At 60.5% G+C, this 55,585-nt stretch carries 57 protein-coding genes and 2 pseudogenes (1 of these 59 cut by a window edge); 29 read left to right on the top strand and 30 right to left on the bottom strand.

What is annotated here, in order from left to right:
* Both BSU04_RS10110 and BSU04_RS10105 read right to left on the bottom strand, forming a co-directional pair.
* Positions 1–123: pseudogene (locus tag BSU04_RS10110) on the bottom strand (type II toxin-antitoxin system RelE/ParE family toxin); it reaches 221 nt to the left of the window's first position.
* Between the two features lie 250 nt (positions 124–373).
* Entirely contained in the window at positions 374–1,054 is a 681-nt protein-coding gene (locus BSU04_RS10105; protein ID WP_089160488.1) for a TetR/AcrR family transcriptional regulator, read from the bottom strand.
* 383 nt (positions 1,055–1,437) lie between these two features.
* On the opposite strand from BSU04_RS10105, the gene BSU04_RS10100 reads away from it, so the two are divergent.
* The 5 genes from BSU04_RS10100 (at position 1,438) to hydA (ending at position 8,575) form a co-directional block, all read left to right on the top strand.
* Entirely contained in the window at positions 1,438–2,697 is a 1,260-nt protein-coding gene (locus tag BSU04_RS10100) for a Zn-dependent hydrolase (RefSeq protein ID WP_089160487.1), read from the top strand.
* A 59-nt stretch (positions 2,698–2,756) separates the two neighbouring features.
* Complete coding sequence (locus tag BSU04_RS10095) at positions 2,757–4,094, top strand: NAD(P)-dependent oxidoreductase (protein ID WP_089160486.1); 1,338 nt, start codon at positions 2,757–2,759, stop codon at positions 4,092–4,094.
* Positions 4,095–4,132: 38 nt separating this feature from the next.
* On the top strand, positions 4,133–5,425 hold the full coding sequence (gene preA / locus BSU04_RS10090; RefSeq protein WP_089160485.1) for an NAD-dependent dihydropyrimidine dehydrogenase subunit PreA: 1,293 nt from the start codon (positions 4,133–4,135) through the stop codon (positions 5,423–5,425).
* Positions 5,426–5,556: 131 nt separating this feature from the next.
* Complete coding sequence (locus tag BSU04_RS10085; RefSeq protein ID WP_089160484.1) at positions 5,557–7,065, top strand: NCS1 family nucleobase:cation symporter-1; 1,509 nt, start codon at positions 5,557–5,559, stop codon at positions 7,063–7,065.
* A 31-nt stretch (positions 7,066–7,096) separates the two neighbouring features.
* Positions 7,097–8,575 (top strand): dihydropyrimidinase, encoded by a 1,479-nt coding sequence (gene hydA, locus BSU04_RS10080; protein ID WP_089160483.1) that lies wholly within the window; start codon positions 7,097–7,099, stop codon positions 8,573–8,575.
* 108 nt (positions 8,576–8,683) lie between these two features.
* Here hydA and BSU04_RS10075 read toward each other — a convergent pair whose 3' ends face one another.
* Genes BSU04_RS10075 through BSU04_RS10040 form a run of 8 tightly spaced genes read right to left on the bottom strand, consistent with a single transcriptional unit; the run spans position 8,684 to position 15,599 of the window.
* The gene (locus BSU04_RS10075; protein ID WP_089160482.1) at positions 8,684–9,964 is read right to left on the bottom strand and encodes an MSMEG_0569 family flavin-dependent oxidoreductase; all 1,281 of its coding nucleotides are present in this window, start codon (positions 9,962–9,964) and stop codon (positions 8,684–8,686) included.
* Between the two features lie 27 nt (positions 9,965–9,991).
* Entirely contained in the window at positions 9,992–10,276 is a 285-nt protein-coding gene (locus BSU04_RS10070) for an MSMEG_0570 family nitrogen starvation response protein (protein ID WP_089160481.1), read from the bottom strand.
* Positions 10,277–10,285: 9 nt separating this feature from the next.
* Entirely contained in the window at positions 10,286–11,455 is a 1,170-nt protein-coding gene (locus BSU04_RS10065; RefSeq protein WP_089160494.1) for an MSMEG_0565 family glycosyltransferase, read from the bottom strand.
* Between the two features lie 10 nt (positions 11,456–11,465).
* Positions 11,466–12,437: a sll0787 family AIR synthase-like protein gene (locus tag BSU04_RS10060; protein ID WP_089160480.1), complete on the bottom strand. Its 972-nt coding sequence runs from the start codon at positions 12,435–12,437 to the stop codon at positions 11,466–11,468.
* On the bottom strand, positions 12,434–12,994 hold the full coding sequence (locus tag BSU04_RS10055) for an MSMEG_0567/Sll0786 family nitrogen starvation N-acetyltransferase (RefSeq protein WP_256982395.1): 561 nt from the start codon (positions 12,992–12,994) through the stop codon (positions 12,434–12,436). Before BSU04_RS10055 ends, BSU04_RS10060 begins: the two co-directional genes overlap by 4 nt.
* A gap of 2 nt (positions 12,995–12,996) precedes the next feature.
* Positions 12,997–14,073 carry an MSMEG_0568 family radical SAM protein gene (locus BSU04_RS10050; protein WP_089160478.1) on the bottom strand — a complete coding sequence of 359 codons (1,077 nt, stop codon included), beginning with the start codon at positions 14,071–14,073 and terminating at the stop codon, positions 12,997–12,999.
* The gene (locus BSU04_RS10045) at positions 14,066–15,079 is read right to left on the bottom strand and encodes a Nit6803 family nitrilase (RefSeq protein WP_089160477.1); all 1,014 of its coding nucleotides are present in this window, start codon (positions 15,077–15,079) and stop codon (positions 14,066–14,068) included. The genes BSU04_RS10050 and BSU04_RS10045 overlap by 8 nt, the downstream gene beginning before the upstream one ends.
* A gap of 37 nt (positions 15,080–15,116) precedes the next feature.
* On the bottom strand, positions 15,117–15,599 hold the full coding sequence (locus tag BSU04_RS10040) for an MSMEG_0572/Sll0783 family nitrogen starvation response protein (RefSeq protein WP_056365868.1): 483 nt from the start codon (positions 15,597–15,599) through the stop codon (positions 15,117–15,119).
* A gap of 416 nt (positions 15,600–16,015) precedes the next feature.
* Between BSU04_RS10040 and BSU04_RS10035 the strand changes: the two genes are divergently transcribed.
* From BSU04_RS10035 to BSU04_RS10020, 3 genes are all read left to right on the top strand, one after another.
* Positions 16,016–17,407 (top strand): aminotransferase-like domain-containing protein, encoded by a 1,392-nt coding sequence (locus BSU04_RS10035; protein WP_089160476.1) that lies wholly within the window; start codon positions 16,016–16,018, stop codon positions 17,405–17,407.
* 52 nt (positions 17,408–17,459) lie between these two features.
* Positions 17,460–18,242: a CDP-diacylglycerol diphosphatase gene (locus BSU04_RS10030; protein WP_256982394.1), complete on the top strand. Its 783-nt coding sequence runs from the start codon at positions 17,460–17,462 to the stop codon at positions 18,240–18,242.
* 940 nt (positions 18,243–19,182) lie between these two features.
* Positions 19,183–19,890, top strand: a complete 708-nt coding sequence (locus BSU04_RS10020) for an aspartate/glutamate racemase family protein (RefSeq protein ID WP_306427180.1) — start codon at positions 19,183–19,185, stop codon at positions 19,888–19,890.
* A gap of 24 nt (positions 19,891–19,914) precedes the next feature.
* Here the strand turns inward: BSU04_RS10020 and BSU04_RS10015 are convergent, their stop codons facing one another.
* The 5 genes from BSU04_RS10015 to BSU04_RS09995 form a co-directional block, all read right to left on the bottom strand.
* Complete coding sequence (locus BSU04_RS10015) at positions 19,915–20,253, bottom strand: hypothetical protein (protein ID WP_089160474.1); 339 nt, start codon at positions 20,251–20,253, stop codon at positions 19,915–19,917.
* 95 nt (positions 20,254–20,348) lie between these two features.
* The gene (locus tag BSU04_RS10010) at positions 20,349–21,593 is read right to left on the bottom strand and encodes an aspartate carbamoyltransferase (RefSeq protein WP_373452815.1); all 1,245 of its coding nucleotides are present in this window, start codon (positions 21,591–21,593) and stop codon (positions 20,349–20,351) included.
* Positions 21,594–21,674: 81 nt separating this feature from the next.
* Complete coding sequence (locus BSU04_RS10005; protein ID WP_089160472.1) at positions 21,675–22,094, bottom strand: secondary thiamine-phosphate synthase enzyme YjbQ; 420 nt, start codon at positions 22,092–22,094, stop codon at positions 21,675–21,677.
* 160 nt (positions 22,095–22,254) lie between these two features.
* Positions 22,255–22,575 carry a DUF4148 domain-containing protein gene (locus BSU04_RS10000; RefSeq protein ID WP_089160471.1) on the bottom strand — a complete coding sequence of 107 codons (321 nt, stop codon included), beginning with the start codon at positions 22,573–22,575 and terminating at the stop codon, positions 22,255–22,257.
* Positions 22,576–22,647: 72 nt separating this feature from the next.
* The gene (locus BSU04_RS09995; RefSeq protein WP_089160470.1) at positions 22,648–22,926 is read right to left on the bottom strand and encodes a DUF4148 domain-containing protein; all 279 of its coding nucleotides are present in this window, start codon (positions 22,924–22,926) and stop codon (positions 22,648–22,650) included.
* A gap of 241 nt (positions 22,927–23,167) precedes the next feature.
* Here BSU04_RS09995 and BSU04_RS09990 point away from each other — a divergent pair, with 241 nt between their 5' ends.
* The 5 genes from BSU04_RS09990 (at position 23,168) to BSU04_RS09970 (ending at position 27,282) form a co-directional block, all read left to right on the top strand.
* A complete protein-coding gene (locus BSU04_RS09990) occupies positions 23,168–23,890 on the top strand; it encodes a transcriptional regulator (RefSeq protein ID WP_144021179.1) in 723 nt (240 codons plus the stop codon).
* 159 nt (positions 23,891–24,049) lie between these two features.
* The gene (locus BSU04_RS09985; protein WP_089160468.1) at positions 24,050–24,568 is read left to right on the top strand and encodes an RNA polymerase sigma factor; all 519 of its coding nucleotides are present in this window, start codon (positions 24,050–24,052) and stop codon (positions 24,566–24,568) included.
* On the top strand, positions 24,565–25,428 hold the full coding sequence (locus BSU04_RS09980; protein ID WP_089160467.1) for an anti-sigma factor family protein: 864 nt from the start codon (positions 24,565–24,567) through the stop codon (positions 25,426–25,428). The genes BSU04_RS09985 and BSU04_RS09980 overlap by 4 nt, the downstream gene beginning before the upstream one ends.
* A 223-nt stretch (positions 25,429–25,651) precedes the next feature.
* Entirely contained in the window at positions 25,652–26,746 is a 1,095-nt protein-coding gene (locus tag BSU04_RS09975; protein ID WP_089160466.1) for a catalase family peroxidase, read from the top strand.
* Positions 26,743–27,282, top strand: a complete 540-nt coding sequence (locus BSU04_RS09970) for a cytochrome b (protein WP_089160465.1) — start codon at positions 26,743–26,745, stop codon at positions 27,280–27,282. Before BSU04_RS09975 ends, BSU04_RS09970 begins: the two co-directional genes overlap by 4 nt.
* A gap of 32 nt (positions 27,283–27,314) precedes the next feature.
* Here the strand turns inward: BSU04_RS09970 and BSU04_RS09965 are convergent, their stop codons facing one another.
* Entirely contained in the window at positions 27,315–28,343 is a 1,029-nt protein-coding gene (locus BSU04_RS09965; RefSeq protein ID WP_089160464.1) for a S1C family serine protease, read from the bottom strand.
* A 201-nt stretch (positions 28,344–28,544) separates the two neighbouring features.
* On the opposite strand from BSU04_RS09965, the gene BSU04_RS09960 reads away from it, so the two are divergent.
* From BSU04_RS09960 to BSU04_RS09925, 8 genes are all read left to right on the top strand, one after another.
* The gene (locus BSU04_RS09960; protein ID WP_089160463.1) at positions 28,545–29,567 is read left to right on the top strand and encodes an aliphatic sulfonate ABC transporter substrate-binding protein; all 1,023 of its coding nucleotides are present in this window, start codon (positions 28,545–28,547) and stop codon (positions 29,565–29,567) included.
* Between the two features lie 12 nt (positions 29,568–29,579).
* Positions 29,580–30,827 carry a sulfite dehydrogenase gene (gene soxC / locus BSU04_RS09955; RefSeq protein ID WP_089160462.1) on the top strand — a complete coding sequence of 416 codons (1,248 nt, stop codon included), beginning with the start codon at positions 29,580–29,582 and terminating at the stop codon, positions 30,825–30,827.
* Positions 30,820–31,335: a c-type cytochrome gene (locus BSU04_RS09950; RefSeq protein ID WP_089160461.1), complete on the top strand. Its 516-nt coding sequence runs from the start codon at positions 30,820–30,822 to the stop codon at positions 31,333–31,335. The genes soxC and BSU04_RS09950 overlap by 8 nt, the downstream gene beginning before the upstream one ends.
* 17 nt (positions 31,336–31,352) lie before the next feature.
* Positions 31,353–32,381, top strand: coding sequence for a sulfonate ABC transporter substrate-binding protein (locus tag BSU04_RS09945; protein WP_089160460.1), 1,029 nt, complete (start codon positions 31,353–31,355; stop codon positions 32,379–32,381).
* 223 nt (positions 32,382–32,604) lie between these two features.
* Entirely contained in the window at positions 32,605–33,753 is a 1,149-nt protein-coding gene (gene ssuD / locus BSU04_RS09940; RefSeq protein WP_089160459.1) for an FMNH2-dependent alkanesulfonate monooxygenase, read from the top strand.
* Between the two features lie 39 nt (positions 33,754–33,792).
* Positions 33,793–34,587 carry an aliphatic sulfonate ABC transporter permease SsuC gene (ssuC, locus tag BSU04_RS09935; RefSeq protein ID WP_089160492.1) on the top strand — a complete coding sequence of 265 codons (795 nt, stop codon included), beginning with the start codon at positions 33,793–33,795 and terminating at the stop codon, positions 34,585–34,587.
* The gene (locus BSU04_RS09930; protein ID WP_256982388.1) at positions 34,584–35,423 is read left to right on the top strand and encodes an ATP-binding cassette domain-containing protein; all 840 of its coding nucleotides are present in this window, start codon (positions 34,584–34,586) and stop codon (positions 35,421–35,423) included. Before ssuC ends, BSU04_RS09930 begins: the two co-directional genes overlap by 4 nt.
* A 72-nt stretch (positions 35,424–35,495) precedes the next feature.
* Entirely contained in the window at positions 35,496–35,711 is a 216-nt protein-coding gene (locus tag BSU04_RS09925; RefSeq protein WP_031357267.1) for a TOBE domain-containing protein, read from the top strand.
* Between the two features lie 19 nt (positions 35,712–35,730).
* Here BSU04_RS09925 and BSU04_RS09920 read toward each other — a convergent pair whose 3' ends face one another.
* The 7 genes from BSU04_RS09920 to BSU04_RS09890 form a co-directional block, all read right to left on the bottom strand.
* On the bottom strand, positions 35,731–36,477 hold the full coding sequence (locus BSU04_RS09920; protein ID WP_089160458.1) for an ABC transporter ATP-binding protein: 747 nt from the start codon (positions 36,475–36,477) through the stop codon (positions 35,731–35,733).
* A complete protein-coding gene (locus BSU04_RS09915; RefSeq protein ID WP_089160457.1) occupies positions 36,474–37,337 on the bottom strand; it encodes an ABC transporter permease in 864 nt (287 codons plus the stop codon). The genes BSU04_RS09920 and BSU04_RS09915 overlap by 4 nt, the downstream gene beginning before the upstream one ends.
* A complete protein-coding gene (locus BSU04_RS09910) occupies positions 37,334–38,335 on the bottom strand; it encodes an aliphatic sulfonate ABC transporter substrate-binding protein (RefSeq protein ID WP_089160456.1) in 1,002 nt (333 codons plus the stop codon). Before BSU04_RS09910 ends, BSU04_RS09915 begins: the two co-directional genes overlap by 4 nt.
* Before the next feature lie 142 nt (positions 38,336–38,477).
* The gene (locus BSU04_RS09905; protein WP_089160455.1) at positions 38,478–39,281 is read right to left on the bottom strand and encodes a MetQ/NlpA family ABC transporter substrate-binding protein; all 804 of its coding nucleotides are present in this window, start codon (positions 39,279–39,281) and stop codon (positions 38,478–38,480) included.
* A 164-nt stretch (positions 39,282–39,445) separates the two neighbouring features.
* On the bottom strand, positions 39,446–40,300 hold the full coding sequence (locus tag BSU04_RS09900; protein ID WP_089160454.1) for a CmcJ/NvfI family oxidoreductase: 855 nt from the start codon (positions 40,298–40,300) through the stop codon (positions 39,446–39,448).
* Positions 40,301–40,405: 105 nt separating this feature from the next.
* Positions 40,406–41,221, bottom strand: a complete 816-nt coding sequence (locus BSU04_RS09895) for a MetQ/NlpA family ABC transporter substrate-binding protein (protein ID WP_089160453.1) — start codon at positions 41,219–41,221, stop codon at positions 40,406–40,408.
* Positions 41,222–41,328: 107 nt separating this feature from the next.
* Positions 41,329–42,120 carry an SDR family NAD(P)-dependent oxidoreductase gene (locus BSU04_RS09890; RefSeq protein WP_089160452.1) on the bottom strand — a complete coding sequence of 264 codons (792 nt, stop codon included), beginning with the start codon at positions 42,118–42,120 and terminating at the stop codon, positions 41,329–41,331.
* A 283-nt stretch (positions 42,121–42,403) separates the two neighbouring features.
* On the opposite strand from BSU04_RS09890, the pseudogene BSU04_RS09880 reads away from it, so the two are divergent.
* A pseudogene (locus tag BSU04_RS09880) lies at positions 42,404–43,350 on the top strand (TauD/TfdA dioxygenase family protein).
* Between the two features lie 50 nt (positions 43,351–43,400).
* Here BSU04_RS09880 and BSU04_RS09875 read toward each other — a convergent pair.
* The 6 genes from BSU04_RS09875 to BSU04_RS09850 form a co-directional block, all read right to left on the bottom strand.
* Positions 43,401–43,616 carry a hypothetical protein gene (locus tag BSU04_RS09875; RefSeq protein ID WP_089160450.1) on the bottom strand — a complete coding sequence of 72 codons (216 nt, stop codon included), beginning with the start codon at positions 43,614–43,616 and terminating at the stop codon, positions 43,401–43,403.
* A gap of 164 nt (positions 43,617–43,780) precedes the next feature.
* Positions 43,781–44,569: an ABC transporter ATP-binding protein gene (locus BSU04_RS09870; protein WP_089160449.1), complete on the bottom strand. Its 789-nt coding sequence runs from the start codon at positions 44,567–44,569 to the stop codon at positions 43,781–43,783.
* A 39-nt stretch (positions 44,570–44,608) separates the two neighbouring features.
* Positions 44,609–45,424: an ABC transporter permease gene (locus tag BSU04_RS09865; RefSeq protein ID WP_089160448.1), complete on the bottom strand. Its 816-nt coding sequence runs from the start codon at positions 45,422–45,424 to the stop codon at positions 44,609–44,611.
* 12 nt (positions 45,425–45,436) lie between these two features.
* Positions 45,437–46,273: an ABC transporter permease gene (locus BSU04_RS09860; protein WP_089160447.1), complete on the bottom strand. Its 837-nt coding sequence runs from the start codon at positions 46,271–46,273 to the stop codon at positions 45,437–45,439.
* A 29-nt stretch (positions 46,274–46,302) separates the two neighbouring features.
* Positions 46,303–47,370, bottom strand: coding sequence for an ABC transporter substrate-binding protein (locus BSU04_RS09855; protein ID WP_089160446.1), 1,068 nt, complete (start codon positions 47,368–47,370; stop codon positions 46,303–46,305).
* A gap of 85 nt (positions 47,371–47,455) precedes the next feature.
* Entirely contained in the window at positions 47,456–48,388 is a 933-nt protein-coding gene (locus BSU04_RS09850; RefSeq protein ID WP_089160445.1) for a TauD/TfdA dioxygenase family protein, read from the bottom strand.
* A 376-nt stretch (positions 48,389–48,764) separates the two neighbouring features.
* Here BSU04_RS09850 and BSU04_RS09845 point away from each other — a divergent pair, with 376 nt between their 5' ends.
* Positions 48,765–48,980, top strand: coding sequence for a hypothetical protein (locus BSU04_RS09845; RefSeq protein ID WP_089160444.1), 216 nt, complete (start codon positions 48,765–48,767; stop codon positions 48,978–48,980).
* Positions 48,981–49,223: 243 nt separating this feature from the next.
* Here BSU04_RS09845 and BSU04_RS09840 read toward each other — a convergent pair whose 3' ends face one another.
* Positions 49,224–49,892 (bottom strand): NADPH-dependent FMN reductase, encoded by a 669-nt coding sequence (locus BSU04_RS09840; RefSeq protein WP_256982385.1) that lies wholly within the window; start codon positions 49,890–49,892, stop codon positions 49,224–49,226.
* A 363-nt stretch (positions 49,893–50,255) separates the two neighbouring features.
* Here BSU04_RS09840 and BSU04_RS09835 point away from each other — a divergent pair, with 363 nt between their 5' ends.
* From BSU04_RS09835 to BSU04_RS09810, 6 genes are all read left to right on the top strand, one after another.
* Positions 50,256–51,290 carry a methionine ABC transporter ATP-binding protein gene (locus BSU04_RS09835; RefSeq protein WP_089160442.1) on the top strand — a complete coding sequence of 345 codons (1,035 nt, stop codon included), beginning with the start codon at positions 50,256–50,258 and terminating at the stop codon, positions 51,288–51,290.
* On the top strand, positions 51,280–51,933 hold the full coding sequence (locus tag BSU04_RS09830; RefSeq protein WP_089160441.1) for a methionine ABC transporter permease: 654 nt from the start codon (positions 51,280–51,282) through the stop codon (positions 51,931–51,933). The genes BSU04_RS09835 and BSU04_RS09830 overlap by 11 nt, the downstream gene beginning before the upstream one ends.
* A 43-nt stretch (positions 51,934–51,976) precedes the next feature.
* Positions 51,977–52,771 (top strand): MetQ/NlpA family ABC transporter substrate-binding protein, encoded by a 795-nt coding sequence (locus BSU04_RS09825; RefSeq protein WP_089160440.1) that lies wholly within the window; start codon positions 51,977–51,979, stop codon positions 52,769–52,771.
* A gap of 227 nt (positions 52,772–52,998) precedes the next feature.
* The gene (locus tag BSU04_RS09820) at positions 52,999–54,021 is read left to right on the top strand and encodes an ABC transporter substrate-binding protein (protein WP_089160439.1); all 1,023 of its coding nucleotides are present in this window, start codon (positions 52,999–53,001) and stop codon (positions 54,019–54,021) included.
* Between the two features lie 56 nt (positions 54,022–54,077).
* Positions 54,078–55,067, top strand: coding sequence for a quinone oxidoreductase family protein (locus tag BSU04_RS09815; RefSeq protein WP_089160438.1), 990 nt, complete (start codon positions 54,078–54,080; stop codon positions 55,065–55,067).
* A 115-nt stretch (positions 55,068–55,182) separates the two neighbouring features.
* Positions 55,183–55,585 (top strand): MFS transporter (locus tag BSU04_RS09810; protein ID WP_144021178.1); only part of this gene is annotated, 403 nt, incomplete at its 3' end.

Genomic DNA, 55,585 nt, shown 5'->3' with positions numbered 1-55,585 from the left:
GTCCTCGCCAATCGTCATTCTGTCGGCTGCGCCAAGTTCTCTAAGCCAGTCGCGCACAGCTTCATTGCCGGCATCTGTGCTGAAAAACCGAACATCTAAGACGACAGTTACTGGCTTGAGCATTCAAAAGGGGCCGTGGTTTTGGATTGCTGAATGGCATCAAAATTGGTACGTTTGCGCAAGTTTCTATTGGCAGGCGCTTTCCGAATCGATTTCGTTCGGCAGTCCATTACTGTGGCTTGCGCAGCGTGCTTAAGTCTTGATCCTGCAACAGGAAGGTGCGACGTTCGGAACTAAAATGCTCGCGGCAACAGCCCGGCATCCCGAGCATTGGGCTTGCCCGATAACCGCGCACCCCGCAACGCCATCTTCACTATGGCGACTTCGCCTCGCACGCGCGAATCACCAGTTTCACCACCTCCTCCGTGGAGGCATCGAACGCCTTCTGCGTCAACGCGCGTTTGCCTTTCAACGCCCGGATTTGCGCATCGAAATCCGCATAGTGCTGGGTCGTCGCCCAGATCATGAACATTAGCGTCTGCGCGTCGATGGGGGCGAGCAAGCCGCGTGCAATCCAGCCGTCGATCACGATCACTCGCGTCTCAAGCCACGGCTTCACGCGCTCGTTCAAGATGTCCTGCATGTGCACCGCGCCGTGAATGATCTCGCTCGCCCACACCTTCGAGCCGAGCGGACGCCGCCGCGACAATTCCATTTTCGTGCGTACATAACCCCCGATTGCTTCAACCGGGTCATCGCTTGACTCGAAGGTATCGGCGGCGCGGTGCCAGTCTTCGAACAAATCCTCAAGCACGCGTCGATACAGCGCCAGCTTGGTCGGAAAGTAATAATGCAGGTTAGCTTTCGGCAAGCCTGCACGTTCCGCGATCATCGCCGTGCTCGCGCCTTCGAGTCCGCGCTCGGCGAACACGGCCTCGGCGCACGCCAAAAGATGCGCTTCATTGGTCTCGCGAATGTGTGCCTTGCGCCGCCGCAATGGAACGGGCGCAACATCGCTTTTCGTCGCCTCTACTGTCGCTTCATCATCTCTCATTGTTTTCCTTGCATGGCGCTGTGCGCCTTCTCCATCTTGATCGCGCCTCATTCTATGCGCTTTGACGTCACCGCTGTATAGCCTGTCATTTCGCTTTTTCCGCGCTCTGCTGCATTGCAATGGCACGCTTCTCGCTATGTCTTTACTCTAATCGGAAACCCCGAAAGACGTTGATTTGCAAATATTAATCGGCTACAACCTGTCCAGTTGGACAGGATTTGAGCGGCGGCGGATTGCGATGGATTCACCGCTACGAAACGGACCAGGTGAGCGGATAAATGTTGCACCGCCGCCGTGCGCCAGCGCCCCAAAAGCCGACGCCGATGCACCAGATTCGTATTAGTCAAAACCCTAAATCGAGCAATACGCAAGGAGAACGCGAAATGGACGCGGTAACCGATTCAGCGCTGGATACGTCGATCAGAGTCAATGGCAAACGTCTCTGGGACAGCCTCATGACGATGGCGAAAATTGGCGCGACGCCAAAGGGTGGCGTGTGCCGGCTTGCGCTCACCGATCTCGACCGCGAAGGGCGCGACCTGATCGTCAGTTGGGCGAAGGAAGCGGGTTGCACGGTCAAGGTGGACCAGATGGGCAACGTGTTCATGCGCCGTGCCGGGCGCAATGCCGATGCCGCGCCGGTCATGACGGGTTCGCATGCGGACTCGCAGCCGACAGGCGGCCGCTTCGACGGCATCTACGGCATTCTGGGCGGCATCGAAGTAATCCGCTCGCTCAATGATCGCGGTATCGAGACGGAACATCCGGTGGAAGTCGTGATCTGGACCAATGAAGAAGGCTCGCGTTTCGCGCCCGCCATGGTCGCGTCCGGCGTGTTCGCCGGCGAGTTCACGCTCGACTACGGGTTGTCGCGCAAGGATGTGGATGGCAAGACAATTGGCGAGGAACTCAAGCGTATTGGCTATGCAGGCGATGAGCGTTGCGGCGGCCGCAAGCTGCACGCAGCATTTGAACTGCATATTGAACAAGGGCCGATTCTCGAAGCGGAAAACATGACGATCGGCGTGGTCACCGACGCGCAAGGGCAGCGCTGGTACGAGATCACGCTGACCGGCCAGGAAGCGCATGCGGGGCCGACACCCATGCCACGCCGTCGCGATGCGTTGGTTGGGGCATCGCGGGTGGTCGAACTGGTGAACCGCATTGGGCTCGACAATGCGCCGCTGGCGTGCGCGACGGTCGGCATGATGCAGGTTCATCCGAACTCGCGCAACGTGATCCCGGGCCGGGTGTTTTTCACGGTCGATTTCCGCCACCCCGACGACGCCGTGCTCGCAAACATGGACGCCGCATTGCGTGCGGGCGTGGAGAAGATCGCGAGCGCCGCGGGGCTCGAAACGCAGCTTGAACAGATCTTCTATTACGCGCCTATCGCCTTCGACGCCGCATGCGTGAAGTCCGTGCGCGCGGCCGCCGAGCGCTTTGGTTATGCGCATCGGGACATGGTCTCGGGCGCAGGACACGACGCATGTTACCTCTCGAAGGTCGCGCCTACGTCGATGGTCTTCGTGCCTTGCGTCGACGGGATCAGTCATAACGAGATCGAGGATGCCTCGCAGGAATGGATTGAGGCAGGCGCAAACGTGCTGCTTCACGCCATGCTCGAACGCGCAGGCCGTTAAGCCTGGGTTGGTTTTAGTCGAAAGACCATTGCTTGCCTGACCTTGAAGAAGGAACGTGTATGACCATGAAGCACATTGGCGATATTGCCTCCAGCCGGCTGTCGCAAGAGCAACTGTCGTGTCAGTTTTCAGATGTGGCGCCGTTACTCGATGCCACTGCGGCGGCTGCGGCATCGAGCCGTTGCCACTACTGCTATGACGCACCGTGCATCAATGCATGCCCCACAAAAATAGATATTCCCAGCTTCATTCGCAAGATTGGTAACGGCAACATGAAGGGCGCGGCCATGGACATCCTGTCAGCCAACCCCTTGGGCGGCGCATGCGCACGTGTGTGTCCGACTGAAATCCTCTGCGAAGGAGCGTGCGTCAGAAATCATCAGGATGACAAACCAGTTCAGATCGGTGCATTGCAGCGCCAGGCCACCGACTGGGCGATGGCGCGCAGCGAGCCGCTTTTCAAACGCGCGACGGACACGGGACGTCATGTGGCCGTGGTCGGCGCGGGGCCGGCGGGACTGGCATGTGCGCATCGCCTTGCGCTCGATGGCCACCGGGTCACGCTCTTCGACGCCCGGCCCAAGCCCGGCGGCCTGAACGAATACGGCATCGCGGCGTACAAGGTGGTCGAGGATTTCGCTCAACGCGAAGTGGAGTGGTTGTATTCGGTGGGCGGTATCGAAGTAAAGAACGACGTGATGCTCGGCCGCGATGTGAAGCTGAGCGATTTGCGAAAGCAGCATGACGCCGTGTTCCTTGCCATCGGCTTGGGCGGGGTGCGCGCGCTCGAACTCGAAGGCGAGACGTTGCGAGGGGTGTACAACGCGGTCGATTTCATCGAGCAGGTGCGGCAGGCGGATGTGCTCGCGAGCGTGCCGGTGGGGCGTCGCGTGGTGGTGATCGGCGGCGGTAACACTGCCATCGATGCAGCGGTGCAAAGCCGCAAGCTGGGTGCTGCAACAGTGACCATGGTGTACCGGCGCGGCGTGGAGACCATGGGCGCCACCTGGGCCGAACAGGAGTTCGCGCAGACGAACGGCGTGACGATCGTTACGCACGCGAAGCCCGTGCGATTAACCGATGCAGACGGTCAGGTCACGGGCGTTGAATTCGAAAACCCGCAGGGCGAGCGCTTCGTCATTGAAGCCGACATGGTCCTGAAGGCGATCGGTCAAACGCTCGTGCCCGACGCTCTGGAACCTGACATGCTCACGCTCGACGGCAGCCGTATCGCGGTGGATTCGAACGGGCGTACGTCGCTCGACAACGTCTGGGCCGGCGGCGACTGTGCGGCCACGGGTGGGCTCGATCTCACCGTACAGGCAGTGCAGGACGGCAAGATTGCGGCCGAGTCCATCCATGCGTTCTTCGCGGCAACGGCTATCAAGGCCGCTTAAAAAACACCCCCACGATCCCACAATAAGGGAGCCAGCTCATGGCCGATCTTCGCAATACGTTTGCCGGCATCACGTCGCCGAATCCTTTTTGGCTCGCATCCGCACCGCCCACCGATAAAGCCTACAACGTCAATCGCGCCTTTGAAGCGGGTTGGGGCGGCGTCGTATGGAAAACGCTCGGGCTCGACCCGCATGTGGTGAACGTGAGTTCGCGGTATGGCGCGGTGCAATGGAATGGCCAGCGCATCGCAGGACTGAACAATATCGAACTGATCACTGACCGGCCGCTCGACATCAACCTGAAGGAGATCGCGGAGGTCAAGCGCGACTGGCCGGATCGCGCGCTGATCGTCTCGCTGATGGTGCCGTGCAACGAACGCGACTGGAAATGGATCCTGCCGCTGGTGGAAGACACCGGTTGCGATGGCGTCGAACTGAATTTCGGTTGCCCGCACGGCATGAGCGAGCGCGGTATGGGCGCGGCGGTCGGGCAGGTGCCCGAATATGTGGAGATGGTCACGCGCTGGGTGAAGGAGGGCACGAAGCTGCCGTGCATCGTCAAGCTGACGCCGAATATCAGCGACATCCGTACCAGCTCGCGAGCGGCTTACAAGGGTGGCGCGGACGCGGTGTCGCTGATCAACACCATCAATTCGATTGTCGCGGTGGACCTGGATCTCATGGCGCCGATGCCGACAGTCGACGGCAAGGGTACGCATGGGGGATACTGCGGCCCGGCGGTTAAACCGATCGCACTGAACATGGTCGCGGAAATTGCGCGGGACGTGGAAACGCCCGGATTACCGATCTCCGGCATTGGCGGTATTTCGTCATGGCGGGATGCGGCCGAGTTCATGGTGCTGGGCGCAGGCAATGTGCAGGTCTGCACGGCGGTCATGCACTATGGCTTTCGCATTGTCTCCGATCTCGCGGACGGCCTTTCGAACTGGATGGACGAGAAAGGCTACGCCACGCTTGACGATATCCGCGGACGGGCGGTGCAGAATGTGACTGACTGGAAGTATTTGAATCTGAAATACGATATCAAGGCGCGCATCAACCAGGACAAGTGCATCGAGTGCGGCCTGTGCCACATCGCTTGCGAAGATACGGCGCATCAGGCGATCATGCGCGAGAAGGATGGTAAGCGGCATTTTGAAGTCATCGATTCGGAATGTGTCGGGTGCAATTTATGCATGCATGTGTGCCCGGTCGAGCAATGCATCACGATGGAACGCGTGGATGCCGGCGAATATGCGAACTGGACGACCCATCCGAACAATCCCGCACGCGTGAACGCCGACGTTGAAGAAAGCGTGAGGGCCGCATAGAGTTTAGAAGCCGTGTAAAAAGTAGCGCCTGTCGCCAACGTCCCTGACGTGCCCCGACGGCCGACGCCCGGACTGGAATCACAGCCTGATCCGCGGGCGCGGACCGCAACGATCCTGAGGAGATCAACCTGATGAAGCAGACAGCGCATTCTGTCGACCCGCAGTTCGCGGCCGACGCCAGCAGCAGTCTATATAACGACGACCTGGCGCCAACCACGTCCGCGCAACGGACGTGGAAGTGGTATCACTTTGCGGCGCTCTGGGTCGGCATGGTGATGAATATTGCCTCGTACATGCTCGCGGCCGGGCTCACGGAGGAAGGCATGTCGCCGTGGCAGGCGGTGTTGACCGTGCTGCTCGGCAACATGATCGTGCTCGTGCCTATGCTCCTCGTCGGTCACGCAGGCGCGAAGCATGGCATCCCGTATGCGGTGCTGGTGCGCTCGTCGTTTGGTACGAAGGGCGCGAGGCTGCCCGCATTGTTGCGCGCGGTGGTGGCGTGCGGATGGTATGGCATTCAGACCTGGCTCGGCGGCAGCGCGATCTATACGTTGATCAATATTCTCGCCGGTAATACTACGCACGGTGCACCGTTGCCCTTCCTTGATATCTCGCTCGGGCAGCTCGCGTGTTTCCTGTTTTTCTGGTTGATTCAAGTCTATTTCATCTTGCGTGGTACGGACTCCATCCGTTTCCTTGAAAGCTGGTCCGCGCCGATCAAGATCATCATGTGCCTTGCGCTCGTGTGGTGGGCGACCTCGAAGGCGGGAGGGGTGGGTGCGATGCTCGCGCAGCCGTCGCAGTTCGTGGCCGGCGGCAAGAAGGAAGGTTTGTTCTGGGCGACCTTCTGGCCGGGCCTCACGGCCATGGTCGGGTTCTGGGCCACGCTCGCGTTGAACATTCCGGACTTCACGCGTTTCGCCCGCTCGCAGAAGGATCAGATCATCGGGCAATCGATTGGTCTGCCGGCCCCCATGGCGTTACTCTCGGTAATCTCGGTGGTGGTGACGTCGGCAACCGTGGTGATCTACGGCAAGGCGATCTGGGACCCGATCGACCTGACCAGCCGCATGACGGGCATTGGCGTGGGCGTGGCGCTGATCATCTTGACGCTCGACACCATGAGCTGCAATCTTGCCGCTAATTTGGTAGGTCCGGCTTATGACTTTTCGAGCCTTTGGCCGAAGGGCATTTCGTATCGCGTGGGCGGGATGATTACGGCATTCATTGCTATTGTGATGATGCCGTGGAAGATCCTGGCGACCACCCAGGGCTACATTTTTACGTGGCTCGTGGGTTACTCGGCGCTGCTTGGACCGGTGGCGGGCATTCTCATGGTCGACTACTTCCTGATCCGCGGCACGCGCCTGAACACGCGCGAACTCTTCAACGAGAACGGTGAATACAGCTACACGGGCGGCTGGAATATAGCCGCAGTGGTCGCGTTGCTCGTGGGTGTATTGCCCAACTTGCCCGGCTTCCTGCACACGGCCTTTCCCGCGTCGTTCCCCAACGTACCTGCATTCTTCAATACGCTTTACACCTATGCATGGTTCGTGGGCCTCGCGCTTGCATCAATTGTTTACGGCGCATGGATGAAGATGGGCAAGCGCCCGACGGCGCGGATTGCCAGCGCCTGATTTCGCGTGATTTCTCTGGGGAGACAGCAAGATGACGATCCTGATTCGCGGCGGCACGGTGATCGACGCCGACCGTACCTACCGTGCGGACGTGTTGTGCGCAGACCCGAAGGACGGCGGCACGATCCTGCAGATCGGTCTCGATCTCGATGTTCCGGCGGGTACCGAAACGGTCGATGCATCCGGCCAGTATGTAATGCCCGGCGGTATCGATCCGCATACGCACATGGAGCTGCCGTTCATGGGCACCACGGCGAGTGACGACTTCTATACGGGGACGGCGGCAGGGCTGTCGGGCGGCACGACGAGCATCATCGACTTCGTGATTCCCAGTCCGAAGCAGCCGCTGATGGAAGCGTTTCACGAGTGGCGCGGCTGGGCGGAGAAGGCGTCGGCCGACTACGGCTTTCACGTGGCGGTGACGTGGTGGGATGAGTCAGTGCATCGAGACATGGGCACGCTGGTGCATGATTATGGCGTGTCGAGTTTCAAGCACTTCATGGCGTATAAAAACGCCATCATGGCCGACGATGAAGTGCTCGTGAACAGCTTCGCGCGGTCATTGGAACTCGGCGCACTGCCTACCGTGCATGCCGAGAATGGCGAGCTCGTGTTCCAGCTTCAAAAGCAATTGCTCGCGAAGGGCTTCACGGGGCCGGAAGCGCATCCGTTGTCGCGGCCGCCTGAAGTGGAGGGCGAGGCGGCGAACCGGGCGATCAGGATTGCGCAGGTGCTGGGCGTGCCTATCTATATCGTGCATGTGTCGTCGAAAGATGCCGTCGATGTCATCACGCGTGCACGCAGTGAAGGTCAACGCGTGTTCGCTGAGGTGCTGCCGGGGCATCTGGTGATCGATGAGTCGGTCTATAGCGACCCGGACTGGACGAGGGCGGCTGCGCACGTGATGAGCCCGCCGTTTCGTACCAGCGAGCATCGCGAGGCGTTGTGGCGTGGTCTGCAATCGGGACAACTGCATACCACGGCGACTGACCACTGCGTATTTTGTGCGTCGCAGAAAGCGATGGGCCGCGAGGACTTCACGCGCATCCCCAACGGTTGCGGCGGGGTGGAAGACCGCATGTCGATCCTCTGGCATCACGGCGTGAATAAAGGACGACTGACCCCGAACGAGTTCGTGCGCGTGACCTCGACCAACGCCGCCCAGATTTTTAATCTGTTCCCGCGCAAGGGTGCGGTCCAGGTGGGGGCGGATGCCGACCTCGTGGTGTGGGACCCGGCTGCAACCCGGACGATCTCGGTCAAGACCCATCATCAGAAGGTGGATTTCAACGTGTTCGAAGGTATGACCGTGCAAGGCGTGGCGACTCATACGCTGACCCGCGGCGCGCTCGCATGGACGGATGGCGATCTGCGCGCCGTCCGCGGGGCAGGACAGTATCTGAAGCGTCCACCGAACGGCGCCTATTTCGATGCTACCCGGATCGCTAACCAGTTGAAGGAACCGCATCCGATCCATCGTGCCGGTGACAAGGTCGTGAAGGCGGCTTGAGGTTCACGGTAATGAAACAACGGACCGGCGCTATATGCGCCGGTTTTTTTGCTTTCACGTAACGAAGCGTTCTTAAATGTTAGCCTCGAATGCAATGCCTCTGTCTATTCATACGGTCGCTTCGTCGCGCGTTAGCATTTTCGCTTCCCGGCAAGCGCCGATCTTCTCGACAACAAACGCAGCGTCCCGCGCGACGCCTGAAAAGCGGCCCGATCCCCAGGTATGCAGCCACGGCAAGCCGACGAAGTAAAGACCGTCGAGCGGCGTCAGTCCGCGCGTATGCGCGGGATAACCGCGGCCATTGAAGATAGGCGCATCGAGCCAACTAAAGTCCGGCGTGAAGCCGATGCACCAAACGATCGAGCCTATTGCGCTTGCTCGCAGATCGAGCGTAGCGCGTTCTTCCGCCGGCGACCACAAAGGCTCATAGCGCGATCCCGGTGGTGCATCGATTCCATTCTTTTCAATGTACGCATCGATTCCCGCGTTGATGCCGTTAAAGGTCTTGTCCGCGCTGTCGAGATTCTCGGTCAGGTTAGGCGCGAAATGAAGCACGCCGTCCTGCAGATCCTGAAGCCGGCCGTACAGTTCCATGCCCTCGGCCGCGAACTTGCGCAGATCAATATCACGGCCGCCATCACGGCCGGTCACGTAGTGATTGGTATTGTCGCGGACACCTTCACGCAGCGGATGCTGATCGACGGGCATGTCGTAATACTTCATGTCGGCGAGCCAGTCGACCACGTCGCGTCCTCGATAGAAGCGCGCGCAACGCGGCGCCTCACCTACGGCGAGGATCACCTTGCGACCCGCCAGATGCAGGTCTTCCGCAATCTGGGCGCCGGATTGCCCTGATCCGACCACCAGCACCGCGCCTGCCGGCAAAGCCTGCGGGTTGCGATATTCCGACGACTGGATTTGTTTGATGGAGCGCGGCAGGCGTTCCGCCATGCGCGGCACGATTGGCGTGTGATAACCGCCTGATGCGACCACGACCTGGTCCGCCGTGAACTCTCCCTGGCTGGTGGATACGCTAAAGCCGCCTTCGCTGTTACGCGCGACCCGCTGCACTTCGATATGCTCAATCACGGGTGCATCGACGCTGCTAATGAAGCCATCGAGATACGCGATGATCTCGTCCTTCTTCATGAAGCCATGCGGATCGTCGCCGGTGTAGGGGTAGCCCGGCAGCGCACACTGCCAGTTCGGTGTGACGAGGCAGAACGCGTCCCAGCGTTGCGTGCGCCACGTATGCGTGACGGTGTTTTTCTCCAGCACGAGATGATCGATCCCCGCCTGCTTCAGGTAATAGCTGACCGACAATCCTGCCTGACCGCCACCCACCACAATGACGCTGGTGTGCGTCGAGTTGCACGATGTTTGCGACATGATGTGTCCTTTCGAAAAAAGTGACGCTCAGACGAGCGCGATGACCTTGACCTTCGCGTTTGGCTCACCAAGAAAACGTTCGGCCTCGACTTCGATCTTCGCGAGCTGGTCCATTGCCGCCGAGCATGCAAAGCCGTACTTTTCTCGCACGCGTTCGGACGCAATGTTGAGTGCTTCACGGGCGCGCGAGACGAAGTCATCAACGGGATAATCCTCTCCCGCCGTGAAGAAATCACTGACCACTTGCGAGGGCGAATAACAGTTTGCTTCGCTGTTATCGGGCCACTGGATTCGAAAATGCATGACCGGCATGGCGGGTTCCTAAAGTGTTGGAAGAGAGCGGCTTGCAAGCAAGGCGCTATAAATGTCGAGGTGTTTTCGCGCCGATGCCTGCCAGCTCATTCGATCCAGCAGCGCGGGCACAGCGCGATTGAAGTCGGTTCGATGACGGCCATCGATCACACGTGCGAGCGCGTCTGCTATTGACGCGGGCTCGGTGGGTGTGGCCCAGCAGCACAGCGAGTTGTCGAGATACTCTGTGAACGGCGCAATGTTCGAGGCCACGACCGGCGTGCCGCATGCAAGCGCTTCGAGTACGACGAGGCCGAAACCTTCCCGCAGCGAGACCATGGCGAGGACATCGACGCAACGAAAAAGTGCTGGCATGTCGGCGTCATCGAGCGGGCCGGCAACACTCACCGCTTGCGACAGACCGTACTTGGCCACGCGCTCCATGAAGGCACGCGCGTAAGCGTCGTGGTCGAGCAAACTCGCACCGCCCGCGATCACCAGACGCGCATGGGGATGATGTTTGACCAGTTCCGCGAATGCGTCGAGCAGGCCGAGCGTGTTCTTGCGCGCTTCAATACCACCGACCGCAAGCACGACCGGGCCGCGGCCGTCGATGCCATGACGTTGCCGTAGTCTTTCATCGTGAGGCGTGCGCTGTGTCGAGTAGCGATTCAGATCGACGCCGTTCGGCACCGTCGCCGCTTCTATCCCGTACGTGTCGCGCATCTCGCGCGTCCATACTTCGCTCACGCACAGCACGCGATCGGCGTCGCGCCACGCACGCGTTTGCCAGGCGGCGAGGCGCGGGTTGTCGAAGTGATCCAGGTGATGAACGGTTCGCACAAAACCCGCTATTTCACCTTCCGCCGTCAACTCGGCAAGGGCGTTCCCACTGATGCTGTCCTGCGCATGCAGCACGTCGAAGCTGTGCGGATCGCAGGCTTTCACGCTGGTCTTGAGCGCGCGAAGCCGCGCATCGACGAGTGCGACTGTGTTGTGTTGCGACCCTTCAATGGTGGCGAGAATCACGCGGCACGGCGGCTCCCGGAAGAGTGTTTCTCCAGCCACGGCCGGCGCGAAGAGCGTGACGTCCTGGCCTTCGTCAACGAGCGCGCTCGCGAGTTCGAGTGCATGCACCACACCGCCGCGCGGATTGACCGAGTGCGTGGTGAGGGCAATCCGCATCACAGTGTGTGTCATGTCAGGCTCCTCACCTTCCGACGATGAACGCGTCATCGTTGAAGTTCCAAAGCTCGGCCGATTCGCCGCCTTCGTGCAGTAGCACTTTGCGCGAGGCATCCACCGTACCGATCACCGCACATGCCAGCTCGCGTTCAATGAACAACTGCTCTATCTGATCTGTATGTTCTTCGCGTACGGACATTACGAAGCCAAAGCTGGGGAACGCGCTTAACCAACGCAGGCGATCGTGTCCGGGCGGCGACGGCACGCGCGCGAGATCGATGCTGGCGCCTGCGCCTGAGCATTCAAGCAGCATCAGCGCAGTGCCGAGTGCGCCAGCCATGCTGATGTCCTTGGCGGCGTCGCAGAGACCGCTTTCGGCCAGCATGGGCAGCAATTCAAGGTCGGCTCGCAGGCGTGCGGCGGGTGCGCCAACCGATGCGTTCCAGAACGGATATGGATCTTCGAACATACCGCGCAGATCGACCGCCATCATCAGGCGGTCACCGGGACGGGCGTTGAAACTGGACAGCAGCTTGTTCGCGCGCCCAAGAATTGCCACTGCAAGTTGGGCCTGATCGCTGCGCGTATTGCTATGGCCGCCGACGATCGGCACGCCGTACACGGACGATGCCGCCGCCATGCCCGCGAGCACGTCTTCAGCCGCGCCCAAGCCGTCGCTCCAGAGTGCGTCGACGACTGCGATCGGGCGGCCGCCCATCGCGTAGATGTCGCTTACATTGACCATCACGCTGCTGTAGCCAGCGAACCACGGCATGTCACGCACGAAGTCGCTGACCAAACCTTCGATAGCGAACAGCAGGTGAGAGTCTCCGTCGGCAATGGCTGCGCAGTCGTCGCCCACGGCGACCGCTTGCGAGTCGTCATAAGCGCCACGCGGCGTGTACCGGGTTAGCGACGACATCACGCCCGCAATATCGGTCTTGTGGCGAAAGCCGCGCGTCTCCCTTAGCGCGGCGACGAGGTCCGCTACCGTCATGCCATGCTCCGCGCGGGTGAATACTGCGTCATGAAACCGCTCTGCGGTGTCACACAAGGTGGATAGAACGCGAGGTCTGCCTGCATCAGATGATGCGGCCGGCCATGCATGAGTTCTTCAGAAAGCGTAGTCCAGTGCAGCGCATGAAACAGCGCGGCGTTTTGGCTTTGCACGTGCGCGAGGAAGGTCGTGCAGCCAAGCGCATGCGCACTGCTCACTGCCAGCTTGATCAGTGTTGCGCCAATCTTGCCGTGCCGCCGGAACGCGGCATGCACTGCGAGCCGCGAGCCGGTCCATACACCGGGTTCGTCCTCGTGAATCCGCACCGTACCGACCACCTGTTCAGGCATCCCGCCAATACAGCTTACCGCCACGAGCAGTTGCGCGCGCTCGTCGATTTCATCGCGGTCATCGCCGATAAAAATCCCCTGCTCGATGCAGAACACCGCCCGCCGCAGCTTGTACGCTTCGTTCGCTTCCCAGGGCAGCGTGGTCCACTTGATCGTGTAGCTGGCGGGGGTGTAGAGCCGCGCGAGATCTTCGGTATCGGCGAGCATGATCAGACCTCGTAGGATGACAACGACGAACACGCGCCGCATTTGCCGCAGCCCGCCTTGATATCGGCGGAGCGCATGCCGCCTGCCGACACCATCGCGCCAAGCGGCTGCAAGACCGACTTCATGAACTCGGGCGAGGGCGCCGGATGATCCTCGAGCGGCGTGCCGCTGATCGGCACGAATGGAACCACGAACGGATACACACCCAGATCCACCAGCTCGCGCGAGATCGAGAGAATGGCTTCTGCCGTGTCACCGAGACCGGCGAGGATGTAGGTGCTCACCTGACCCCGGCCGAACACCGCCACGGCCGCCCTGAAGGCTTCCATGTAACGCGAGATAGGCACGCTCGCCTTGCCCGGCATGATCTGTTCACGCAGCGCAGGCGTGACCACTTCAAGATGCATGCCGAGCGTATCAATGCCGCTTGCGCGCATGCGCTCGAACCATTTGTCGTCATCGGGCGGTTCGCATTGCGCCTGGATCGGCAGGTCGACTGCGGCCTTGATCGCGAACGCGCTTTCGCACAGGATCTGGGCGCCGCGATCCTTGGTCGGCGGGGTGCCGGTGGTCAGGACCATATGCTTGACGCCATCGAGCAAAACGGCTGCGCGGGCGACCTCTGCCAATTGCTCGGGTGTCTTACGGGCGATCGTCCTGCCCGCCGCAAGCGATTGCCCGATTGCGCAGAACTTGCAGGTCTTCTTGCGGCTTTCATACCGGATGCAGGTTTGCAGCACGGTCGTGGCAAGCACGTCCGACCCATGCAGGGTCGCGATGTGCGAGTAGGGCACGCCATCGAAAGTCTGCATGGCATAGAAACGCGGCGACTTCGGGAAGCTGATGTTCGCGATCGGGATCGAACCGCGGAGCAATGCACTGCTGCCGTGGGCGTCGGGTGCGGATGCCATGAACGGCGAGTGCCATGCGGTGTTCGTATGCACGGGCACCATGATGGTCACGCCGTCGATGGTGACCGCCTTGTGGTCGGACGGACCCGCACCGCCTCGGCGGCTCGCCACGCCGAGACCCGCGCCCGGATCGGCGAGACGCAAGCCCGCCGATTGCAGTTCAGTCATCAATTGCCGGCTCACGGCCGACAAGGTCTCGTTCGCGTTCAAGGTGCAATCCCCCGGTTGAAGGTGAGAAGCTGTTCATGGGTGCCGACGTGAGCGCCGGCCGGTCGTTGATGGCGAGGCTCAGTAGTTCGGGCCGCGCGTAGTGCCCGACAGAATCCATCATGCGTTTGCGTTTGGTGATCAGCGACATGTCCAGGTCCGCGATCACCAACCCTTCGCCCTCGCGCAACGGCGGGGCGAGATGCTGGCCTTCGGGCGAGATGATCGCCGTGTTGCAGCCACCGCGAAGCGCCTTCTGCAGGCCGGGATCTTTTGTGATCGACTCGATCTGCGGCTCGGTCAACCAGCCCGTGGAATTAATCACGAAGCAGCCGGACTCCAGTGCGTGATGCCGGATGGTCACTTCGATCTGTTCGCCGAAAATGGGCCCGACAAGCGAGCCGGGAAACTGGCTGCAATGAATCTCTTCGTGCTGGGTCATCAGCGCGTAACGCGCGAGCGGGTTGTAGTGTTCCCAGCACGCGAGCGCGCCCACCCGGCCGATGCGTGTCTCCGCAACCTTCAGGCCGGCCGCGTCGCCCATGCCCCAGATCATCCGTTCGTGAAACGTCGGCGTGATCTTGCGGCGCTTGAGCAGCAGTTCGCCGTCGGTATCGAAGATCAGTTGTGCGTTGTATAAGCTGCCGTGATCGCGCTCGTTCACACCGAGCACGACGACCATGCCATGCCGCCGCGCCCGCTGCGCTACCGCGTGCGTCACCGGCCCGGGCACGACCACGGCTTCGTCATAAAGCCGCATGTGTTCGGCACCCGATGCCACCGGCGCCCGCACGAACGAAAAGTACGGATAGTAGGGCAGGAAGGTCTCGGGGAAGACGATGAGCTGCACGCCCTGGCGTGCGGCGTCGTCGATCGTTTCGAGGACCTTCTCGAGCGTGCCACCGGGCCGTTCGAGGTCCGGTGCTATCTGGACCGCGGCGGCGCGGACGATTCTCTTGTCAGGCATGGTCGTTCCGTGTTGATGAGAGGCTTCAGGCGCAGCGTCAGACAGTCCAGGTGTTGATGATCAGGGCGCCGTCCTTGCGATGCAGCAACTGGATGTCGAGCACGTCAAGCGGGCTGATTGGCTTGATGCCTTCGATCAGAGACGCCTCTCCCTGCCCATACAGCGCTTGCAGCGCAAAGCGGCACGCGTAGACCTTGCCGCCTTCTTCCATGAACTTCTGAATCTGCTTGTTGAAGTTCAGATGGCCGGGAAACGCCTCGTCGCCGAGCGTCGGGAAGCCGCGTTGAAGTCCTAGCGTCACGCCCGGCCCATACAGCAGCACCGAGGTTTCAAAGCCCTTGCGCAGCAACCGGGTGGCTTGCAGCAAGTTGACGAAGCCGATGGAACCCTCGAATGCGACCGTGTGGAATGTCACCAGCGCCTTCTCGCCAGGAGCGGCTTTGACGTCTTCAAATACCTTCTCTTCATAATCGACAAGGTAATCGCCTTTCTTGTGCATCGGAATATTGACGGCAGGCATTCTAATCTCCAGTAGATAACCAATTCAATCAGCGGCGCTGGCGTTTATAACCCGGCGCCGAACCGCGGAATACGAAGCTGTTAATGCAACGGGCGTGCCATTCAATGAGCGCGTTAATGCGATCAATAGCCGATCATTCAAACGATCAGTGCGCGCGGAGCAGTGAAATATTTTTAGTGCCGATCCCGAAAAGCCTTTCAGGGCTTGGTTTATTGGCTGACGGGGCAAAGGGGCTGCACCAGTGTGGCGTGATTACAGGGGTGCGGTCGCGCTGGTCTGGTGCAATAAACACCGGATATGTGCATTGACCCCTGAATCATTGGATTCTCCATACGATCATTGAATGCGATCAATTTATTTTTTTCGATCGCCGTCGTGCTATCGTTTTTTTAACTGTATTTATCCGAGAGCGTTTCATGGCCAGTCTTACTCATCACTGGATCAGAAAATTGACAGAAAGCCGCAAGCCGGCTTATTTGCTGATTCCCGAGTTAATTGAAGAAGATCTGGCGAGCGGGCGTTTGCGGCCGCGCGATCGACTGCCGGGCCTGCGTGACTTGGCCGACGAACTGCAACTCAACTACACGACCGTGGCGCGCGCCTACGCTGAGGCGCGCAAAAGAGGGCTACTCGACTCGCGTGCGGGCAGCGGTACGTTCGTACGCGGCCGGACTGCGACGCTGCCGCTGTCCGGCGGCAGCAGTGTCGAGATGACCATGAACATGCCGCCCGAGCCGGCGGAACTCGCCGCGCGCTTGCGCGAATCAGCAGCGCGGTTGTTTTCGGCAACGGACCCGTATCGGCTGCTGCGGTATCAGGATTTCGGTGGCACTGCTGACGATCGTGCCGCCGGCACGAAGTGGCTGAAGCGTCGTTTCGACGATTGCGATGAAGACAAGGTCCTGGTCTGTCCTGGCATTCATAGCGCGCTGGTGGCGCTAGTTTCGCAGCTTGCGCGGCCGGGCGGCACCATTTGCCTCGATACGCTGGCTTACCCGGGCATCAAGGCGATTGCGGCGCAACTGGGTGTGCGGTTGCAGGCGCTGGCACGCGATGACGACGGCCCGCTGGCCCATGCGTTCGAGGCGCTATGCAAGAGTGATAAGCCCAGCGCATTCTATTGCAATCCTACGATCCAGAATCCGAGCACGGTGACACTGTCGTCGAAGCGGCGCGAGGCGCTTGCCGATGTCGCGCTAAGGTACAGCGTGCCGATTATCGAAGACGATGCCTATGGCATGTTGCCGGTCCAGGCGCCCGATGCGCTGGCTACGTTGGCCCCCGATCTGACTTACTACGTCACCGGGTTCTCCAAGAGTTTTGGCGCCGGTCTGCGCGTGGCTTACATTCGTGCACCGTCCGCACGGCGCTCCCAGCATCTTGCCGGGGCGTTGCGTGCGACGACTGTAATGGCGAGCCCCTTCACCGTGCTGCTGGCGACGCAGTGGGTCAGCGACGGTACAGCAGACCTTATGCTCGATGCGATTCGCGCAGAGTCCGCGGCGCGTCAGGAGGTTGCTGCACGCGTGTTGTCTGACTGGAAGTTCGACGCCGATCCGGCGGGTTTCCATCTCTGGATGCCCATTCCGGCGGAGTGTGGATGGAATGCGTCCGAACTCGCATTGCAGTTGCGCTCGCAAGGGATTGGCGCGGTGTCAGCGGCGGCTTTCGCGACCGATGGCAATCCGCCCGAAGCCATTCGCGTATGCCTTGGCGGCCCGAAGAATCTCGACGAGTGTGAAGATGCGCTCAGGCTGATTGCCGATACCGTCGAACATCCGCATCATCTGCATTTGCCGGTGATGTAGGGGTTCAAGTTGTGCGCGGTCGTCATGAAGTCTTGTTAGGATGCAGGCTTTCGTGTCGACCGCTTATCCCATGCGCAATGTCCGGCTCCTCGTTCGCTTAGCCTCGCTCACCGTAGCTGTGCTGTTCTTCTCAATTGCGTATGCGGGCAACCCCGACGCGTTATGGCAGATCGTTCACAACTCATGTGAGCCCGCCGCGCGCGGCGCCGATGTCCCGCAGAAATGTGTCGATGTCGATTCGCCCGGCGGCTTCGCGGTCCTCAAGGATATCAACGGCGTTGCCCAGTATTTGTTGATTCCGACGGTTCGCGTCGGCGGCATTGAGAGCGCTGATCTTCTGATACCGGGGTCGCCGAATTATTGGCGCGCGGCGTGGGAAGCACGGCGGTTTGTTGAAGCGAAGCTAGGGCAAGACCTTCCCCGCGACGAACTCTCGCTCGCCATCAACTCGACCAGCGGGCGCACGCAAAACCAGTTGCACATCCATATTGATTGTCTTGCCCCGGATGTCGTTCGCGCACTACGTGAGCAAGGCCCGAAGATCGGCACCGAATGGACTGCATTCCCCACTCTGCTGCGCGGGCATGCATACCGCATTCGCCGTATTGATGACCCCGACCTTGCCTCCATCGATCCCTTTAAACTCCTGGCCCCCGATGTGGCGAGGGAAGGCCAGATCATGGCTGACCAGACCTTGCTGCTCGCGGGTACCACGGCGCCCGACGGCAAGCCGGCGTTCTTTCTTCTCAACGATCATGTACGACGCGATACGGGCGACTTCGCTTCGTCGGAGGAGTTGCAGGACCATACCTGCGCCGTTGCACGGTCGAAATAGTTCCAGCGCTCCGTATCCCGGATTTTTGGGTTTCGTCGCGCTAAGGAAAGATCAGACGGTCGCGGCGCGTGAACTGCGACGGATGATGAAACGAGCAAATAGAATTTCTGGGGGAAGCGACACATCGTCGGCTTAAACTTGTGCGGTTTTCCGGTGCTATTCGATGGCGAGTGAGAACAATAGGCTCGCGAGGCCGCTCTCGTCCAACGTACCTTCCGCAACGTCCACTATGATGTCCTCGAGCACGTCGGACCTTGGTACGTCGTAGCCCTGCAAAGCCAGATAGGTCAATGCGGTAACCAGCGCTGTTCTCTAGTTTGCATCGTTAAAGACGTGTCCTCTGGCGAGCGCCACTGCGTACATTGCCGCAATATCGAAAACGTCCGAGAGTTGCCCGTAGAGCATGCGGCTAGCTACGCGTGCCAGTGCGCCCTCGAGCGGGCCGACTCCGTGACCGCAAGTCCTGGCTCTTGTCGCAAGATCAAGTCGTGAATCTCAACGACTTGCTGGGCGTCTATCATCGATTCGCGAGAGCCTTGATTACCTTCTCGTGCGTCGCGATAACTCGCTTTGCAGCGCTCATTACCACCCGCGATCCCTCGCTACCCTTTAACTGCATCTCGACAGGCCGCTGAGGTGAGGTTCGGGCCTTAATCGTTACACCATAATTTTTCATCGTCGATCGCCTTTCTGCCTTTTTGACTCTACGGTTTAGCTTTTGTCAATACGCACTGTGTACCATAATAACGCGCTTCTTTCGCTATGAATATAACGGTGATGAGCGGCTCCGGTACGTCGTTTTGGGCAATGGCTCCTTGACGATTCTGTCTATGTGGATCGACAGAATGTTACCGCAACAGAACTAGACTTTACTCTAGCCGGCCAACGCGCTTCGCTGCACTATGTCGCTTCGACCAATCTGATTTGCAGGACGGGCACCATGAACAACATGCGAGCCATTGGCATGATCGGCGGGATGAGTTGGGAATCGACGACTGAATACTATCGGTTGGTCAACCGGGATGTGCGCGCGCGGCTTGGCGGCCTGAACTCGGCGCAAGTCCTGCTGCACAGCGTGAATTTCGCACCGATCGAACAGCTTCAACGCGACGGACAGTGGAACATCGCGGGCATCCGGCTGGCCGACGCCGCGCGTCATCTTGAAGCGGGCGGCGCGCATTGCATCGTGCTCTGCACGAACACCATGCATCTCGTTGCGCCGCAAATTGCCGCAGCGGTGTCGGTGCCGTTTCTTCATATCGTCGATCCGACGGGGATCGAGGCGAACAGGATGGGCATACGCAAGGTCGGTTTTATCGGCACTGCGTTTTCGATGCGCGAAGGTTTTTTCCGCGACCGCCTGCAAGAACGGCATGGCATCTCGACACTCTTGCCGGAACCTGCCGAGCAAGCGGTCGTTCACGACATCATCTATCGCGAGTTGTGTCTTGGGATCGTCAACGACAATTCACGCAAGCGGTATCGCGACGTCCTTCACGGACTTGCTGCGCGTGGCGCAGAAGCAATCGTGCTGGGATGCACCGAGATCATGCTGCTCGTGAACGAGGCCGACAGCCCTGTACCGTTGCTCGATACCACCACGCTTCACGCCCGCGCCGCCGTCGATTTCTCGTTGGCGCAAGCGTGAGCGATCGGGCGATGAAGTTGTAGTTCAGTGCTCGCGGCGGTGCGTAAACACACGCGGACGCACGCCTTCAATCACTGCTTCGGGCAGGACTTGACGCAGCGTGCGTACCGTGAAGTCGAGGTCTTCCATGGCCACGTCGAAGACCAGCCGAAGCTCGTCATGGTCACGCGATGCCTGGCTCACATATATTCCCAGCGGCGAGTGAAACAGGCGCCTGATGCGCTCGCGTGCCGCCTCATCCTGCCTGCTGTGAAGGACGGCGGAGAGATGGACGCGGGAAACGCAGGGCGCCGAGAGCGCTTCCTGCGCAGCAGATTTTTTCGATGTAGCCGAGCCGGCAATTCTTTCAAGGACGAGATTCATTACGCTGCAAGCTCCTGTAATCGGGATTCACTTGCAGCGTATCTTTTTGTGTGTAAACGCCGCGTTAATATTTCTGACGGTGCTGTATAGATCGCTTAATCGATGCCGTGGAATACCGCATCGTCAGGTCCGATATAGGCCGGTGACTTCCATGCGGCGTCGCGCATTGAGTGCTGTACCTGACGTTCTACGCCCAAGAGCACCGCGAAGATTGCCATGCGGACCGGAATGCCGTTGTCGGTTTGCCGGAAGATAGCGAGTCTTGGATCGTGATTGAGGTCGGTGCTCAGATCGTTGGCGCCGGGCCGTCCGTCACGCGGCAACGGATGCATGATCAGCGTGTCGGGTCCGCAGACGCTGTCCACCAGAGCCTGGTTAATCTGAAAATCCGGCGTGTAACCTTCAATGGATTCATCGGCAAAACGCTCTTTCTGAATCCGCGTCGCGTATACAACATCCGCACCCTTCAACCCCGTCTGCAAGTCGTTGGTCTGCTCGATGACATGGTCGCCGCGCGTGATCTGATCGAGGATGGAGGCGGGCATCTCCAGCGAGGTGGGCGAGATCAGCGTGAACTTCAGTCCCCGATACAACGCCAGCAACTTGGCGAGCGAATGGACCGTGCGGCCGTATTTAAGGTCGCCCACCATGGCTATATGCGAACCGTCCACAATCTTCCCCACGCGTGAGAATTCGCGCTGGATGGTGTAGAGGTCGAGCAATGCCTGACTGGGATGTTCGCCGGGACCGTCGCCGGCGTTAATCACCGGCACGTTGGTCGCGCGCACGAACTCCGCCACCGAGCCTTTCTCCGGATGACGCACGACGAGTGCGTCGGCGTAACCGCTGATCACGCGGCTGGTGTCGTAGATCGACTCGCCTTTTGCCATCGACGAAAACGTGAAGCCGGTCGTGTCGCACACAGAGCCGCCCAACCGGCAAAACGCCGCGCCGAAGCTGACACGCGTGCGCGTGCTGGCTTCAAAAAACAGATTGGCAAGCACCGCGCCTTCGAGCACGCGCGTGATCTTCTGGCGGCGTGCGATAGGTTGCATCGTGTCGGCGACCTGGAACAACGCCTCTACGGAGTCACGGGAGAACTGATCGACGGACAGCAGATGTGGCCGGCCTTCGTGAAGAATGGACGGAGAATATACGCGTTGTGTATATTCGTCGCCGGACGGAATTCTTTCCACCAGTTCCATGACGTAGCGGCTCGCAATTTCGGGCATGGCCCGCGATTCCGCCGATTCGTCGGGGAGCAGCCAGGTATCCAAGGCCCGGCGCGACACACCAATCCGGTTCGCGAAGGCGTCGCGGGTCATGTTCAGGCGGCGCATGGCATCGCGCAGGAGGGTTTGCTGTTGAGCTTGCACGATGGGCGCTCCGTAGGTGGTTATGTACGCGATGCGTATATTAAATCACTCTCCGAAAAGGTGCAATACGACTTCACGTCTACTCGGCGCGCGTCGGTGCTCGAAGACATAAATGCCTTGCCAGGTGCCGAGGACCATCCGGCCGGCATCGACGGGAATAGATAGTTGGACTTGCGTCAGCGCAGTTCGCAGATGCGCGGGCATGTCGTCTGGGCCTTCGGCGTCGTGGACGTAGCGCCCGGGCGCTTCCGGTGCAATGGTCTCGAAGAACTGTTCAAGGTCGGTGCGCACGTCGGGGTCGGCGTTTTCCTGGATCAATAAGGAAGCCGAGGTGTGCCGCAGGAACACGGTCAGCAGACCGGTCCGAATGTCCTGGAGATCGATCCAGCGATGGATGCCGGCGGTGATTTCGTGCAGTCCGCGCGTGCGTGTGGGCACGCTCAGATGATGGAGCGCCTGCTTCATGTCGATGTCTCCGGGAGGGAATGCGCGACGGGGAAGCGGTCGCGCGTGCCTCTGAAGTTTATCGGCTGGAGCGGGTTTCGGCAGACGGCGAGCGCGTGGACCGGATCAGAGTAGTGCTGGCTGTGGCCATCGCGCGCCGGCGTCTCGCCATGCATGCGACTCAATGGCCGAAATAGATCGATTGAGTGGCGTCATCCGGCGCAACATGCACGCGGGTACCCGATACGGACGTGCCGTTGGCCGACGATCCATAGGACGAAGACGCGATGCCTTGTTGTTCAGCTACGCGTTGCTCGGCAGCCTGGATGTCTTGCGGGTAGTTGACGTCTTCGCCACCCGGGTTGTAGCCGGCTTTTTCCAGTTGAACGAGTTCGGCTTTGACTTGCGCGCGGGTGACGGGATCGTTGCTTTGTGCGAAAGCGAAGGCAGGGGCGGCCAATGCCGACGAGAGAACGAGGGCGGAAATAAGGAATTTTTTCATGATGATCTCAAGAGTAAAGTTAGGATGCCGATTTATTTAATCGGCTTGCGAAGATTGAGTTAGCGCGTTGGATCAGTTCGTTGCGCTGGGCGAGTCGGCAGCCGTTGAACTGGCTACTTTACCGGCGTTGGCCGTCTGGTGTTGAGCCAGGCGTGCTTCTTGTTGTTGTTCGAGTTGGTGCGCGAAGATCGGGTTGACGTCGGGGTAGGACGTGTCGGTGACAAAATCGCGGCCGTCCTGTTGTGCCGCGATCAGTTCCTGGTAGACCTGGGCGCGGGTCTTGGTTTGAGCGAATGCGTGTGCCGAGGCAATGGTGGCGAGGAACAGTACTGCGACGCTGAGGGTTTTCATGGTTCGCTCCTGCGAAATTGATTGTGTGCAGCTTGCATTGGAGAGAACCCGGAAAGGGCACAAGATATTCCCGATTAATTTGGATATTTTTATGTCGGAAGAATAGATATTTATTCGTGAAGAAGCGGAATAACCCGCTGGAGAAGGTGTTCACGCGCGCAGGGGATTTCTATGCCCCGTGTGGAATAAACCCCGGCGCGTCGTGTTTGCCCCTGTACGAACAGCCAAACATTGCCAGATCATGCCCATAGCAAAACCTCCAGCGGAACCCCGGCTCTCTGAGTCGGACGTCCAGGCATACGCCGACGGCATGCTGGATCCCAAGCGCGCCGCGAGTGTGGCGACGTATCTGAAGAGCCGCCCTGACGAAGCGGATCGGGTCGCGTTCTACGGCCGCCTGAACTGGCAGATGCAAAACACCTTTCACGAAGCGGGCAGCGAAGAAGCGCAGCCTGCACCGGTGCCGGTGCGGCGCCTGTCGAGGCGCAGTCTGCGTGCGATGCTGGTCGTAGCCGTGGTGACGCTGGCCGTTGCCGCCGCGGCGATCTTCGCGTTCGACATTTCTGATTCAGCGCTCGACAATGCCTCGATGATGGCGCTTGAGCAAGCCGTTGCCGCGCAGGAAATGGCATCAGGTGCGATCGGTTATGAAAGCTCGGTGAAGGCTTTGGCAAGCGCCCCGGATCTGTCCAGCGTCGGTTTCCACCCCGTTGCACGCCGGGAAATGTCCGTAGGACCATTCGCTTCGGCGACCGAGTTTGTCTACCGCAATCGAGGCGGCGAGGCCGCCGTGCTGCTCGTGGCGCCGGGACTGTTTGCTCAGCCGCAGCAGCAATGGAAGGCCCATCGCGTGGGTGCAAGCCGCTTGCTTGCGTGGACTGCGGGCGGCAATCGTTATGTGCTGGCGGGCCGTGCGAAGACCCGAGGCTTGATGCTGGCCGCCGACTTGATGACGCGCAGCTAGGCACCAGGCAAACGCGAGTAAGCTGCCGATTGCATAATCACGCACTCGGCAAAAAAGCACACTGGCAGCGGGAATATCCGCCATGACCCGGTGTTGGCCCATCATCAGAGCTGCGTTTTATCGAACGTTTGCGTAAGCTTACAAAATGAAGGAAAGCCGATGGGCGTCCGTGACGAGTTAATGGAACATGTGCCGCGATTGCGCCGCTACGCGCGAGCGCTGATCAATAATCGCGATCTCGCGGACGATCTGGTTCAGGACACGCTCGAGCGTGCGCTCCGGCACACCGAGAAATTTCAGACCGGCACCGATCTGCGCGCGTGGCTGTTCACGATCATGCACAACGTCTTTGCGAACCAGGCGCGTCGGGCGGGCGTGAAGGCAGTGCATGTTCGCGTCGATGACGAGAACATTTCCGAGCGAGAATTCGCCGTGCCGGGCACGCAAACGCAGTCGCTCGAAATGCGCGACCTGGACTTCGCGTTGCAGCGGTTGCCGCTTGATCAGCGCCAGGTCGTGCTGCTGGTAGGGCTGGAAGAAATGAGTTACGCGGATGTGGCGCAGGCGCTGGAAATCCCGATCGGGACCGTCATGTCGCGCCTCTCGCGCGGACGTGAAAGACTGCGCGCGCTGATGGCCGGCGCGCAACCGGGCGCTAAATTACAGGTGGTGCGATGAGCGACCAACAAACACCTATCAGTGAAGACGAAATTCACGCGTATGTCGACGGATCGCTGGCTGAGCATCGCCGCGAGGAAATCGATCGCCTGCTGGAACGCGACGAGGCACTGGCTACGAAGATCAGCGACTATTTTTCGCTGAACAGCATGTTCCATGACCGCTATGACCGCGTGCTAAGCGAACCCGTGCCGCAGCGTCTGCTACCGCCGCAACCCAAGCGCTGGCGTGCTGCCGCCAACTGGCCGCAGTTCGCGGGCATGGCAGCGGCGCTGGTGCTGGGCGTCGGGATCGGCGTGGCGGGCATGACAGGGACCATGGGTCACGACACCTTGATGCCGGGAAGCGGTGGTGGGGCGGTGCAACGTGCAAGCTACAACGTGGGCGAGTCGTTTGCACGGCAGTCGGCTATTGCCCATGTGATGTACGCGCCGGAAGTGATGCGGCCCGTGGAAGTGGGCGCGGATCGCGAGCAGGAATTGGTGCAGTGGATCTCGAACCGGCTGGGTACGGACGTGCGTCCGCCTGTACTGACTCGCTCGGGCTTCGAGTTGATGGGTGGCCGCTTGCTCCCTGGTGACGACGGCCCCGTTGCGCAGTTCATGTACCACGACGCGAAGGGCGAGCGTATTACGCTGTGCATATCGCATCGCAAGATAAGCTCGGATACGACCGCGTTCAAGCTGTATCAAGATGGATCGGTGAACGTGTTTTATTGGATCGACGGCGATTTTGGTTACGCCGTGTCGGGCGCGATCGACCGGAAGGTGCTGCTTGACCTGTCGCACGACGTCTATTCGCAACTGACCGCAATGGGCGGCGCCAAGGCACCCTCGGGCGCTTCCGTGTCTACGCAATAAGCGGATGGGATGGCAGCCGCGGAGTCCAACAATACCGCGGCTGTTCCTTATGGAATGCAATGCTGGCGTGATTGATTGCGCTGGCCCTGGAATAAGCGGTCACGCAAAGTCGTTCACCCTGTTGTAGCCTCCATGCACCGAAGCAAATTACGCACGTCGCTAGAAAATTCGTTTGATAAGGATATCGAATTAATGACAAGCGCGGCAAACCGGATCACTCCACATGACGATTGACCCATTCTCACCTCGCCCTCCCGAGCGTCAGACTATTCCGCTTTTCAGGCTTGCGGCTATCGGCGCGGTCGTGGCGGCTATCGGTGGCGCTTTTGTCTATGTTGGCGGGTTTGTGACACCGCATCGCCTGACGCCACAGCGTATTGTCAATACCTTCGAAGCGAATGCGGGCGTTCATCCGGGGTTCCGCCGCAATCATGCGAAGGGCGTGTGCGTGTCAGGGTATTTCGAAGGCAATGGCCAAGCGTCGGATATCTCTCGCGCTGACGTGTTCAAGACCGTGCGAACGCCGGTGATTGGCAGGTTCGCCATCCCGGGCGGTGATCCTTCAGCCCCGGATGCCAGCGTGCCAGTGCGCAGCATGGCGCTGGATTTCAAGTTGCCCGACGGGCAGCAATGGCGCACCGGCATGAACAATACGCCGGTGTTTATCGTCAATACGCCGCAGGCCTTTTTCGCTCAACTGGTGGCATCGAAGCCCGATCCCGTAACGGGCAAGCCTGATCCAGTCAAGCTCAAGGCGTTCTTTGCAGCACACCCCGAGACCGCGCCGTTCCTGAGTTGGGTGAAAGACCACCCGCCGTCCTCCAGTTTCGGCAATGCGGCTTACTACGGCATCAACGCCTTTCGTGCAATCGATGCAAACGGCAAGACTCACTTCGTTCGCTGGTCGATGGTGCCTGAGGCGCCGTATGCACCCGTCACCGCGGAACAGAAGAGTCAGCACGACTTTCTCGATACCGAACTGCGCGGCAGGCTGGCAAGCGGTCCGCTGCGTTGGCACTTGATCCTGACGGTGGCCACGCCCGGCGATCCAACCACCGATGCAACCCAGGCGTGGCCCGAAGACCGGCCGCACATTGACGCGGGAACGCTGGTGCTAGAGCACGAGAGCGCGCAGAGCAACGGCGATTGCCGGGACATCAACTACGATCCCACCATTCTTCCCGATGGCCTCAAGCCATCGGCTGATCCGCTGCTCGCAGCGCGTTCTTCCGCCTATGCGGTTTCATACAACCGCCGCACGCATGAAGTAGCGCAGGGTCTGGCCTCCGCTCAATCACCGACACGGAGTCACGAATGAGCGCCGATCGAAAGCACTTCAGTCCGTCAGCACGGTTTTTGCACTGGCTCATGGCGCCGCTCGTCATAGCAATGTTGTTCATCGGCGTGGGGATGGTAGCCACTTTATCGTCATGGCATCAGACGCTGCTCGCGATTCACAAGCCGCTGGGGATCGCCATTCTTGTGCTGGTGAGCGTGCGTTTCATCGTGCGGCTGACACATCGCGCACCGCCGCTTCCCGATGACATGCCGCACTGGCAGCAGCACATTGCGCATCTGTCGCACTGGGTTTTCTACGCGCTGTTGTTCGCCATGCCGCTAGTCGGCTGGTCGATGCTGTCGGCCGGCGGTTTTCCGATCCACTTGTTCGGACCGGTGAACCTGCCGCCCATCGTCCCGCAGGACGTGCGCCTTTATGCGGTGCTCCGATCAGCGCATACCGTGCTCGCCTTGCTGCTGTTCGCGACCTTCCTCGCGCATCTCGGCGCGGCATTGTTCCATGGCCTGATCCGCCGCGACGGGGTATTTTCGAGCATGGCAAAGGGCCGCGACTAGGCGGCCAGCTTTCACTCCACACGCCGGTCGTTTCATCCAGCCTGTTCGACCGGCGTCACTTCCAGTTCCAGCTTTTGCGTGCCGCGCAACACGGTCACTTTCACCGTTCGGTCGATACGCGATGCATCCAGCGAGCGCTGCAAGCTATCCACGCTATCTACCGCCAGCGTGTCGATGGCGACGATCCGGTCGTCGGTACGCAATCCGCCGAGCGCGGCCGGACTCGCTTTCACCACTTCCATCACATGTACGCCACTCGCCGACGGCAACTCGAAATAACGCTGTACCCGACGCGAGATGGGCGTTGTCGTGCCGGCCACGCCGATGTACGCTCGCCGCACGCGCCCGTGCGCGAAGAGCTGCATGATGACCCACTTGGCGGTATCGATGGCTGTCGCGAACGAGATCGCCTGCGCACCGGCAATGATCGCCGTATTGACACCGATCACCTGACCCGCCGAGTTGATCAACGGGCCGCCCGAGTTGCCGGGATTGAGCGCGGCGTCGGTCTGGATCACGTCGTAGATCATGCGTCCCGAGTTCGATCGCAGGGACCGTCCAAGCGCCGAGACCACGCCGGTCGTGACCGTTTGCACGAGGCCGAGGGGATTTCCCACGGCGATCGCGATCTGCCCGACTCGCAACTTGCCGGACTCTCCCAGCTCGACGTGCGGCAACGCATCGGCTGAGCCAATCCGCAGCACCGCGAGGTCACTGTCGGGATCGTCTCCGACGAGATCGGCAAAAAATAGTGCGCCGTCCGCGAGCGTCACACGGATCTGCGTGGCGCCGTGCACGACGTGGCTATTCGTCAGCAGATAACCGTCGGGCGTGAAAATGAACCCCGAGCCTGAGCCTCCCTGTGCACCGCGGCCGCTCTTGTCGCCCGGCAAACGTCGTTCGACTGAAATAAAGGCGACCGCTTGCTGCACGCGTTCGAGCGCGCCGATCACGGTCTGGGAGTAAGCGTCCAGCAGGGCCTCGTCGCCGAGCGGGCTTGCGAGCGCAGCGCCGGCGGGGCCGCGTGAGAGATCATCGATGAATTGGGGACGGCTTCCCATGATCATGCTCCTGATGAAGGGATCAGGAGATGCGGGATTCTTGCGGGTATTTCAAGCCCGGGCTGCGCCGCCCGGAGTGTCCGACCCGGCAGCGCGGCCGTCTCAGCATTTCCGCTGCAATCGATATCACGATTGATCGTTTAGTGCTGGACGCGCGCCTTGTTAGCATGGTCGGCTGCCTAATATGCCTGCGATGCTCCCATGAAACTCTTCACCCGTCTGGCCGCGTGCCTCGCGCTGGCCCTGACTGCCCTGAGCGCGGGTAGTGCAACCGCGCAAACGCCTTCGGGCGACCCCGTCAAATTGCGAATCGGCTTTCAAAAATCCTCCACGCTGATCGCGATCCTGAAGGCGCGCGGCACGCTGGAACGTGCAGTGGCGCCGCTTGATGTGCGCATTGAATGGGGCGAGTTCGCGAGCGGGCTCCCGCTTACCGAAGCGCTGAATGCGGGCGCGGTGGACTTCAGCGCGGACGTGGCGGATACCGTCCCCGTGTTCGCGCAAGCGGCTAACGCCAACTTCGTTTATGTCGCGCAGGAAACGCCGTCGCCCTCGGCGCAAGCCGTGATCGTGCATCGTGACGCACCCATCCACACACTCGCCGACCTTAAAGGCAAGCGCATCGCGGTGACGAAGGCAGCCGGCAGTCACTACCTGCTGCTCGCCGCGCTGGCTAGCGCAAAACTCTTGCCGGCTGATGTCAAGATCAGCTACCTCGCACCCGCAGACGCACGCGCGGCATTCGAGCGCAACGACGTGGACGCTTGGTTCGCGTGGGACCCCTATGTGGCTTCCGTCGAACAAGATCCGGGCGCGCGTATTCTGGTCCGTGGTGACGGGCTTGCGTCGTATCAACGGTATTACCTCGCGTCCGCGCCGTTTGCGCAAGCGCATCCGAAGATCATCGATATCGTGTTCAAGCAGCTGGTTGAAGCAGGCATCTGGACCAAGGCGCATCCGCAGGAAGCGGCGAAGATTCTGGCGCCGGTGTGGGGTCTCGATCAGGCAACGGTCGAGCGCGCGAATACGCGGCGCACCTATGCCGTGCGTGCGGTTGTAGCTAAGAACTTCGGCGAGCAACAAGCGATCGCCGACACCTTCTATCAGGCAAAGCTGCTGCCCAAGCCCGTCGATACCGCTAGCGCACTGGTCTGGGACTTTGCCGGGCGTAAGGCTGTGGCCGCGAATGCGGCTACGGCGTCGTTGACCGCAACGCAGCCTTAGCGGTCGCTAAGCATGACCTCCCGTAAGTCCTCACCTTCACCGGGTCGCCGACGTCTGCTTGGCAGTCTCGCTGCCGGCGGCTTTGCCGCATCGCAAGCCGGCGCGGCCGAGTTGCTCAGACCACTTGAGATCGCAGCCTGGTCGAAGACACCCGGCGCACCGATCCTCGAGCATCCTTACGGGTTGCCGTCACGATATGAAGCAGACGTGGTGCGCCGTGCGGCCAAGGCGTGGCCTTTGCCCGGGGCGGCTTCCTCCATGACGCCGCTCGCCGATCTGCACGGTTCGATCACACCGAACGGGCTCGTCTACGAGCGTCATCACGCGGGCGTTCCGGATATAGACCCATCGTTGCATCGTTTGGCTATTCACGGACTAGTACCGAATCCAAAGCTTTTCACGATGGACGACATCCTGCGCTTGCCGTCAGAGTCGCGGATTCATTTCATCGAATGTTCGGGGAATACCGGGAACGAATGGAACGGTCCGAGCGGCATGCCGGTACAGCTCACGCACGGTCTGTTGTCGTGCTGCGAATGGACGGGTGTGCGTTTGTCCACGCTGCTCGAGGAGGTCGGCGGTATTACCGGCACGTCGGGTTGGGTGCTGGCCGAAGGCGCCGATGCGGCCGCGATGACGCGCAGCCTGCCGTTGCAGCGCATTGCGGATCGGGCGCTCGTGGCCTACGCGCAAAACGGTGAACGCCTGCGTCCCGAGAACGGGTATCCGTTGCGGCTGATCGTGCCCGGCTTCGAGGGCAATACGCACGTAAAGTGGCTGCGTCGCCTGAAGGTGGTCGATGCTCCTTTGCAGACGCGCGAGGAAACGTCGAAGTACACGAACCTTCTCGCCGATGGCACCGCGCGCCAGTTCGTGTTCGAGATGGACGCGAAGTCGGTGATCACGCGGCCGTCGCCGGGGCATCGGCTGACAACGCACGGGTTCTATCCGATCTCCGGACTGGCCTGGTCGGGACGCGGCACGATCCGCCAGGTGGAAGTCTCGACGGACGGCGGCACAAGCTGGCGAACGGCGCGACTGGAAACGCCCGCACGTGACCGCGCGCTCACGCGTTTTCAGGCCGACTGGAACTGGACCGGCGAACCGGCGAGCATCCTGTCGCGCGCCACCGACTCAACAGGCTACGTCCAACCCACGCGTGAAGCGCTGGTCGCCGCGCGCGGTCTCAACTCGCAGTATCACTACAACGCGATCCAGCAATGGCGTATTGATGCGGCAGGCGAGGTGCGCAATGCGTAGAGCCCTATTGTTCGCGCTGATTGCCGTGTCACCGGGGTGCTTCGCGGCGCACGACATTGGCACGCCGCTCACGGCGGACGAGATCGCCGCGTGGAATATCGATGTTGCGCCCGATGGGCGCGGTCTTCCTGCGGGTAGCGGCGACGTGACGACGGGCGCGCACGTGTTCGCAGCGAAATGTGCTGCCTGTCACGGTGCGCTGGGTCAGGGTTTGATCGGCGATGCGCTGGTGAGCGGCCGGGGCACGCTGGCAAGCGCAAAACCCAAGCGCACGGTCGGTAGTTACTGGCCCTACGCCACCACGTTGTTTGATTACATTCGCCGGGCGATGCCTTACAACGCACCGCAGTCCTTGTCGGCTGACGAGGTTTACGCGCTCAGCGCTTTCCTGTTGAATCAGAACGGCATCGTACCGCCCGATACGCGGCTTGATGCGCAATCTCTACAAAAGATAAGGATGCCGAATCGTGACGGTTTCGTACCCGATCCGCGTCCTGGCCGACTGTGAATATGAAGGAGCAAAACATGTCTGAGCATTACCGGATACAAGACGAAACGTTATCGCAACTGGCCGTTCCGTCACGCCGTCGTACATTGCTCAAGATAGCCGCTTTGAGCGCGGGAGCCACCAGCATCCTGACCGGCGCCGGAGCACTATTAGCCAGCCAGACAGCACGCGCCGAGGAGCCGGGAAAAACGTTCCGCATTGGTTATCAGAAGTACGGCAACTTCGTCGTTCTGAAGGCGCGCGGTACGCTCGACAAACGACTCGCGGCCCAGGGCGTCACCGTGCAATGGCTCGAATTCCCAGCCGGACCGCAACTTCTGGAAGGGCTCAACGCAGGTGCAGTCGATGCCGGTACGGTAGGTGAAACGCCACCGATCTTTGCTCAGGCCGCGGGCGTGGACTTTGTGTATGTGGGCAACGAACCGCCTGCACCGCAAGGCGAAGCGATTGTCGTACCGCACGATTCGGCAATCCGTAAGGTAGAAGATCTGCGCGGCAAGAAGGTCGCTTTGAACAAGGGCTCGAATGTCCACTACTTGCTAGTTGAAGCGCTGAAGAAGGCCGGGCTTTCATATGCGGATATCCAGCCGGTCTATCTTGCTCCCGCCGACGCGCGCGCGGCGTTCGTGCAGGGCAGCGTCGACGCATGGGTCATCTGGGACCCGTATCTCGCAGCCGTCGAACGTCAGGCGAATGCACGCGTGATTGCGGACGGCACCGGGCTGGTGCGCAACACGCAGTACTACCTTGCAACACGTAAGTTCGCGACCGCTCAACCGCAGCTTGTGCATGCGTTGCTGGAGGAACTGGACCACGTCGACCAATGGGGACGCGACAACGTGCCGGACGCCGCGAAGCTGCTGTCACCGCTGGTCGGGCTGGATCAGACGACGCTCGAGCGCGCGTTGAAACGGACCGGTTACGGTGTGCAGTCCATCACGCCGGAGACCCTTGCATACCAGCAGCAGATTGCCGATACCTTCACCGGCCTGAAGCTGATTCCGAAGAAACTGGCGGTGGCCGATGCGCGCTGGAGCGTTGCTTAAGCCGGACGTTGCGCTCCTGCGTCGCTAGAGACGCATAAGCAGAATTGGCGAGAACCTTAGCTTAAATAAATCGTTCATGCCTAAAGTGGGCATCGCTAAGATGAATCATCTGAACGGGGATGGGCGACTCGTTTCGCACGAACATGGGCCGTACCTTGTATGTACACGCTTCGCCGGTTCCCTACTCGACACTCGAACTTACACCGCAAGGCAGGAGCCCTCGATGAATGTTTTCTGGTTCATTCCGACCCACGGCGACAGCCGTTATCTCGGCACGACGCAAGGCGCGCGCGCCGCTGACTACGACTACTTCCGCCAGATCGCGGTAGCGGCCGACACGCTCGGCTACGAGGGCGTGCTGCTGCCGACGGGTCGTTCCTGCGAAGACGCATGGGTGGTGGCATCCAGCCTGATTCCCGCAACGAAACGCCTCAAGTTCCTCGTTGCGATCCGCCCGGGTCTGACGTCTCCGGCATTGTCCGCACGCATGGCATCGACCTTCGACCGTCTCTCCGGCGGCCGTCTGTTGATCAACGTCGTGACGGGCGGTGACCCGATTGAACTGGCCGGCGATGGTGTGTTCAATGATCACAACACCCGCTACGAAGTCACGGACGAATTCCTGCAGATCTGGCGCGGTCTGCTCGAGTCGTCGCATGAAGGCGGCACGATCGATTTCGAGGGCAAGCACCTGAGCTCGAAGGGCGGCAAGGTGCTTTATCCGCCCGTGCAAAAGGCGCATCCGCCGCTGTGGTTCGGCGGTTCGTCGCCGGCTGCGCACGAGATCGCGGCCGATCATATCGATACCTATCTGACCTGGGGTGAACCGCCCGCTGAAGTCGAAAAGAAGCTCGCCGACATCCGTCGCCGCGCAGCGGATAAAGGCCGCAAGATCAAGTTCGGCATTCGCCTGCATGTGATCGTGCGCGAAACGGAACAGGAAGCGTGGGCCGACGCGGACAGGCTCATCAGCAAGCTCGACGATGAAACCATCCAGCGGGCCCAGGCATCGTTTGCAAAGATGGATTCGGAAGGCCAGCGGCGCATGGCGGCATTGCACGGCGGGCAGCGTGACAAGCTCGAGGTCTATCCGCATTTGTGGGCGGGTGTCGGCCTCGTGCGCGGCGGTGCAGGCACGGCGCTGGTGGGCAACCCGGAGCAGGTCGCGGGTTTGATGAAAGAGTACGCGGCACTCGGTATCGACACCTTCATCCTGTCGGGCTATCCGCATCTGGAAGAGTCGTACCGGTTTGCCGAGCTCGTCTTCCCGCTGCTGCCGCGTGAACAGAAAGAGCGCTCGTCGGGTCCTTTGTCGGGACCGTTCGGTGAAATCGTCGGCACGTCGTATTTGCCTCGCGCTTCGCAAAGTTAATTGGCAAAGTTGATTGGCAACGTTGAACCCGGAGGTCCGATGAACGTGGTCCCGTTTTTTCGTCGCGCCGGCGTACAAGCCGCGCCTTGGCTTGTGCCTATCCTGATCCTGATTGCATGGGAACTGGCCGCGCGCACGGGCGGTTTGTCGTCGCGGGTATTGCCCGAACCCTTGGCCGTGGTCAAGGCCGCGTGGGAGCTGATCCAGTCCGGCGATATGTGGGCGAACGTGAAGGTGAGCGCATGGCGTGCGCTGACCGGCTTTGCGATCGGCGGCAGCATCGGCTTTGTGCTTGGGTTGGGGACGGGCCTTTTCAAGCCGGCTGAAATCGCGCTCGACTCGAGCGTGCAGATGATCCGCAACATCCCCGCGCTCGCCATGATTCCGCTGGTGATTTTGTGGTTCGGCATCGGAGAGGAAGCGAAGTTGTTCCTCGTTGCGCTGGGTGTGTTTTTCCCCATCTATACGAATACGTACCACGGCATTCGGTCCGTCGATGCAGACCTGATCGAGATGGCACGCAGCTACGGACTCTCGGGCTTTGCGCTGTATCGCGACGTGATCCTGCCGGGCGCATTGCCTTCCATTCTGGTGGGCGTGCGGTTCGCATTCGGGTTGATGTGGGTGATGCTGATTGTGGCTGAGACCATCTCGGCGCAATCGGGGATCGGCTATATGACGATGAACGCGCGCGAGTTTCTGCAGACCGATGTGGTGGTCGTCGGCATCCTGCTTTACGCGCTGCTCGGCAAGCTTGCCGACATGCTCGCGAAGTCGATCGAGCGCGCAACGCTGCGCTGGCATCCTGCGTATCAGAAGGGAGCAAAAACGTGACATCAAGCTACGCATCGTATGCATCGGGTAATGCCGTGCTGGAAGGCAACGAACCGGAAGTTGCTGCGCGCGAACGTGCGCCGGCAGCGGTTGCGCCCCGGACGCTCCCCGCGGACATGGCTGTCGCGCTGCAAGGCGTCGACAAACATTTTGGCGAGCGCAAGGTATTGTCGAACTTCGATTTCGCCATTGAACGCGGCAGTTTTGTATCGATAGTCGGCCGCAGCGGCTGCGGCAAGTCCACGTTGCTGCGCCTGATCGCGGGCCTTGAAAAAGCGACCGGCGGTGTCGTTCAGCGCAATGCGGCGGCGGGAACCAGTGTTCTGGAGACCCGCATCATGTTCCAGGATGCTCGCTTGCTGCCGTGGAAGAGCGTGCTGCAAAACGTCATGCTCGGCTTGCCGCGTTCGTCGCGCGAAGATGCCCGGGCGACGCTGGCTGAAGTGGGCCTGAGCGCGCGGGAGGGCGATTGGCCCGCGCAATTGTCAGGCGGTCAGCGGCAACGGGTAGCGCTTGCGCGCGCGTTGGTGCACCGGCCGGACCTGCTGTTGCTGGACGAACCGCTGGGTGCGCTCGATGCGTTGACGCGCATCGAAATGCACGCGCTGATTGAGCGTCTGTGGCGCGAGCATCGCTTCACCGCACTGCTTGTCACGCACGATGTGCAGGAAGCGGTGGCGCTGGGCGAGCGGATCGTGTTGATCGAAGCGGGGAAGATTTCCTTCGATGCCGCCATCTCCCTGCAGCGCCCGCGTTCACGCACGGCGGAAGGTTTCGCCGAGCTGGAAGAACAAGTGTTGTCGCGAGTTCTCAGGAACGGTGCGCAGCCAGGCTAGATTTGGTTATCGATTCACTCATTGCCGCTGTCTACCGGCCCCGGCACTATTCAATCAATACGGAGCATCACCATGGGCATCACGGCAATCAATGTACGCAACCAGTTCAAAGGCCATATCAAGGAGATCATTCGTGGTTCGGTGGTCTCGGAAGTCGATGTGGAGACCCCTTATGGCATTGTCACTTCGGTGATCACCACGCGCTCGATCGACGAACTGGAACTCAAGGTAGGGAGCGAAGTCATTGCGTTTGTGAAGTCGACGGAAGTCTCTATCGCACGGCTTTGACCCTGTCCTGAAGGGCGGCTCAGACCGTGACCGCCCCCAGACCTTCCAGCAATTCGCCGCGCAGGCTCGCAAGCAAGACATCGCGACGATCGCGCGGCCGCTCGACGCTTACGTCGATCTCACGCACAATCCGCCCAGCACCGCTTTTACCCGACGGTGTCATCAGCAGCACGCGGTCCGAGAGGTAAAGCGCTTCGTCCAGATCGTGCGTGACCAGGAGCGCTGCCGTCCCATGCGAGCGCACGAGCGATAACAACAGATCCTGCAACCGCATCCGCGTCATTGCGTCGACCGCACTGAAGGGCTCGTCAAGCAACAGCAAATCGGGCTCGGAGAACAGACCCCTCGCGATTGCCACCCGCTGCGCCATGCCGCCGGACAATTGCTTGGGAAGATAAGCGCGCGCACCGGCAAGACCCACTTCAGCCAGCAAACTGCCCACGCGAGGGTCGCGTCCACGACGCGGGCCTGCCGGAAACGCGACATTGTCCGCCACACTCAGCCAGGGCAATAAACGCGGCTCCTGAAAGATCACCCCGATCCTGCTCGATGGCCCTTGTTGTCGCTTTCCATCGATCAGAATCTCGCCGTTGAATTCACGGTCGAGGCCCGCAAGAATCCGCAATAGCGTGCTCTTTCCGCAACCGCTCGGACCCACGAGACTTACTATCTCCCCGCGCCGGATCGAGAGCGTGAGGCGTTCAAGTATGGTGCGCGAGTCGTGGTGTTTGTCAGAGACGCGCAAGTCGAGAAGCGGGGCGCTCATCGGCGGTCTCCGGTATTGGTGTCACGCCATGAAAGCACGCGGGTTTCGATCGCCTTGAGCACGCTGTCGCTTAGTTTCCCTAGCAACGCGAGTAACAGGATTGCCCCGAAGACAAGGTCAGGACGTCCTGTTTCGCGGCCATCGCTCAGCAGATAACCCAGACCACGCGTGGCTGCGATCAGCTCGGCGGCGACCATGAACATCCACGCAAGGCTCAGGCCGGTCCGCAGCCCCGTGAAGATGTGCGGCAGCGATGCCGGAAGCAGAATGCGCGTAAAGAGCGCCCGCTGCCCCAGGCGATTCACCTCGCCCAGTTCGATCAGCTTGCGGTCCACGCCACGAATGCCGGCGACCACGCTCAAGTGCACTGGAAAGAACGCGCCGATAGCAATCAGCGTAATCTTGGGCGCCTCGTCGATACCCATCCAGAGCAGGAGAACAGGAACCCATGCCAGCGATGGAATGGCTCTTAGCGCCTGAAAACTTGGATCGAGCAGCGCGTCGAGTCTTCGGCTCAGGCCCATCGCCGCGCCGAAAAGAATGGCGATGAACGCGCCAATAGCAAAGCCCGCGAACACGCGCAAACTACTGGCACCAATATGCCGCGCGAGGCGCTCGCCGCCGAGTTGCCAGAGCGTCTCGACTATGCTGCTTGGCGCCGGAACCAGATGTTCCGGAACGACATGGGTTCTGACCAGCATTTCCATGAGGCCGAGAAACGCGAAGGGCAGCAGGAGCCCGGCAATGCGCCATGGTTGCAGAGGTGAGCTCGCCGTTTTTTCCTTGGACGATAGTTGTCCAGACAGCGCGAGCGATTCATCGGAGGCCACCACATTCGCCCTTAGCGCGGGCCGGTTCATTTGCTGTTAGCCGATGCTATGACCGGCTGCGCGAACTTGACGTCGATCAGCGCGTCGATCACCTGATTCAGATCAGTGCCCGGTTTGACAAGCTGCTCCTGCGTGAGAATAGGTGCGGCTGCTTTCAACGCGTCGATCTGCTCGGCACCCGGCTGCGGATGGCTGAAGTCATTGCGGCTCAGTTGCAGCTTTGCCACCGGCAACGATAACTTCGACTCCTCGGAGATAATCTTCGCGGTTTCGTCGGGATGCGCAGCGATCCACACGCGTGCCTGTTCGTACACCTTTAGCACGTGTGCGAGAGTCTCAGGATGCTCCTTGATGAAGTCCTCTCGCGCATTGAGAAACCCGTAGGTATTGAACGCAACGTTACGATAAAGCAGCCGTGCGCCGTCATCAATTTGCGCAGCGGCCATGTGTGGATCGAGACCGGCCCATGCATCGACTTGACCGTTAGCGAGCGCGGTGCGCCCATCGGGATGTTGGAGGTTGACCAGTTCCACATCGTCACGGGTCAGGCCGACCGTGTGCAGCGCACGCAACGTAAAGAGGTAGGGATCCGTGCCTTTGGTCGCGGCAATTTTCTTGCCCTTCAGATCCGCCAAGGTCTTGAGCGGCGAATCCTTGGCGACGACCAGCGCGGTCCATTCGGCCCGCGAGTAGATATAGACTGCGCGGATGGGATTGCCGTTGGCACGCCCGAGCAGGGCGGCCAGGCCCGCGGTCGAGCCAATGTCGATCGCGCCGCTGTTCAAGTATTCGAGCGCGCGGTTGCTGCCGAGGCTCAACACCCACTTGACCTGCGTGTGATCAGGCGCAAGCTCTTTTTCCAGCCAGCCCTGGCGTTTGATGACCAGGCTTTCGGGCGAGTAGTACGCGTAGTCGAGCTTTACTTCGGCGGGTGGCGCGGCGTGCGTGACGGCCGGCACCCATGCTGTCGCCAACGTGGCGAGCGAGGTGATAAGACGAGAAAGTAGAGCGCCCCGGGCAAATTTCATCGATCGGTCCTATTGGTCTTTCGAACAATTTTTAGTGACCGGTCAATGTAATGAAAGCCGCCGCTGGGGCGAACCAATAAAAGCTCACAACCTAAGCACGTCGGAAGCTATGGTGGGTTCGCCCCGCGGCGAGAACGCCCGCTTAGAACGCAGGAATGATCGAGCCCTTGAACTGGGTATCGATGAAATTCTTCACGTCCGGCGACTCATACGCCGCGACCAGTTTCTTGACCCAGGGTGCGTTGCGATCCTGAGTGCGAACCGCGATCAGGTTGGCATAAGGACCCTTCAGGTCTTCAATGGCAATGGCGTCTTTCGTAGGCGACAGGCCCGCTTTCACGGCATAGTCCGTATTGATCGACGCGGCGGCGAGGTCGTCCAGCGAACGCGGCAACTGCGCCGAGTCGAGTTCGACCAGCTTGATGCCCTTCGGGTTCTCGACTACGTCGAGCGGCGTTGCGTTCACACCATCCTTACCCACGCCGGCCTTCAACTTGATGATGCCGTTTTTCTGCAACAGCAGCAGCGCGCGATTGCCATTCGACGGGTCGTTCTGGATACCGACTTTCGCCCCTTGCGGCAGGTCTTTCAATGACTTGAACTTCTTCGAGTAGAAGCCCATGGGTGCAACGTAGGTCAGGCCTACGTTGACGATCTTGTAGCCGCGCTGCTTGATTTGGCTGTCGAGGAACGGCTGATGCTGAAAGCCGTTCGCATCGAGGTCGCCGGCGTCGAGGGCGGCGTTGGGCTGGATGTAATCGTTGAATTCGATCACCTTGATCTTGAGGCCTTCGCGCGCCGCAACCTTGGACACTTCGGTCCAGATCTGCGCGTCGGGGCCGCTCATGGTGCCGATTTTCAGCGGTGCGTCTTCTGCATGCGCGACGCCGAAGACAGCGCCGAGTGCAGCGAAGGCGAGACTTGCAAGAACAGTTCTACGATGCATGTTGAAACTCTTTCTGGTTGGCAGGCGCGCATCGTCTCATGACTTGCGCGTCAGGCTAACCATTCTGTTTTCATGTGTTTATGCCAATTTGAAAGCTTAGCTAAGATCCGGTGCATGCGCGCAACAAGGTTGGCATGCACCGGTCGCCGGCTAGTCGTCGTTTGTCATTCCTTCCAGAAAACCAGCGCTCGCAATTCGATGCTTCTGCGCGGTGCGGCGCCTTCCGGCGTAGTCGGATCTTCAAACGCCGTGTGTGCCGTCAGACGGGCGGTACCGTCGTCGCGAGAGTCGTAGATCTTGAGCAGCAGCGCTTCGTCGGGCCGTAGTTTCGGGAAGTAATACCAGCGATGGGCCGGGTTATGCGTGAACGAAAAAGTCTCACCAACCTTGTCCTTGTACACGAGATCGCTTGGCACCAGGTCGCTTGCTGCGATCGAGCGTGCGTCGCAGAGTGCAAGGGGTAGCTGCTCCACTACGTCGAGCGGCCGCCATAGGTTAATGATCGCAAAGCGCTGCTTGAGGCGTTGAGCGGCTTCATTGGCGGGCAGATGGTCACGCACGCGACGCGGCCCGGAGACGAACGTCTGGTCGTTGTGCACGCGCCGTACCGGTTCGCGCAAGGACGAAGTTGCGCGCGAACCGCTCAAGCTGTCGCGCAGGGTGTGATCGAATACCACGACCTTCTCTGCCCCCGTCGCCTTGAGGAGGACCTGTGCGGATTCGTTGTAGTAGATCGAGGGGATGGCGGTGTCGTCGCTGAAGTCGCTCAAGGCGCTTGTGTGCGCGATGCGTTCGAAGCCGCTTTTATCCAGCGATAACTCTCCCGCTGCCGCGAGTGGACGCGCGTCGCGGATGGTCACGCGCCGAGGTTCGAGTGCGCCGGAAGTCCAGGGCACGCCGGGCGGCGGCTCAAACGTGTAGCTCACCGGCCGGCCTTCGCCCGCTCGCAGATAATTGAGTTCAGCTTCTACCGCGTGCAGCGCTTCTGCGCGCGGACGTTCTTCGAATACGGTGCTCATGGTCGTTCCTCGGCCTCGGGATCAAGACTTCAAAGCTATACCCGCATGACCCGAAGCTGAACGAATAAAAATCCATAAGGTTATGCGGATAACATCGCGATGACCCTACTTGGTGGCGAAGTATTCTGGAAGGCGAAAGCCATCGTAGAAGTGGTTGTTCCGGATGGCTTGCTGAAAAGCGGGCGACTGATAGGCCTCGACAATGTCCAGCGTACCGCGCGACGTCTTGTTCGCCGCTCTGACCACGACCTGGTTGATGTAGGGCGGTGTCATCTGCTCGAGGGCGAGCGCATCGGTCAGTTTGTAGCCACTGAAAATGGCGAAGTTGCCCTGGATGGCGGCGAAATCGACGTCATCGAGTGCGCGCGGCGCCTGCGCATTTTCAAGCGGAACGATCTTGATGCCGGCCGGATTCGCGATCACGTCACGCTCGGTCACATCCACCGGATTGCTGTTCGGGCGAAGCTTGATCCAGCCGATCCGCTGCAGGATCTTGAGTGCGCGCTCCAGGTTGACCGGATCGTTGGGCACGGCCACCGTCGCGCCGGCATGAACGTCCGTCAACGCATGATGCTTCTTCGAATAAAGACCCATTGGCGGCGTGGGTACTTGTACGACCGGCACAAGATCGGTCCCATTGCGATCGTTATATGATTTCAAATAGACCTCGTGCTGCATGACGTCTGCCTCAATTTCCCCACGATACACAGCCTGATTTGCCTCGAGCCCCGTGCTGAAATCCACGTACTTGATCGTGTAACCCTTCTGGCGCAATTGCGGTTCGACACCGGCTTTGAATTCATCGGCGTAAGGCCCCGGCACGAAGCCGATGCGCAGTTCGTTTGCACCGGCGGCGCGGGCGCTGAATGGAGCGAGCGCGGCGCACAGCGCCAACGCGAGGAGGAGGGGGCGTTTCGACATGAGGGGATAAATGGATGAAGTAAATGACTGCAGGCGCGCCAATCAGGAACGCATGACAGCGAAAGCAAGGCGAACCGCGCGCAAGGTTTCAGCGCGCGGTTCGCTGTTCAGAACGTTTCCTTGAATGGACGCAGATCAAGTTCCTGCGTCCATGCACTTCTATGCTGATGGTGAAGTTGCCAATAGCTTTGCGCGATGGCGCTTGCCTGCAGCAAGCCATCATCACCGGCCTGCTGCACACGCTGTGGTGCGGATTGCCGCAAACGCTCGCCGTCGATGCCGCCATCAATCACGATATGCGCCACGTGCACGCCTTCGGACCCGAACTCACGGGCCAGGGTCTGGCTCAACGAACGCAGCGCTGCCTTTGATGCAGCGAAAGCGGCGAAGGGTGGTTTGCCGCGCAGCGCAGCCGTAGCGCCTGTGAACAGCAGTGTGCCCCGTCCCGTTGAACTGGCGGTGTTCAGCCCGTTATTCAAGATCCGGCGCAACGCCGCCTGAGCAAACAGGAAACCCCCGAGCACGCCGGTGCGCCATGCCTGCTCGAAGTCCGCTGCACTCAGTTCAAGCGTGGGCGCACGGCTTGCACCGCCCGCGTTGAATACGGCCGCCGTTAGCGGACCGAGTTCACGCACGCGGTCGGCAAGCTCGGCGACGGTTGCTTCGTTCGAGATATCGCCGGTCAATGCGTGGGCGACGCCGCCCGCGGCGCGAATTTCCGCAGCGATGCTTTCCACACGTTCGGCCGTGCGTCCCGTGAGGGCGACAGTGAAGCCGCCCTCCGAAAAGCGCCGGGCGACTGCGGCGCCGAGTCCGGCGCTGGCGCCGACCCCGGCGATCCACGCGACCGGCGGTTGTTCATGCGGGAGACTGGAAGGTGACTGGATGGTTGAGTTCATGGCGGTGAAGTTAGACCGGCTCCTTACAATTGGGAAGGAAGAAAATGCGATAACCTTATTCGAAGCGGCGAGATTGATTCTAGTCCCGAGCCATCTTTTGCGTTCGGCGTGGTTTGTATATGCGGATCGATTGGTTGAGGCCGCTGCGGGGTGGTCGTACTGTGCATATCGAAACGTCGAAGTCCGTTTTTTCATGCCGCCGCGCATGCCTGATCTTCAATCATTCGTATAAGACCCGAATGCCCCCACCTCAAGCTGGCGATCCCCCTTCAGGAGACACGCAATGAACGCAGCCGTCGCAAGCACTACCGAGTCAGTCCAGGTCACGCCGTTGTCGGCGTTTATAGGAGCGCAAATTAGTGGCGTCGATCTATCGCAGCCACTCGACGCTCATCAGGTCGCGCAGATTCGGGCGGCGTTGTTGAAGTGGCGCGTGATCTTCTTTCGCGAGCAGTTCCTCACGCATGCACAGCACGTGGCGTTCTCCGCACAGTTCGGTGAACTCACGCTGGGCCATCCCGTGTTCGGGCACGTTGAAGGGCACCCCGAGATCTATTCCATTTCCAAGTATCGCAAGGCGACGCGCTTTGAAGGTCAGGCGTTGTTACGGCCGTGGACCGGCTGGCATACCGATGTAACAGCTGCGGTCAACCCGCCGTTTGCGTCAATCCTGCGTGGCGTGACCATCCCGCCTTATGGTGGCGACACGCAATGGACAAGCCTTGTTGCGGCGTATGAAAAGCTCTCGGCGCCACTGCGCGAGTTTGTCGATGGCTTGCGCGGTGTACATCGATTCACACCGCCCGCGGGGGCAAGCGGCACCAGCGCGTTTCAGCAAGCCGTGCAGCAGCGCGCGTTGGTCACTGAACATCCGCTTGTGCGCGTGCACCCCGAAACCGGCGAGCGTGCGCTATATGTCAGCCCGAGTTTCCTGAAGCACATAGTTGGCGTGTCGCCGCGTGAGAGCCAGGCGATCCTGAACTGCTATGGGAACACGTGACGCGTCCGGAGTTGACGGTACGTTTCAAATGGGAGCCGGGCAGCATAGCGTTCTGGGACAACCGCTCGACGGCGCACCTCGCGCCATCGGATATCTTCGATCTGGAGTTCGACCGGCAACTCTATCGGACAACGCTTGTGGGTGACGTGCCAGTCGGACCAGACGGGCGTGCTTCGATCGCGCTCGAAGGGTCGCCGGTCAACGCCGCGGCGGCTGTGGCATTGAACTGAAATCGATTACGGAATGCCGCCCTGCGTGAATGCGGGGGCGGAAAACAGCGTCAGGCGCGCGGCAGCCGCCGATTGTCGATCCACATGCGAGCCCAGCGCGCGGCATACGCAATGGCGAGATCGGATTCGAAGAAGTAGTCGAGCGCATCGAATACATAAGCGCGCTTTTGCAGCGACGCTTCGTCCTGAATCACGAGGTTGGCGGCGAACAATCCGCTGGGCAGCGCTTGTGCCGCGGGAGCGACGTCATAACCCTTGTAATGCATGCTTGTTTTACCTCCGGTACACAATGCAATGGAATGCATGTGTCCCAGATTAACCAGCCTCGAAGAACAAGTGAAACAAGCATTTGGCAGAAGCAAACCTATTGTCGTCAGGGATTGGAAAGAAGAAAACGTTGCGAAGCATTTGCTCGAGGGACGGGTTCCGATCAGGCGGCAGTTGCGTCCTGCGGCACGCTGAAGTCAGCCAGTATTTCATCGCGCAAGCGAACGAATGCGACGTCGCTGCGGCTGCGCGGCCGTGGCAGGTCGACTTTCACCACCTTGCCAATACGCCCCGGCCGCGCCTGCATCACCACCACGCGGTCCGCGAGGAACACGGCTTCGTCAACGTCGTGGGTCACGAGGATCATGGTGATCCGCTCGTGTTCCCAGATGCGTCGCAACTCGTTCTGAAGACGGCTGCGCGTGAGCGCGTCGAGCGCGCCGAACGGCTCGTCGAGCAGCAGGAGCTTCGGCCGGTTGACGAGCCCTCGCGCGATTGCCACGCGTTGCGCCATGCCGCCCGAAAGCTGATGCGAATGATGCCCTTCATAACCCTTCAGGCCGACCAGCGCGATATGCTCGGCGACCGCACGGTGCTTCTCTACCTTGCTACGCCCCGAATTTTTCAGCGCGACCGCAATGTTCTGCTCGACGTTGAGCCACGGAAACAGCCTGTGATCCTGAAACACGATCCCGCGCGCAAGATCAGTGGTTTGAACGCGCTCGCCGCTGAATTCGATGTCGCCGTCGAACTGGTCGTCGAGCCCTGCAATCAGGCGCAGCAGCGTGGATTTGCCGCAACCGCTCGCACCCACGATAGCCACGAACTCGCCGCTTTTCACCGACAGGTCGACGCGATCGAGCACAGGCACGGCGTGGTCGTCGCCGGCAAAACGCTTGGAGACGTGATGCAGGTTGAGATCACTTGTTCGGGTATGGGAGGCAGTCGCCATGATGATATGGACTCTTTATGAAAAATGGAAAATGCGCAATCAAACGGCCGGATCGCGGAACCAGCGTTGCTGGATGGCGCGGGCTAACGCATTCAACGCCCATCCGGTAATGCCGATCACGATCACGCCGAACACCACGAGATCCATGCGGAACTGTTCGCTGCCGTCGACCAGCGTGTTGCCGATGCCGCTGCCAGCGACCAATAGATACTCTGCGCCGAGCGTCGCAAGCCACGAATAGATGAGCGCGAGATAGATGCCGGTGAAGATGGACGGCAATGCAGCGGGAAGAACGACGTGTCTGACGGTTTGCAACTTGCTGTAGCGGAACACGCGGGCGACATCGAGCAGCGCAGGGGAAACCGCGCGGATGCCGTCGCTTGTGTGCGCGACCACGGGCACCAGCGCGGCGAGCGAAAGGAATACGACTTTCGCGACATCGCCGAGACCGAACCATACGGAAATCAGCGGTATCCAGGCAAACAGGGAGACCTGCTTGAACGCATTGAAGCTGGGTCCGATCAGCCGGTTGGCGAAGGGCGAGACACCGAGCAACGCACCCAGCACGAGCCCAAGGCTTGCGCCCAGCGTGAAGCCTGTCAGTTCGCGTGCAAGCGATGCCGAGAGCGCACGCCACAGCGCACCGCTTCGCGCCTGATCGATAGCCGTATGCAGCACCTGTGCAGGCGAGGTCATCATGCCGTGTCCGGCGACCACATGGCGCGAGACAAACCACCAGCAGAATAGGGCGACAGCCGGGATGACCCAGCCGCGCCAGCGTCCGGCTTTGCCCGGTTCGCCCGAAGGAGCGACAGCCGCGGATCCGGTTTCAAGTTCAAGAGACGACGTGGCCATTTCGATACTCCTTCAGGCCGGCCGCGCGGGCGACAACTTGTGTTCCAGAACGCTCAGCAGGCGATCCGCGGCATACCCGATCGCACCCACGATGAGCACCGACGCAAGCACCAGATCGAGTTGGAACAACTGCCGCCCGTACACGATCAGATAACCGAGCCCTTCCGACGATGCCACCAGTTCGACCACGACCAGCGTGAGCCACGCCTTCGTAAATGCAAGGCGGATACCGGTGCCGATTACCGGCACGGCCGAAGGCAGGATCACGTTGAAGATGGCCTGGTGGCGTGAATAGCGAAAGACGCGCGCAACATCGAGATACGCGGGCGGTGTCCGGCGAAATCCCTGCAGCGTGCTCAAGGTGACCGGAACGAGCGCGGCATGCCCGATCAGCAAATACTTCAACGGCTCGCCAATACCCACTACGATCATGAGAAACGGCAACCATCCCAGTACCGGCACCTGCACGACGGCATTGAAGCTGGGCAGGATGTAAGCCTCGGCTGTGCGCGACAGTCCCAGCCATGCGCCAAGCAGCAAGCCGAGCACGACGCCACCCGTGAAGCCAACCGCGATCCGCGACAGGCTCGCACCGATATGCATCCACAGTTCGCCGGTGCTGGCGAGACCGCCGAGGGTATCGAAGACGAGAGTGGGCGACGGCAGGATCTGCGGCGAGATCCAGCCGTAGTGCGAGCCGAGCACCCATAACACGGCGCAGGCCACGGGCACGAGCCAGGGCAACGCAATCCAGCCCAGCGATCGCGCCACGTTCGCGGCGTGACCGTGGGTGCCGTCAAGCGACGTCCGTTGGCCTGGATTCAAAGTGCGAGCGATGCTGTTCGCCATGACCGGATTCTCCAGAAAAGTTCAGACGTTCACGATGCCAGCGGCTTGCCGGACGGATCGAAACGCGGCCAGTAGTTCTCGAGCTTCAGCGTCTTCAATGCCTGATCGAGATACTTTGGTTCGAACCAGCCGTTCACGCTCACGGGCTGGCGGATCAGGTTAAGACGCAGCGCGTCGTCGGCAACGGCCTGATAGCGGGCCACGATAAACGGATCGATCAACGGCGAAGTACGGTCCTTGAGCGTCTGGTTCGCGTACTCCGATTGCCACGATTCCACCGGCACACCGCTCTTTGCCCACAGCGTGAAGAGCGCGCCGCGATTGGCTTCGTCCGACGACCATTGCGACGCTTGCACGACTGAGGTCACGACTTTTTGCACGATGTCGGGATGGTCATGCTCGAAGTCGTCGAGAACCAGCAGATGCGCCTGGCGCGTGTACTGCAGGCCGCCGTCACGCGACGCGTAGATGATCTTCGCGAGGCCCTGCCGCTGAAGCTTGAAAAGCTTGAAGTCGAGAAACACCGCATCCACGCCCTTAGATGCAAGCGCGGCTTGCGACGCGGCATCGTCGAGATTGATCACGCGCAGGTCGCGTTCGGAGAGACCGTTCGCTTTCAGCACGTTATCGACTACGAGCTGCAGGTTGGTGCCGCGAAAGATTGCGACGCGCTTGCCCTTGAGATCCTTGACGCTCTTGATGTCCGAGTCAGGCGGCACCGCCAGATAAACGCCGGTGCGCACGCCCGATTCGAGCAGCAATTTTGTCTTGAGGCCATTCGCGCGGCCAAGCACGGCGGGCAGGTCGCCCTGATAGGCGAAGTCGATCTGGCGATTCGCCAGCGCCTCGTTGACCGCGGGCCCGGCACCTTTGAAGAAAATCCATTCGACCTTGACGCCGTCGGGTTTGAGAGCGTCTTCCGTGAGGTGCTGCAACTGGGCGGTCGCGGCCGGCGAGCCGCCGAACACGGGCGGGTCGCCATAACCTTGCGTCGCCACGCCGATCCGGACAACAGCGGGCGCAGCGGCCAGGACGCTCGTGGCGGCAAGCACGCCCAGTGTGGCAATCAGGGAATGCAGAAGGGATCGTAAGGTCATTGAATTCGCTAAGAAGACACAAAGAAGAGGAGGCGAAAGAGGAGGCGAAAGGCAGCGCAGCTTGGGCGTGCTGCCGGGTGCAGGATCAGATCAGTGCAGGCGTGCCGCGCAACGCGCGGCTGCGGCGACCGTCGATACCCACGGGCACGTCACCATGCACCGTCGCGCGCCGGACCACGCGGCGTGAGCTCTCGTCGTAATCCGCTACCGCGTAGTGCTGCGTCGCCCGGTTGTCCCAGATCGCCACGTCGCCTTGTGTCCAGCGCCAGCGCACTGTGTTTTCGAGGCGCGTGACGTGGTCGTGGAAGAGCTCCTTCAGGCGATCGGAATCCCGCTGCGACAAGCCGACGAAGCGCTGCACGAAATGCCCCAGCACAAGGCTGCGTTCGCCCGTCTCCGGATGCACGTGCACGACCGGATGTTCGGTTTCATAGACCGTCGACGTGAACTGCTCGCGATGCGCCCGCTCGGCGTCGGTGGCAGGCGCACTGCTGTTCGCCGCGTAGTCGTAGGTATTCGTATGAATAGCCCACAGGGAGTCCGCCAGGGCGCGCAGCGGGTCCGGCAGGCGCCGGTAGGCCTCTGCAGTGTTGGCCCAGACCGTATCGCCGCCAGCGGGCGGAATCACCACGCCTCGCAGGATCGAGATCTTTGGATACGCTTCGACGAAGGTCACGTCGGTATGCCAGGAATTGGCCCGCGAGCCGTTCTTCGAGTCGAGTTCGAGCAGACGATTGCTGCCGGCAACCGGTGGCACGGTCGGATGCGCGACGGTTTCGCCGAAGCGGCTGGCGAACGCCTCTTGCGCGGCGTCGTCCAGATGCGACTGACCGCGAAAGAAGATCACCTTATGCCGCAGCAACGTGGCGTTGATGGCCGCAATGGTCGAGTCGTCCAGATCCGGCCCGAGGCGCACGCCCCGGATTTCGGCGCCAATCCGGCCGCCCACTGGATGGACGTCGAGGTCCAGCGCGGTTGAGGCTTCGGCGGCAGAGGCAGGCGTGGCGATCAGGGTCATCAGGTGCTCCTTGGGGAATCGTTGGATGTCGTCGGTTGTGGTTGTGGATCGTCGTGGATCGGGATGCTCGCGCCCTGGGGCAGGCAGAAGCGGGTGCCGGCAGAAAACGTAGCGGCAATAAATTGAAGCATCCGTGCGCGGGCGCGGCAACGAAGCGATTGGACTTTGCTTAACACACAGGATGTGGAGCCTTTATGAGGGTCGCTTGCTGAACCCCCTTGAAACGCTGGCTTAATAGAGACTTAATAGAGATTGATGGATTTCGTATTCATCGTCAGATATGCAAATGAATAAAAGATGGTTCCCGTACGCTTAAGTTTGACCTACCTTGTACTTAGCGGTAGCCCGTACCGGAACGCGTTCAAGGAGAACTGCGATGTCTGAACCGAGAGCCATTTTTAGAAACTGGGGCAGTGAGGTGCTGCGGCACTGGCGCGAGCGGCGTACGCTGGCCGCCGATCAATCGCGTGGGGCGGCACGGGAGCCGTACGATCTTGAGCGCATTGCGACGTGTGCGTGCAGCGGTTATTTCCACACGGGTTATGCGCTCGATCCGTTTGTTTTCACCCCGGAATTGCCGTTCAAGGACTAGATGCAGGAGCCGGCCGAAAACCGGCGTGGACTCCTGAGTAATGTCTCGGCCTAACTGATACTGCGCACGGGCGAACTGCGGGGGGCGTGTCAGGACGTCAACCATTCAGGGCAGCGTGTACGCTGCCCAAATACCGCTTCACTACCTTAAGCTTTAACTGCTCACTGTATTTCGTCACGAAAAACACCCCAAAAGTTGATTCGGTATCCGACTTTTGGGGTGCGGTTCAAGGCCGGCGTTTTTTCAATCGGCGATTGTGGCGATTGTGGAGATTGTCAGCGCAATCGCGGTTGACCCTTCATTAGGCTGATCCAAATCACCCAGCGCATCGCGTGCGTTGAAGGCCAGCGCGAACTGAGCCGCCTGCCGCCCCACTGTCGCCAACTGCTCAGTGACCTTCGGGTCCGAGCAGGAATCAATCGTCTCGAAGCGTGTTTCCAGCGAGTTGACCGCCGCGCCGTACGGCGTCGGCCAGCCGCGCAAGGCATGCACGATCGAGCGCAGGGAGGTGAGCACTGCACCTCCTCCTTGCCAGCCATACGCTGTCACCACGCAGCCCACCGCACGACCGTCGAGGTACGGACGCTTGTCGTCGCTGAGTTCTTCCAGCGTGTCCAGTGCGTTCTTCACCAGCCCCGAGACCCCGCCGTGATAGCCCGGCGTCGCAATGATCACCGCGTCCGCTTCCCGCACAGCCTCAATCAGTTCGAGCTGTTCTGCCGAGCGTTCGCCGTGTTCGGGCGCGTAGTGAGGCAGCGAGTGCAGGAACGTGCCGCCGAACAGTCGCGTGCGCGCGCCTTCCGCTTCGGCGCCGCGCAGGGCGAGGCGAAGTGCGCGTTCAGTCGATGAGGCCGCGCGGGTCGTGCCACCAATGCCGACCACGAGCGGCTGGCGAAATTCAAGGCTTTTCAACGAAATACTCCCAAGAGTGCAGTGAAGCCGCGCTTGGCGCACCGGTTCGTACGCGAGAACGCCGCAGCCTGTCGAAGCAGGATCACGCATGGATCATGCCGCCATCTTAGCTATCGATTTTGCGCGATGGAACCGAGCTTTGCTTGAATCGATATGAGCAATGCGTATTTCGCGGGCGGTCAACGCCCCTGAAGGCCACGCCGCGCAAGCTACATACGCATAAGTAATTAGCCTTGCGCAATAGATTATTAAAGCCGCGGCGCGGGTTACGTTAAACTTTCGCCTCTCACGAACCAGGGATGAACGGCGGCCGGCTGCCCGAGCGAACTTGCTCAATGGGAAGTCCGCCGCTTTTTTGTTTACATGATCGAAATACGCAATCTTTCGCAACGTTTCGCCGGCCCACGAGGCTGGATCGAAGCGTTGCACAACGTCAATCTGACGATTCCGCCAGGCGAAGTGTTCGGCATCATCGGACGCAGCGGCGCCGGTAAAAGTACGCTGGTGCGCACCATCAACTTGTTGACGAGACCGAGCGAAGGCAGCGTGATCGTGGACGGCCGCGATCTCACCACGTTGGCCGCCGCGCAATTGCGTACGGCGCGCCGTGACATCGGCATGATCTTCCAGCACTTCAATTTGCTGTCGTCGCGCACGGTGTTCGACAATGTGGCGCTGCCGCTCGAACTCGCCGGCATGAAGCGCGGCGAGATCGAGGCGACCGTGTTGCCGCTGCTGGAACTTGTCGGGCTCACCACGCAAAAGGATCGTTACCCCGCCCAGATCAGCGGTGGCCAGAAGCAGCGCGTGGGGATCGCCCGGGCGCTTGCCAGCAAGCCCAAAGTGCTGCTCTCCGACGAAGCCACGTCCGCGCTCGATCCTGAAACCACGCGCTCCATTCTTGATCTGCTACGCAAGATCAACAAGGAACTCGGCCTGACGGTCGTGCTGATCACGCACCAGATGGACGTGATCAAGCAGGTCTGCGATCGCGTCGCGGTGCTCGATGCCGGCCGCGTGGTAGAGGAAGGCAATGTGGTCGATGTCTTCATGCAACCGCATCACGAAGTCACGCGCGCGTTGATTGGCGACGTGATCGCGCACGAACTGCCGCCCGCGTTGAAGCTGCGCGTGGCCGAGCGCTTGAAAACCGGCAGCGGTCATTTGCTGCGGCTCGCGTTCACCGGCTCCGGCGTCGACCAGCCGATCCTCTCTGAAACCATCCGCCGCTTCGAACTCGATTTCAACATCCTGCACGGCCAGATCGATGAGATCCAGGGCCAGGCGTTCGGCTCGCTGGCGGTGCTCGCGGCCGGAAAACCGGCGAATGTGGCCGAGGCCATTGCTTATCTGCGTGAACAAGGTGTGGTGGTGGAGGAGATGTCCCATGTTGAGTGAAATGTTTGATATGTTCGTCCAGTCGTTCTGGGAAACGCTCGTGATGGTGGGCATTTCCGGGCTGGTCGGCGCGGCTTTGGGGCTGCCGCTCGGCGTGCTGCTGTATCTCACCGACCGCGACGGCGTGTTGCGCAATCTCGCGGTGAACCGGGTCATGGGCGGGGTCGTGAATGCGGTGCGCTCCACACCGTTTATCATTCTGCTCGTCGCGGTGATCCCGTTCACGCGGCTGGTGGTCGGCTCGTCGATCGGGACGATGGCCGCGGTCGTGCCGCTGACTATCGCGGCCGCGCCGTTCATCGCGCGGCTGGTCGAAACTGCCCTGCGCGAGGTCGATCGCGGCTTGATTGAGGCAGCGCAGGCAATGGGCGCAACAACGAGCCAGATCGTGTTCAAGGTGTTGTTGCCGGAGTCCTTGCCGGGTGTGGTTGCCGGTTTGACAATTACGTTCGTGTCACTGGTGGGATATTCGGCAATGGCAGGCGCAATCGGCGGCGGTGGTCTGGGCGACCTGGGCATTCGCTACGGGTATCAGCGGTTTTTGCCGGAAGTGATGCTGACGGTGGTGGTGATCCTGATCGTCTTCGTGCAGCTTGTGCAGTCGTTCGGCGACTGGCTCGTGCGCCGTCTCAGCCACAAATGACCAGCCATAAATAATTTTTCATACAGTGCTCAAAGGGTAGTCCATGCAACGTCGATTCATTCTCAAACTGGCCGCTGTCTTCAGCGCAACGGCAGTGCTCGCTAATGTCGCGCAAGCCGACGAAACCATCAAGGTAGGCGTGACCGGCGGTCCGCATGCGCAGGTCATGGAAGTCGTGAAGCAGGTGGCCGCGAAGAACGGCCTGAACATCAAGATTGTCGAGTTTGCCGATTACGTCCAGCCGAATGCGGCTCTGGCCTCGGGCGATCTCGACGCGAACAGCTATCAGCACGCGCCGTATCTCGACGCGCAGGTGAAGGACCGTGGCTACAAGCTGATCAAGGTTGCCGATACGGTCACGTTCCCCATGGGCATCTATTCGAAGAAGTTCAAGTCGCTGGCGCAGTTGCCGGCGGGCGCGCGCATTGCCGTGCCGAACGATCCGACCAACGGTGGCCGGGCGCTGTTGCTGCTGCAAAAGAACGGCTTGCTGAAATTGCGCGCCGATGCAGGCTTGAAAGCCACGCCGCTCGATATTATCGATAATCCGAGAAAGCTGAAGATCGTCGAACTCGACGCTGCGCAAATCCCGCGCTCGCTCGCGGATGTGGACGCCGCCGCGATCAACACGAACTTCGCGATGGAAGCCGGGTTGAAGCCGAAGCAGGACGCGATCGCGATTGAAGATCCGAACGGCCCGTACTCGAACGTCATTGCGATTCGTGCCGTGGACAAGGACAAGCCGTGGGTGGCGAAACTTGTGGCCGCGTATCACTCGCCCGAAGTGAAGCAGTTCATTGAAGCAAAGTACGCCGGTGCGGTGATCGCCGCCTGGTAACTCTCGATTCAAGCAAGACGCGGTAACAAAATCTGAATATAAACGCGCTCTCTCCCTCACGGGATTGAGCGCGTAGTCGTTTAAAAAGGACCAATTCGGCTCGCTGAGGGTAAACGCCGATATTTTTCCACCCCGGCAGAAAGCAGGCAGAAGGCTTTGTCTTCTTATACTTGCCGCACATTAGAACAAGATGCCGGTTTGCCACGGATAGAAGGAGACGTTTCTCGATGCAGTTTTCGCCCCGCTTTTTTACGCTCGCTTGCACGCTGGCCGCACTTTTGTGCGGCGCGACGCCTGCCCAGGCGGAAAAGCTGACGCTGATGGCGGGAGGCACCTCCAAGATCGTCTATCTGCCCTTGATCCTTGCCTCGCAACTCGGTTATTTCAAGGACGAAGGACTCGAATTCGAGATCCTGTCGCAGCCGGCCGGCGTCGATACCGCCACGGAACTGCTCGCCGGTGCGATCCAGGGCGCGGTCGGTTTTTACGATCACACCATTGACCTGCAGAGCCGCGGCAAGGACGTCGAAGCGCTCATGGTATTCAGCAAGAGTGCGGGGTTGGTCGAGCTGGTATCGAGGAAATCCGCGGCGGGTTTCAACACCATGGCGGACGCGAAAGGCAAGACGCTGGGTGTGACGGGGCTGGGCTCGTCGACGAACTTCCTGACTCATTATCTTGCGGCGCGTGCGGGGTTGTCACCGAAGGAATACTCCGTGTTGCCGGTGGGTTCCGACGACAGTTTTATCTCGGCGTTGAATCAGGGCGGTATCGACGCGGGCATGATCGAGGAGCCGGTTGCCAGCCGGCTGCTAGCCAGCGGCGATGCAAAAGTGCTGGTGGACATGCGTAGCGCCGCGGGCACTGCGGCTGCGCTGGGCGGCCCATATGCCGGCCCGTGTTTCTACGCTCAGCGAAGCTGGGTCAACACGCACCACGATGAAGCGCAGAAGCTCGTGCGCGCAATGGTGCGTTCGCTGGCGTTCATTGCGAGCCATAGCGCCGAAGAGATAGCGGCCAAGGTGCCGGCCGACTTTTATGGACCGGGACAGGGTAAGGCGCTTTATATCAGCGCCCTGAAGTCCTCCATGCCGATGTTCACAAAGGACGGGCGGATGCCGGACGGTACGCCCGCAGCGGTACTGAAGGTGCTCACACTGGCGAACTCGTCGATCGATCCGCGCCATATCGATCTATCGCGGACCTACACGAATGAGTTCGTGGATCGTGTACAGCTCGGCGCGAAGTAATGCCGAATCAATGACGTGGAACCGGCGACCTATTTCCCTCTATTCGAAGCGATGCAATGAAAGCGATACGCATAGAACAGTACGGCGGACCCGAAGTCCTGATTCGTCAGGATATCGAAGTTCCCAAGCCGGGGCCTGGTGAAGTGCTGGTCAAGGTCAGATGCGCCGGTATCAACTTCATGGACATCCACACGCGTCAGGGAAAATACAAGCTGTCTCGTACATACCCCGTGAGAATTCCCTGCACGCTTGGCATGGAAGGCTCCGGTGATGTGGTTAAAACCGGTGCGGGTGTCACGTCGTTCGAACTGGGCGAGCGGGTCGCGTGGTGTATTTCGTGGGGCGCTTACGCCGAATACGCAGTCGTACCGGCGGCCCGGCTGGCGCGAATTCCCGATTCGATTCCGTATGACCTTGGCGCTGCCGCGATCTTCCAGGGATCAACGGCTCATTATCTGATCGACGATGTCGGCCATGTGAGCGCCGGCACCACGTGCCTGATCCATGCGGCTTCCGGCGGTATCGGCCAGTTGCTGGTGCAGCTTGCCAAGCGTCGTGGTGCGACGGTGTTTGCCACCACCAGCAGCGAGCCGAAGGCGTACATCGCGCGCAAGCTCGGCGCGGATCACGTGATGCTGTATGACGAAGGCCGCTTTGCTGACCGCGTGCGGGAAGCGACTGGAGGCCGGGGCGTGGATGTGGTGTATGACGCGGTCGGCCGCACGACGCTGCGAGACAGTTTCCGCGCCACGCGCGTGCGTGGCCTGGTTGTCAACTATGGATCGGTGTCGGGTTCGTTGAACGACCTCGATCCCATTGAACTGGGCGAAAGCGGCTCGCTGTTCCTGACGCGTCCGCGGCTGGCCGATCATCTCGCCGACGCGGACACCGTGCAGCGCCGCGCCGACGACGTGTTCGCCGCGCTCTCCGATGGCTCGCTCAGCATAGCCATCAGCGCCCGCTATACGTTCGATAAGGTTGAAGAGGCGCATGCCGAGCTTGAGGCACGGCGCCAGGTGGGCAAGTCGGTATTGATGATTGGATAGGTACCATCAATGCGTCCGTCGCAGTCGCGCCGGTCGTTGTTAATTGCTGTCGAATGCAGTGATTGTTGTCGCCCTCGTGCGCCGGCACACCGCATCCTTTGAGAAGGTCAAGTTCATGTCCTCACACGCTATGTCTGCAAACGAGTCGAAATTCAAATCGGTTTTTCGGGTTGTCAGCGGCAATTTCCTCGAAATGTACGACTTCATGGTCTACGGCTATTACGCTTCGGCCATTGCCAAGACGTACTTTCCGAGCGGTAACGAATTCGCGTCGCTGATGCTTGCGTTGTCGGTATTCGGCGCCGGCTTCCTGATGCGGCCGATCGGTGCAATCGTGCTCGGCGCGTATATCGATCATCACGGGCGACGCAAGGGCCTGATCCTCACGCTGGCCATGATGGCCGTCGGCACCTTGCTGGTCGCGGTGATTCCGGGGTACGCGACCATCGGCATAGCAGCGCCGATCATTGTGTTGCTCGGGCGTCTGCTGCAAGGCTTCTCGGCCGGCGTGGAACTCG

The sequence above is a fragment of the Caballeronia sordidicola genome, from assembly GCF_002220365.1.
Taxonomy (GTDB): domain Bacteria; phylum Pseudomonadota; class Gammaproteobacteria; order Burkholderiales; family Burkholderiaceae; genus Caballeronia; species Caballeronia sordidicola_C.
Note: the sequence above shows the minus strand (reverse complement) of the source record. Positions and strands in the feature narration are given on the sequence as shown.

Excerpts from the sequence above, each read along its gene's own strand:
- BSU04_RS10105 (WP_089160488.1), bottom strand. The coding sequence starts at position 1,054 with ATGAGAGATGATGAAGCGACAGTAGAGGCGACGAAAAGCGATGTTGCG.
- BSU04_RS10100 (WP_089160487.1), top strand. The coding sequence starts at position 1,438 with ATGGACGCGGTAACCGATTCAGCGCTGGATACGTCGATCAGAGTCAAT.
- BSU04_RS10095 (WP_089160486.1), top strand. The coding sequence starts at position 2,757 with ATGACCATGAAGCACATTGGCGATATTGCCTCCAGCCGGCTGTCGCAA.
- preA (WP_089160485.1), top strand. The coding sequence starts at position 4,133 with ATGGCCGATCTTCGCAATACGTTTGCCGGCATCACGTCGCCGAATCCT.
- BSU04_RS10085 (WP_089160484.1), top strand. The coding sequence starts at position 5,557 with ATGAAGCAGACAGCGCATTCTGTCGACCCGCAGTTCGCGGCCGACGCC.
- hydA (WP_089160483.1), top strand. The coding sequence starts at position 7,097 with ATGACGATCCTGATTCGCGGCGGCACGGTGATCGACGCCGACCGTACC.
- BSU04_RS10075 (WP_089160482.1), bottom strand. The coding sequence starts at position 9,964 with ATGTCGCAAACATCGTGCAACTCGACGCACACCAGCGTCATTGTGGTG.
- BSU04_RS10070 (WP_089160481.1), bottom strand. The coding sequence starts at position 10,276 with ATGCCGGTCATGCATTTTCGAATCCAGTGGCCCGATAACAGCGAAGCA.
- BSU04_RS10065 (WP_089160494.1), bottom strand. The coding sequence starts at position 11,455 with ATGACACACACTGTGATGCGGATTGCCCTCACCACGCACTCGGTCAAT.
- BSU04_RS10060 (WP_089160480.1), bottom strand. The coding sequence starts at position 12,437 with ATGACGGTAGCGGACCTCGTCGCCGCGCTAAGGGAGACGCGCGGCTTT.
- BSU04_RS10055 (WP_256982395.1), bottom strand. The coding sequence starts at position 12,994 with ATGCTCGCCGATACCGAAGATCTCGCGCGGCTCTACACCCCCGCCAGC.
- BSU04_RS10050 (WP_089160478.1), bottom strand. The coding sequence starts at position 14,073 with ATGACTGAACTGCAATCGGCGGGCTTGCGTCTCGCCGATCCGGGCGCG.
- BSU04_RS10045 (WP_089160477.1), bottom strand. The coding sequence starts at position 15,079 with ATGCCTGACAAGAGAATCGTCCGCGCCGCCGCGGTCCAGATAGCACCG.
- BSU04_RS10040 (WP_056365868.1), bottom strand. The coding sequence starts at position 15,599 with ATGCCTGCCGTCAATATTCCGATGCACAAGAAAGGCGATTACCTTGTC.
- BSU04_RS10035 (WP_089160476.1), top strand. The coding sequence starts at position 16,016 with ATGGCCAGTCTTACTCATCACTGGATCAGAAAATTGACAGAAAGCCGC.
- BSU04_RS10020 (WP_306427180.1), top strand. The coding sequence starts at position 19,183 with ATGAACAACATGCGAGCCATTGGCATGATCGGCGGGATGAGTTGGGAA.
- BSU04_RS10015 (WP_089160474.1), bottom strand. The coding sequence starts at position 20,253 with ATGAATCTCGTCCTTGAAAGAATTGCCGGCTCGGCTACATCGAAAAAA.
- BSU04_RS10010 (WP_373452815.1), bottom strand. The coding sequence starts at position 21,593 with ATGCGCCGCCTGAACATGACCCGCGACGCCTTCGCGAACCGGATTGGT.
- BSU04_RS10005 (WP_089160472.1), bottom strand. The coding sequence starts at position 22,094 with ATGAAGCAGGCGCTCCATCATCTGAGCGTGCCCACACGCACGCGCGGA.
- BSU04_RS10000 (WP_089160471.1), bottom strand. The coding sequence starts at position 22,575 with ATGAAAAAATTCCTTATTTCCGCCCTCGTTCTCTCGTCGGCATTGGCC.
- BSU04_RS09995 (WP_089160470.1), bottom strand. The coding sequence starts at position 22,926 with ATGAAAACCCTCAGCGTCGCAGTACTGTTCCTCGCCACCATTGCCTCG.
- BSU04_RS09990 (WP_144021179.1), top strand. The coding sequence starts at position 23,168 with ATGCCCATAGCAAAACCTCCAGCGGAACCCCGGCTCTCTGAGTCGGAC.
- BSU04_RS09985 (WP_089160468.1), top strand. The coding sequence starts at position 24,050 with ATGGGCGTCCGTGACGAGTTAATGGAACATGTGCCGCGATTGCGCCGC.
- BSU04_RS09980 (WP_089160467.1), top strand. The coding sequence starts at position 24,565 with ATGAGCGACCAACAAACACCTATCAGTGAAGACGAAATTCACGCGTAT.
- BSU04_RS09975 (WP_089160466.1), top strand. The coding sequence starts at position 25,652 with ATGACGATTGACCCATTCTCACCTCGCCCTCCCGAGCGTCAGACTATT.
- BSU04_RS09970 (WP_089160465.1), top strand. The coding sequence starts at position 26,743 with ATGAGCGCCGATCGAAAGCACTTCAGTCCGTCAGCACGGTTTTTGCAC.
- BSU04_RS09965 (WP_089160464.1), bottom strand. The coding sequence starts at position 28,343 with ATGGGAAGCCGTCCCCAATTCATCGATGATCTCTCACGCGGCCCCGCC.
- BSU04_RS09960 (WP_089160463.1), top strand. The coding sequence starts at position 28,545 with ATGAAACTCTTCACCCGTCTGGCCGCGTGCCTCGCGCTGGCCCTGACT.
- soxC (WP_089160462.1), top strand. The coding sequence starts at position 29,580 with ATGACCTCCCGTAAGTCCTCACCTTCACCGGGTCGCCGACGTCTGCTT.
- BSU04_RS09950 (WP_089160461.1), top strand. The coding sequence starts at position 30,820 with ATGCGTAGAGCCCTATTGTTCGCGCTGATTGCCGTGTCACCGGGGTGC.
- BSU04_RS09945 (WP_089160460.1), top strand. The coding sequence starts at position 31,353 with ATGTCTGAGCATTACCGGATACAAGACGAAACGTTATCGCAACTGGCC.
- ssuD (WP_089160459.1), top strand. The coding sequence starts at position 32,605 with ATGAATGTTTTCTGGTTCATTCCGACCCACGGCGACAGCCGTTATCTC.
- ssuC (WP_089160492.1), top strand. The coding sequence starts at position 33,793 with ATGAACGTGGTCCCGTTTTTTCGTCGCGCCGGCGTACAAGCCGCGCCT.
- BSU04_RS09925 (WP_031357267.1), top strand. The coding sequence starts at position 35,496 with ATGGGCATCACGGCAATCAATGTACGCAACCAGTTCAAAGGCCATATC.
- BSU04_RS09920 (WP_089160458.1), bottom strand. The coding sequence starts at position 36,477 with ATGAGCGCCCCGCTTCTCGACTTGCGCGTCTCTGACAAACACCACGAC.
- BSU04_RS09915 (WP_089160457.1), bottom strand. The coding sequence starts at position 37,337 with ATGAACCGGCCCGCGCTAAGGGCGAATGTGGTGGCCTCCGATGAATCG.
- BSU04_RS09910 (WP_089160456.1), bottom strand. The coding sequence starts at position 38,335 with ATGAAATTTGCCCGGGGCGCTCTACTTTCTCGTCTTATCACCTCGCTC.
- BSU04_RS09905 (WP_089160455.1), bottom strand. The coding sequence starts at position 39,281 with ATGCATCGTAGAACTGTTCTTGCAAGTCTCGCCTTCGCTGCACTCGGC.
- BSU04_RS09900 (WP_089160454.1), bottom strand. The coding sequence starts at position 40,300 with ATGAGCACCGTATTCGAAGAACGTCCGCGCGCAGAAGCGCTGCACGCG.
- BSU04_RS09895 (WP_089160453.1), bottom strand. The coding sequence starts at position 41,221 with ATGTCGAAACGCCCCCTCCTCCTCGCGTTGGCGCTGTGCGCCGCGCTC.
- BSU04_RS09890 (WP_089160452.1), bottom strand. The coding sequence starts at position 42,120 with ATGAACTCAACCATCCAGTCACCTTCCAGTCTCCCGCATGAACAACCG.
- BSU04_RS09875 (WP_089160450.1), bottom strand. The coding sequence starts at position 43,616 with ATGCATTACAAGGGTTATGACGTCGCTCCCGCGGCACAAGCGCTGCCC.
- BSU04_RS09870 (WP_089160449.1), bottom strand. The coding sequence starts at position 44,569 with ATGGCGACTGCCTCCCATACCCGAACAAGTGATCTCAACCTGCATCAC.
- BSU04_RS09865 (WP_089160448.1), bottom strand. The coding sequence starts at position 45,424 with ATGGCCACGTCGTCTCTTGAACTTGAAACCGGATCCGCGGCTGTCGCT.
- BSU04_RS09860 (WP_089160447.1), bottom strand. The coding sequence starts at position 46,273 with ATGGCGAACAGCATCGCTCGCACTTTGAATCCAGGCCAACGGACGTCG.
- BSU04_RS09855 (WP_089160446.1), bottom strand. The coding sequence starts at position 47,370 with ATGACCTTACGATCCCTTCTGCATTCCCTGATTGCCACACTGGGCGTG.
- BSU04_RS09850 (WP_089160445.1), bottom strand. The coding sequence starts at position 48,388 with ATGACCCTGATCGCCACGCCTGCCTCTGCCGCCGAAGCCTCAACCGCG.
- BSU04_RS09845 (WP_089160444.1), top strand. The coding sequence starts at position 48,765 with ATGTCTGAACCGAGAGCCATTTTTAGAAACTGGGGCAGTGAGGTGCTG.
- BSU04_RS09835 (WP_089160442.1), top strand. The coding sequence starts at position 50,256 with ATGATCGAAATACGCAATCTTTCGCAACGTTTCGCCGGCCCACGAGGC.
- BSU04_RS09830 (WP_089160441.1), top strand. The coding sequence starts at position 51,280 with ATGTTGAGTGAAATGTTTGATATGTTCGTCCAGTCGTTCTGGGAAACG.
- BSU04_RS09825 (WP_089160440.1), top strand. The coding sequence starts at position 51,977 with ATGCAACGTCGATTCATTCTCAAACTGGCCGCTGTCTTCAGCGCAACG.
- BSU04_RS09820 (WP_089160439.1), top strand. The coding sequence starts at position 52,999 with ATGCAGTTTTCGCCCCGCTTTTTTACGCTCGCTTGCACGCTGGCCGCA.
- BSU04_RS09815 (WP_089160438.1), top strand. The coding sequence starts at position 54,078 with ATGAAAGCGATACGCATAGAACAGTACGGCGGACCCGAAGTCCTGATT.